Origin of the sequence: Streptomyces sp. NPDC093546 (genome assembly GCF_044765045.1) — a bacterium.
In the GTDB taxonomy this organism is placed as follows: Bacteria; Actinomycetota; Actinomycetes; order Streptomycetales; family Streptomycetaceae; genus Streptomyces.
The window spans coordinates 1-56,293 of sequence record NZ_JBIWJG010000001.1; the positions used below are offsets into that span (position 1 = coordinate 1).

The 56,293-nt window shown below is 73.3% G+C and carries 52 protein-coding genes (1 of these 52 cut by a window edge); 29 read left to right on the forward strand and 23 right to left on the reverse strand.

The features are described 5' to 3' along the window. Positions 1-314: 314 nt before the first annotated feature. Both ACIRNI_RS00005 and ACIRNI_RS00010 read right to left on the reverse strand, forming a co-directional pair. The gene (locus ACIRNI_RS00005; protein WP_403546866.1) at positions 315-1,142 is read right to left on the reverse strand and encodes a tetratricopeptide repeat protein; all 828 of its coding nucleotides are present in this window, start codon (positions 1,140-1,142) and stop codon (positions 315-317) included. A gap of 5 nt (positions 1,143-1,147) precedes the next feature. Next, positions 1,148-2,167 (reverse strand): GNAT family N-acetyltransferase, encoded by a 1,020-nt coding sequence (locus ACIRNI_RS00010; RefSeq protein ID WP_403546868.1) that lies wholly within the window; start codon positions 2,165-2,167, stop codon positions 1,148-1,150. A 115-nt stretch (positions 2,168-2,282) separates the two neighbouring features. On the opposite strand from ACIRNI_RS00010, the gene fdxA reads away from it, so the two are divergent. Both fdxA and dapC read left to right on the forward strand, forming a co-directional pair. Then, a complete protein-coding gene (fdxA, locus tag ACIRNI_RS00015) occupies positions 2,283-2,606 on the forward strand; it encodes a ferredoxin (protein WP_355364105.1) in 324 nt (107 codons plus the stop codon). A gap of 122 nt (positions 2,607-2,728) precedes the next feature. Further along, complete coding sequence (dapC, locus tag ACIRNI_RS00020; RefSeq protein WP_403546869.1) at positions 2,729-3,841, forward strand: succinyldiaminopimelate transaminase; 1,113 nt, start codon at positions 2,729-2,731, stop codon at positions 3,839-3,841. Positions 3,842-3,955: 114 nt separating this feature from the next. Here the strand turns inward: dapC and ACIRNI_RS00025 are convergent, their stop codons facing one another. After that, positions 3,956-4,387 (reverse strand): ATP-binding protein, encoded by a 432-nt coding sequence (locus ACIRNI_RS00025; RefSeq protein ID WP_403546871.1) that lies wholly within the window; start codon positions 4,385-4,387, stop codon positions 3,956-3,958. Between the two features lie 301 nt (positions 4,388-4,688). After that, positions 4,689-5,630: a hypothetical protein gene (locus tag ACIRNI_RS00030; protein WP_403546872.1), complete on the reverse strand. Its 942-nt coding sequence runs from the start codon at positions 5,628-5,630 to the stop codon at positions 4,689-4,691. A 39-nt stretch (positions 5,631-5,669) separates the two neighbouring features. Between ACIRNI_RS00030 and dapE the strand changes: the two genes are divergently transcribed. Both dapE and ACIRNI_RS00040 read left to right on the forward strand, forming a co-directional pair. After that, on the forward strand, positions 5,670-6,773 hold the full coding sequence (dapE, locus tag ACIRNI_RS00035; RefSeq protein ID WP_403546874.1) for a succinyl-diaminopimelate desuccinylase: 1,104 nt from the start codon (positions 5,670-5,672) through the stop codon (positions 6,771-6,773). 77 nt (positions 6,774-6,850) lie between these two features. Then, a complete protein-coding gene (locus tag ACIRNI_RS00040) occupies positions 6,851-7,621 on the forward strand; it encodes a TIGR00730 family Rossman fold protein (protein WP_403546876.1) in 771 nt (256 codons plus the stop codon). Between the two features lie 68 nt (positions 7,622-7,689). On the opposite strand, the gene folP is transcribed toward ACIRNI_RS00040, so the two are convergent. Next, a complete protein-coding gene (gene folP, locus ACIRNI_RS00045; RefSeq protein ID WP_403546878.1) occupies positions 7,690-8,550 on the reverse strand; it encodes a dihydropteroate synthase in 861 nt (286 codons plus the stop codon). 104 nt (positions 8,551-8,654) lie between these two features. On the opposite strand from folP, the gene ACIRNI_RS00050 reads away from it, so the two are divergent. Next, a complete protein-coding gene (locus ACIRNI_RS00050; protein ID WP_403546880.1) occupies positions 8,655-9,026 on the forward strand; it encodes a hypothetical protein in 372 nt (123 codons plus the stop codon). Next, entirely contained in the window at positions 9,023-9,619 is a 597-nt protein-coding gene (locus ACIRNI_RS00055) for a DNA-3-methyladenine glycosylase I (protein WP_403546881.1), read from the forward strand. The genes ACIRNI_RS00050 and ACIRNI_RS00055 overlap by 4 nt, the downstream gene beginning before the upstream one ends. Here ACIRNI_RS00055 and ACIRNI_RS00060 read toward each other — a convergent pair. Next, a complete protein-coding gene (locus ACIRNI_RS00060; protein WP_355364129.1) occupies positions 9,616-10,404 on the reverse strand; it encodes an enoyl-CoA hydratase-related protein in 789 nt (262 codons plus the stop codon). The two genes, ACIRNI_RS00055 and ACIRNI_RS00060, sit on opposite strands and share 4 nt — an antisense overlap. A gap of 308 nt (positions 10,405-10,712) precedes the next feature. On the opposite strand from ACIRNI_RS00060, the gene ACIRNI_RS00065 reads away from it, so the two are divergent. Then, positions 10,713-10,880 carry a DUF3117 domain-containing protein gene (locus ACIRNI_RS00065; RefSeq protein WP_003985072.1) on the forward strand — a complete coding sequence of 56 codons (168 nt, stop codon included), beginning with the start codon at positions 10,713-10,715 and terminating at the stop codon, positions 10,878-10,880. 270 nt (positions 10,881-11,150) lie between these two features. On the opposite strand, the gene ACIRNI_RS00070 is transcribed toward ACIRNI_RS00065, so the two are convergent. Next, positions 11,151-11,816 carry an O-methyltransferase gene (locus ACIRNI_RS00070; protein WP_355364133.1) on the reverse strand — a complete coding sequence of 222 codons (666 nt, stop codon included), beginning with the start codon at positions 11,814-11,816 and terminating at the stop codon, positions 11,151-11,153. 136 nt (positions 11,817-11,952) lie between these two features. Here ACIRNI_RS00070 and sigE point away from each other — a divergent pair, with 136 nt between their 5' ends. The 5 genes from sigE to ACIRNI_RS00095 all read left to right on the forward strand — a co-directional run bounded on the left by sigE (position 11,953) and on the right by ACIRNI_RS00095 (position 16,539). Further along, on the forward strand, positions 11,953-12,723 hold the full coding sequence (gene sigE, locus ACIRNI_RS00075; protein WP_403546884.1) for an RNA polymerase sigma factor SigE: 771 nt from the start codon (positions 11,953-11,955) through the stop codon (positions 12,721-12,723). Then, a complete protein-coding gene (locus ACIRNI_RS00080; protein WP_403546886.1) occupies positions 12,720-13,559 on the forward strand; it encodes an anti-sigma factor family protein in 840 nt (279 codons plus the stop codon). The genes sigE and ACIRNI_RS00080 overlap by 4 nt, the downstream gene beginning before the upstream one ends. Before the next feature lie 106 nt (positions 13,560-13,665). Beyond that, complete coding sequence (locus ACIRNI_RS00085; RefSeq protein ID WP_403546888.1) at positions 13,666-15,243, forward strand: S1C family serine protease; 1,578 nt, start codon at positions 13,666-13,668, stop codon at positions 15,241-15,243. 120 nt (positions 15,244-15,363) lie between these two features. After that, entirely contained in the window at positions 15,364-15,798 is a 435-nt protein-coding gene (locus ACIRNI_RS00090) for a sec-independent translocase (protein WP_403546890.1), read from the forward strand. A 66-nt stretch (positions 15,799-15,864) separates the two neighbouring features. Then, complete coding sequence (locus tag ACIRNI_RS00095) at positions 15,865-16,539, forward strand: hypothetical protein (protein ID WP_403546892.1); 675 nt, start codon at positions 15,865-15,867, stop codon at positions 16,537-16,539. 61 nt (positions 16,540-16,600) lie between these two features. Here the strand turns inward: ACIRNI_RS00095 and ACIRNI_RS00100 are convergent, their stop codons facing one another. From ACIRNI_RS00100 to ACIRNI_RS00110, 3 genes are read right to left on the reverse strand one after another with little or no spacing between them, the layout of a single operon-like run. Continuing rightward, positions 16,601-17,734: an Mrp/NBP35 family ATP-binding protein gene (locus ACIRNI_RS00100; protein ID WP_403546894.1), complete on the reverse strand. Its 1,134-nt coding sequence runs from the start codon at positions 17,732-17,734 to the stop codon at positions 16,601-16,603. A 42-nt stretch (positions 17,735-17,776) separates the two neighbouring features. Then, complete coding sequence (locus ACIRNI_RS00105) at positions 17,777-18,322, reverse strand: DUF1003 domain-containing protein (protein ID WP_403547749.1); 546 nt, start codon at positions 18,320-18,322, stop codon at positions 17,777-17,779. A 43-nt stretch (positions 18,323-18,365) separates the two neighbouring features. Then, positions 18,366-19,640: a magnesium transporter MgtE N-terminal domain-containing protein gene (locus tag ACIRNI_RS00110; RefSeq protein ID WP_403546896.1), complete on the reverse strand. Its 1,275-nt coding sequence runs from the start codon at positions 19,638-19,640 to the stop codon at positions 18,366-18,368. Between the two features lie 202 nt (positions 19,641-19,842). On the opposite strand from ACIRNI_RS00110, the gene ACIRNI_RS00115 reads away from it, so the two are divergent. Next, positions 19,843-20,628, forward strand: a complete 786-nt coding sequence (locus ACIRNI_RS00115; RefSeq protein ID WP_403546898.1) for a hypothetical protein — start codon at positions 19,843-19,845, stop codon at positions 20,626-20,628. Here the strand turns inward: ACIRNI_RS00115 and ACIRNI_RS00120 are convergent. Continuing rightward, a complete protein-coding gene (locus tag ACIRNI_RS00120; protein ID WP_403546900.1) occupies positions 20,625-21,149 on the reverse strand; it encodes a hypothetical protein in 525 nt (174 codons plus the stop codon). The two genes, ACIRNI_RS00115 and ACIRNI_RS00120, sit on opposite strands and share 4 nt — an antisense overlap. Positions 21,150-21,181: 32 nt before the next feature. Further along, positions 21,182-22,309: a magnesium and cobalt transport protein CorA gene (locus ACIRNI_RS00125; RefSeq protein WP_403546902.1), complete on the reverse strand. Its 1,128-nt coding sequence runs from the start codon at positions 22,307-22,309 to the stop codon at positions 21,182-21,184. Between the two features lie 441 nt (positions 22,310-22,750). On the opposite strand from ACIRNI_RS00125, the gene ACIRNI_RS00130 reads away from it, so the two are divergent. Further along, positions 22,751-23,335: a suppressor of fused domain protein gene (locus ACIRNI_RS00130; RefSeq protein WP_403546904.1), complete on the forward strand. Its 585-nt coding sequence runs from the start codon at positions 22,751-22,753 to the stop codon at positions 23,333-23,335. A gap of 6 nt (positions 23,336-23,341) precedes the next feature. Here ACIRNI_RS00130 and ACIRNI_RS00135 read toward each other — a convergent pair whose 3' ends face one another. Continuing rightward, positions 23,342-24,574 (reverse strand): MFS transporter, encoded by a 1,233-nt coding sequence (locus ACIRNI_RS00135; protein ID WP_403546906.1) that lies wholly within the window; start codon positions 24,572-24,574, stop codon positions 23,342-23,344. Positions 24,575-24,734: 160 nt separating this feature from the next. On the opposite strand from ACIRNI_RS00135, the gene ACIRNI_RS00140 reads away from it, so the two are divergent. The 3 genes from ACIRNI_RS00140 (at position 24,735) to ACIRNI_RS00150 (ending at position 27,027) form a co-directional block, all read left to right on the forward strand. Beyond that, positions 24,735-25,370, forward strand: coding sequence for a DUF6758 family protein (locus ACIRNI_RS00140; RefSeq protein WP_403546908.1), 636 nt, complete (start codon positions 24,735-24,737; stop codon positions 25,368-25,370). A 75-nt stretch (positions 25,371-25,445) separates the two neighbouring features. Then, positions 25,446-26,312 carry a PHP domain-containing protein gene (locus ACIRNI_RS00145; protein ID WP_403546910.1) on the forward strand — a complete coding sequence of 289 codons (867 nt, stop codon included), beginning with the start codon at positions 25,446-25,448 and terminating at the stop codon, positions 26,310-26,312. A 109-nt stretch (positions 26,313-26,421) separates the two neighbouring features. Next, positions 26,422-27,027 carry a MarC family protein gene (locus ACIRNI_RS00150; RefSeq protein ID WP_355364178.1) on the forward strand — a complete coding sequence of 202 codons (606 nt, stop codon included), beginning with the start codon at positions 26,422-26,424 and terminating at the stop codon, positions 27,025-27,027. Positions 27,028-27,109: 82 nt separating this feature from the next. Here ACIRNI_RS00150 and ACIRNI_RS00155 read toward each other — a convergent pair whose 3' ends face one another. Next, complete coding sequence (locus tag ACIRNI_RS00155; RefSeq protein ID WP_355364181.1) at positions 27,110-27,262, reverse strand: hypothetical protein; 153 nt, start codon at positions 27,260-27,262, stop codon at positions 27,110-27,112. 132 nt (positions 27,263-27,394) lie between these two features. Here ACIRNI_RS00155 and ACIRNI_RS00160 point away from each other — a divergent pair, with 132 nt between their 5' ends. Continuing rightward, on the forward strand, positions 27,395-28,327 hold the full coding sequence (locus tag ACIRNI_RS00160; protein WP_403546912.1) for an NYN domain-containing protein: 933 nt from the start codon (positions 27,395-27,397) through the stop codon (positions 28,325-28,327). Here the strand turns inward: ACIRNI_RS00160 and ACIRNI_RS00165 are convergent. Both ACIRNI_RS00165 and ACIRNI_RS00170 read right to left on the reverse strand, forming a co-directional pair. Beyond that, on the reverse strand, positions 28,312-29,211 hold the full coding sequence (locus ACIRNI_RS00165; protein WP_403546914.1) for an alpha/beta fold hydrolase: 900 nt from the start codon (positions 29,209-29,211) through the stop codon (positions 28,312-28,314). The genes ACIRNI_RS00160 and ACIRNI_RS00165 overlap by 16 nt on opposite strands. Positions 29,212-29,324: 113 nt before the next feature. Continuing rightward, complete coding sequence (locus ACIRNI_RS00170) at positions 29,325-31,427, reverse strand: DEAD/DEAH box helicase (protein WP_403546916.1); 2,103 nt, start codon at positions 31,425-31,427, stop codon at positions 29,325-29,327. A 504-nt stretch (positions 31,428-31,931) separates the two neighbouring features. On the opposite strand from ACIRNI_RS00170, the gene ACIRNI_RS00175 reads away from it, so the two are divergent. Beyond that, a complete protein-coding gene (locus ACIRNI_RS00175; protein ID WP_403546918.1) occupies positions 31,932-32,687 on the forward strand; it encodes a ferritin-like fold-containing protein in 756 nt (251 codons plus the stop codon). A gap of 22 nt (positions 32,688-32,709) precedes the next feature. On the opposite strand, the gene ACIRNI_RS00180 is transcribed toward ACIRNI_RS00175, so the two are convergent. From ACIRNI_RS00180 to ACIRNI_RS00195, 4 genes are all read right to left on the reverse strand, one after another. Next, entirely contained in the window at positions 32,710-32,976 is a 267-nt protein-coding gene (locus tag ACIRNI_RS00180; RefSeq protein WP_403546919.1) for a hypothetical protein, read from the reverse strand. A gap of 167 nt (positions 32,977-33,143) precedes the next feature. Then, positions 33,144-33,371 (reverse strand): DUF3107 domain-containing protein, encoded by a 228-nt coding sequence (locus ACIRNI_RS00185; RefSeq protein ID WP_403546921.1) that lies wholly within the window; start codon positions 33,369-33,371, stop codon positions 33,144-33,146. 122 nt (positions 33,372-33,493) lie between these two features. Continuing rightward, positions 33,494-34,135, reverse strand: a complete 642-nt coding sequence (locus ACIRNI_RS00190) for a TetR/AcrR family transcriptional regulator (protein ID WP_355364199.1) — start codon at positions 34,133-34,135, stop codon at positions 33,494-33,496. Positions 34,136-34,341: 206 nt separating this feature from the next. Then, a complete protein-coding gene (locus tag ACIRNI_RS00195) occupies positions 34,342-34,581 on the reverse strand; it encodes a hypothetical protein (RefSeq protein WP_403546923.1) in 240 nt (79 codons plus the stop codon). Positions 34,582-34,723: 142 nt separating this feature from the next. Here ACIRNI_RS00195 and ACIRNI_RS00200 point away from each other — a divergent pair, with 142 nt between their 5' ends. The 7 genes from ACIRNI_RS00200 (at position 34,724) to moeZ (ending at position 43,257) form a co-directional block, all read left to right on the forward strand. Further along, complete coding sequence (locus ACIRNI_RS00200) at positions 34,724-35,713, forward strand: alpha/beta fold hydrolase (RefSeq protein WP_403546925.1); 990 nt, start codon at positions 34,724-34,726, stop codon at positions 35,711-35,713. 8 nt (positions 35,714-35,721) lie between these two features. Then, positions 35,722-37,053 (forward strand): DUF3152 domain-containing protein, encoded by a 1,332-nt coding sequence (locus ACIRNI_RS00205; protein WP_403546927.1) that lies wholly within the window; start codon positions 35,722-35,724, stop codon positions 37,051-37,053. A 204-nt stretch (positions 37,054-37,257) separates the two neighbouring features. After that, positions 37,258-38,928: a DUF3492 domain-containing protein gene (locus ACIRNI_RS00210; RefSeq protein ID WP_403547751.1), complete on the forward strand. Its 1,671-nt coding sequence runs from the start codon at positions 37,258-37,260 to the stop codon at positions 38,926-38,928. Beyond that, complete coding sequence (locus ACIRNI_RS00215; RefSeq protein ID WP_403546929.1) at positions 38,921-40,054, forward strand: hypothetical protein; 1,134 nt, start codon at positions 38,921-38,923, stop codon at positions 40,052-40,054. Before ACIRNI_RS00210 ends, ACIRNI_RS00215 begins: the two co-directional genes overlap by 8 nt. 154 nt (positions 40,055-40,208) lie before the next feature. Further along, the gene (locus ACIRNI_RS00220) at positions 40,209-41,201 is read left to right on the forward strand and encodes an NAD-dependent epimerase/dehydratase family protein (protein ID WP_355362660.1); all 993 of its coding nucleotides are present in this window, start codon (positions 40,209-40,211) and stop codon (positions 41,199-41,201) included. 38 nt (positions 41,202-41,239) lie between these two features. Next, positions 41,240-42,016: a spherulation-specific family 4 protein gene (locus ACIRNI_RS00225; protein WP_403547753.1), complete on the forward strand. Its 777-nt coding sequence runs from the start codon at positions 41,240-41,242 to the stop codon at positions 42,014-42,016. A gap of 62 nt (positions 42,017-42,078) precedes the next feature. Then, the gene (gene moeZ / locus ACIRNI_RS00230; protein ID WP_403546931.1) at positions 42,079-43,257 is read left to right on the forward strand and encodes an adenylyltransferase/sulfurtransferase MoeZ; all 1,179 of its coding nucleotides are present in this window, start codon (positions 42,079-42,081) and stop codon (positions 43,255-43,257) included. 120 nt (positions 43,258-43,377) lie between these two features. Here the strand turns inward: moeZ and ACIRNI_RS00235 are convergent, their stop codons facing one another. The 3 genes from ACIRNI_RS00235 to ACIRNI_RS00245 all read right to left on the reverse strand — a co-directional run bounded on the left by ACIRNI_RS00235 (position 43,378) and on the right by ACIRNI_RS00245 (position 49,350). Beyond that, complete coding sequence (locus ACIRNI_RS00235) at positions 43,378-44,943, reverse strand: alpha/beta hydrolase (RefSeq protein WP_403546933.1); 1,566 nt, start codon at positions 44,941-44,943, stop codon at positions 43,378-43,380. Positions 44,944-45,045: 102 nt separating this feature from the next. Then, a complete protein-coding gene (locus ACIRNI_RS00240; RefSeq protein WP_403546935.1) occupies positions 45,046-46,632 on the reverse strand; it encodes an alpha/beta hydrolase in 1,587 nt (528 codons plus the stop codon). Between the two features lie 81 nt (positions 46,633-46,713). Beyond that, positions 46,714-49,350 carry a lysylphosphatidylglycerol synthase domain-containing protein gene (locus tag ACIRNI_RS00245; RefSeq protein WP_403547755.1) on the reverse strand — a complete coding sequence of 879 codons (2,637 nt, stop codon included), beginning with the start codon at positions 49,348-49,350 and terminating at the stop codon, positions 46,714-46,716. Positions 49,351-49,520: 170 nt separating this feature from the next. Here ACIRNI_RS00245 and ACIRNI_RS00250 point away from each other — a divergent pair, with 170 nt between their 5' ends. From ACIRNI_RS00250 to ACIRNI_RS00260, 3 genes are all read left to right on the forward strand, one after another. Next, positions 49,521-49,964 carry an MGMT family protein gene (locus tag ACIRNI_RS00250; RefSeq protein ID WP_403546937.1) on the forward strand — a complete coding sequence of 148 codons (444 nt, stop codon included), beginning with the start codon at positions 49,521-49,523 and terminating at the stop codon, positions 49,962-49,964. 69 nt (positions 49,965-50,033) lie between these two features. Next, entirely contained in the window at positions 50,034-53,375 is a 3,342-nt protein-coding gene (locus ACIRNI_RS00255; protein ID WP_403546939.1) for an ATP-dependent helicase, read from the forward strand. 56 nt (positions 53,376-53,431) lie between these two features. Beyond that, positions 53,432-56,293, forward strand: the 5' portion of a protein-coding gene (locus ACIRNI_RS00260) for an ATP-dependent helicase (RefSeq protein WP_403546941.1). It continues 600 nt past the right edge of the window; the window shows 2,862 of its 3,462 coding nt (coding positions 1-2,862); the start codon lies at positions 53,432-53,434; its stop codon lies beyond the right edge, outside the window.

Sequence of the window (56,293 nt, forward strand, 5' to 3'; positions counted from 1 at the left end):
CAACACCTCCTGGCCACCTGGACCGGCACCTGCCCCACCTGCCGGCAGGACATCCCCTGGCAGACCTACGACACCACCTAACAAAGCACTACTAGGGGGCGTCTTGCCGATCTTGCCGGGCTCGCGTCACCTGGCACGCGCTCCCCCAGAGCTTCGCCTGGGGGTGCCCCCAGCCGCGTTGTCGTCGGTCGCCGATGGCCCCCGTAGCCCTTCGGGCACGGGAGGTGCCCCCACCGCATGGACTCCCTCCTCCGCCTTGCGATCGCACGCACCAGACGCCGCTCGCTGATCCGGCCTGATCGACAAGACACCCCCTAGTTCAGCATCGCCCGCGCCGCCCGCGCCAGGTCCCGGATCTTCCCCGCCGCGACCGGCTCGACCCCCGCCACCACCTCCGCGTACGCGTCCATCTCCGCCGCCCCCGCGACGAAGTCGCCCCGCTGGATGAGCAGCTGGGCGCGCTCGTACCGCAGCCGCGCCGGATGGGCGGGCAGCAGCAGCGACAGCTCGACCGCCCACAGCGCCACGTGCGAGCACTCGGGCCGGGCCGCGGCCCAGGCGCGGATGTTGTTGAGGATCCGCAGCACGACGTCCAGCGGGTCGGCGGGGCGCAGCATCGACGGGCGCAGGGACTCGCCGGTCGCCCCCGCCACCAGCATCTCCACGTCCGTACCGGTCAGCAGCCGGCCCCGGTCGAACGGGTCCACCAGGACCTGCTCGTCCGGCCCGCCGAAGCCCACGACGAAGTGGCCCGGCAGCGCGACGCCGTGCACCGGCGCGCCCGCCCGCCGCGCCACCTCGATCCAGACGACGGACAGCAGGATCGGCAGGCCCCGGCGCCGCCGCAGCACCTCGGGCAGCAGCGACGACTCCAGGCGCTCGTAGTCGCCGGGCGTGCCGTGGAAGCCGCACCGCTCGCCGAGCAGCTCGGCGAGCGCGGCGGCCCAGGCGCGCGGCTCGCGCAGGCCGTACGGCACCAGCCCGGCCAGCCGGTCCAGTTCGATCTCGGCGGCGTCGATCCCGGCCTCACCCAGCTCCGGGTCGGCCTCCGCGCCCACCAGCAGGCACAGCGTCGCGAGGTCCGGCCGTTCCTCGCGGGCCTCCTCGGCGAACCGGCGCCGCCACTCGCTCGTGTGCTGCATACGGGTCACGTACCCGATTCGGGGGACCGGAAGTGGTGATAGCGGTGGTGGAGGGCGAAGCCCATCCCGTCGTAGAGCGTGCGGGCACCGCCGTTGTCCTCCTCCACCTGGAGCCAGGCCGCCGACGCGCCCTCCTCCAGCGCGCGCCGCGCCAGCGCCGCCATGACCGCCGTGGCCAGCCCCCGGCGCCGGTACGCGGGGTCCACCTCGACCGCCGCGAAGCCGGCCCACCGCCCGTCGACGACGCACCGCCCGATCGCGGCCGGCACCTCGCCGCCCTCCGGGTCCGGTACGGAGGCGAACCACACCGACGGCCCGCCGGCCAGCACCTTCAGGACGTGGGGCCCGGGCAGCCCGGAGCGGTTGTACCGCCGCAGCCACGCCTCGTCGAGCGACCGGGACAGGACGATGCCCCCCGCACTCTCCGCCTCGACCGCGTCCGCGACCGGCGCGAGCCCCCCGATCCGCACCTCCGCCGTCACCTCGCGCCGCCAGCCCCGCTCCTCCAGCGCCGCGCACAGCCGCTCCTGGGTGCCCTCGGCCCCGGTCGCCGCCTGGACGTACGGGGGCAGGCCCCGCTCCTCGTACCAGGAGCGCACCCGCACGAGCGCCTCGCCCAGGGGTATGCCGGGATCCCCGAGCGGCAGCGCCGAGTTGGCCCGCCGCGTGAATCCCCCGGAGGCCCTGAGCATCCACTCGCCGAGGGGCTCGCTCTCCACCGGCGGCCAGGCGCGCGCCAGCACCGGCGCCAGCTCCGCGAAGTCGGCCGCGGGGCCCCGCCGGCGGGCCGGCGCGGCCGGTACCACCTTGGCCGCGACCAGTGAGGATTCCGCAATTCGGACAGTCTCACCGGTCCGGCGTGTGATCAGCAGCACACCCTTGTCCCATGATGTGAGAACGCCGACCGTGTCGGTGAACGTCTCCCGGCCCGAGCCGGGGTCGCCCAACCGGCGCACGGAGACGCGTTTCCCCACGTCAGCCGGGGTGATGCGGACCTCCAGCCGTCCGCCAGCAGTGAATTCCACAGCTCCGCGCGCCCCTCATGTTCGGATCGTTACCAAGAACGGAGATACTAGGTGCGGGCATCGACGACGCCGCGCTCCCGCGCAAGCCAGAGCCCTACCAAGGAGGAACGACAGCGTGACTTACGTCATCGCACAGCCTTGTGTCGACGTGAAGGACAAGGCGTGCATCGAGGAGTGCCCCGTCGACTGCATCTACGAGGGCCAGCGGTCCTTGTACATCCACCCGGACGAATGCGTCGACTGTGGTGCTTGTGAGCCGGTCTGCCCGGTCGAGGCGATCTTCTACGAGGACGACACTCCGGAGGAGTGGAAGGACTACTACAAGGCGAACGTCGAGTTCTTCGACGACCTGGGCTCGCCGGGTGGTGCCTCCAAGCTCGGCCTGATCGAGCGCGACCACCCCTTCATCGCCGCGCTTCCGCCGAACCCGAACGGCTGACAGCGCGCCCTCGGTCCCGTACGGCTTCGTCCGCTGTACGGGACCGACGTGTTTGCCCGTAGTCGTACGCCAAGAGCAGTCGTACGCATCGAAGGCGTACGGAGAGAAAGAGAGCCCGCACCGTGTCCCCCGCTTCCTCGCGTGTCTCTTCGCGCCTGCCCGTTTTCCCGTGGGACAAGCTCGAGCCGTACAAGAAGACGGCCGCCGCCCACCCGGACGGCATCGTGGACCTGTCCGTCGGCACGCCGGTCGACCCCGTCCCCGAGCTGATCCGGCGTGCCCTGGCCGGCGCCGCCGACTCGCCGGGCTATCCGATGGTGTGGGGGACGCCCGAGCTGCGCGACGCGATCACCGGCTGGTGCGAGCGGCGCCTGGGCGGGCGCGGCCTCGGGCACACGAACGTGCTGCCCGTGGTCGGCTCCAAGGAGCTGGTGGCCTGGCTGCCCACGCAGCTCGGGCTGGGCGCGGGCGACGCGGTCGCCTACCCGCGGCTCGCGTACCCGACGTACGAGGTCGGCGCGCGGCTGTGCGGCGCGACCCCGGTCGTGTACGACGACCCGACGGAGCTCGACCCGGCCGCGCTCAACCTGAAGCTGCTCTGGCTGAACTCGCCGTCCAACCCGACGGGCCGGGTGCTCGCCAAGGACGAGCTGATCCGGATCGTCGCCTGGGCGCGCGAGCACGGCGTGCTGCTCTTCAGCGACGAGTGCTACCTGGAGCTCGGCTGGGAGGCCGACCCGGTCTCCGTCCTGCACCCGGACGTCTGCGGCGGTTCGTACGAGGGCATCGTCGCCGTCCACTCCCTCTCCAAGCGCTCCAACCTGGCCGGCTACCGCGCCGCGTTCCTCGCGGGTGACGAGGCCGTGCTCGGCGAGCTGCTCCAGATCCGCAAGCACGGCGGCATGATCACGCCCGCGCCGGTGCAGGCGGCGACGGTCGTGGCGCTCGGCGACGACGCCCACGTGGCGGAGCAGCGGGCCCGGTACGCGGCGCGGCGCGCGGCGCTGCGCGGGGCCCTGGAGTCGCACGGCTTCCGCATCGAGCACAGCGAGGCGAGCCTGTACCTGTGGGCGACGCGCGACGAGCCGTGCTGGGAGACCGTGGCGTACCTGGCGGAGTCGGGGATCCTGGTGGCGCCCGGCGACTTCTACGGCGAGGCCGGGGAGCGGTTCGTGCGGGTGGCGTTCACGGCCACGGACGAGCGGATCGAGGCCGCGGTGAAGCGGCTGGGCTAGCGGCCTGCCGCGTGACATGCCGAAGGGCCCGAGGAGCGGATGCGCCGCTCCTCGGGCCCTTTCGCCGTGTCTGTACCGTGCCTGTGCCTGTGCCTGGGGCGGTAGGCGGCCGGGTCAGCCGAGCGCCGGGAGCCCGCCGGTCGGGAGCTGGCCGGCCGCCGGCAGGCCGCCGCCGAGCGCGTCGGTGGGCGCGGCGGAGGCGGCGCCGCCGACGAGGTCACCGGCGTTGCCCGCCGCGTCGCCGACGGTCTGCTGGGCGGCGGGGGTGGTGGACTCGCCCGTCTTGGCGACGGTGTCGCCCACGGCCGGCACGGACTTCTTCACCGTCGAGCTGCCGGCCTCGCCGGCCAGGTCGGTGGCGGCCCGGGAGGCGCCGCCCACGGTGTCGGCGGCCGACGCGGTGTCCAGGCTGGAGACGCCGCCGAGGTCGGTGGCCTGGGGCAGATCCACGGCGTTTGCGGAGCCGGCCGCACCGACCACGGGAGCTGCGCCCGCTGCGATCAGCAGCGCGGCACGGGCGATCCGACGGGTCAGGGGGAGGGACATGATGCTCCTTCGACGGGAGAGGACGTTGTCTGTCCGACGATCGGACGCTGTGACAACCGGTCGGAGGGCGGGGGAGGTTGCGGTGCGCCAAGGTAAAGAGTTGGTAATGCATCGCATTATCTGCTTCCCGCAAAAACGGGCAAAGTGAGGTGTAGGGGCGAGGAGGCGTCGCCGTGTGAAGAACCGTCACTTCCCAGGCGCGGCAAGGGAAAAGGCGGGGATCGATGTCGCGCGGCGCAGGGTGGGTGGAAAAAGAGGTGACGGCGAGCCGCCGGGTAATTCGGGAGAGTGAATTCCAGCGCTACTGTGCGACCCGAATACGGACGTCGCCGGTGTGTGCAGGGCCCGTTTCGCGGGAATCGTCCGCCGCCCGCCACCCCTCGGCCGACCGCTCCACGCTCCAGACGCGGCCCGCGTACGACACCTCCGCGATCCCCAGCGCGTCCGCCTGGGCCACGGCCCACTGCGCCAGCTCCCAGCCGCGCCGCGAGCCGCCGGTGCCGTCGTCCCCGCCCTCGCCCTCGCCCGCGGGCGCGCCCTCCGGCCCGGCGGACTCCAGCGACCCCGCCACCGGCAGGGCGATCTCCGCGGAGGCCGCGCCCCCGGCCTTCGGCAGCACCTCCGCGCCGAACGACCGCACCAGCTCCGCGCGCACCTTCGCCGGGTCGCCCGCCTCCGGTACGCCGCTGCCCGGCGTGCAGGTCAGCGAGGCCGCCGAGCGCCCGGTCAGCGCCGCGGCCAGCAGCGCGGCGTTCGGCTCGTGCTTCGCGTACGCCTGCGGGAAGCCGCTGCGCTGCACGCGCTGCGCGGCGACCGTCAGCGGCAGGCGCGAGTACCCCGGGACCTCGGCGAGGCGCTCGTAGAACCGGCTCGCCGAGAACACCGGGTCCATGATCTGCTCCTGGGTGCCCCAGCCCTGCGAGGGCCGCTGCTGGAACAGGCCGATCGAGTCCCGGTCGCCGTGCCGGATGTTGCGCAGGGCCGACTCCTGCAGGGCGGTCGCCAGCGCGATGGTGACCGCGCGCTCCGGCATCCCGCGCGTGGTGCCGACGGCGGAGATCGTCGCGGCGTTCGACGCCTGCTCGGGGGTGAGCCGGTACGTGTGCGTGCCGGTGCCCACCCTGCAGTGCGGACCGCCCTTGCCGGTCGTCATGTACTGCACGACCACGTACCCGACGACTGCCAGCAGTACGGCGAACGCGGCGACGAACCTGGGGTTGCGGGGGCGGGTGGACTCGGACACGCAGCCCACCGTACTGGAGGCCGGGATAGGCTCGTCACCATGTCCGAAACCATGCCCGCGACCGCCCCCGCAGCCACGCTGGACCTGAACCTGGACGGTCCGGCGCTGACCGCCGCGCTGGTCGACTTCCCCTCCGTCAGCGGCACCGAGAAGCCCCTCGCCGACGCGATCGAGCAGGCGCTGCGGACCCTTCCGCACCTCACGGTCGACCGGTACGGCAACAACGTCGTCGCCCGCACCCGCCTGGGCCGCGCCGAGCGCGTCGTCCTGGCCGGGCACATCGACACCGTGCCGATCGCCGACAACGTCCCCTCGCGCCTGGACGAGAACGGCATCCTGTGGGGCTGCGGCACCTCGGACATGAAGTCGGGCGTCGCCGTCCAGCTGCGCATCGCCGCGACCGTGCCGGAGCCCAACCGCGACCTGACGTTCGTCTTCTACGACAACGAAGAGGTCGCCGCCCACCTGAACGGCCTCGGGCATGTGGCCGCCGCCCACCCCGACTGGCTGGAAGGCGACTTCGCGATCCTGCTGGAGCCCTCCCACGGCGAGGTCGAGGGCGGCTGCCAGGGCACCCTGCGGGTCCACCTGCGGATGAAGGGCGAACGGGCCCACTCCGCGCGCAGCTGGATGGGCTCCAACGCCATCCACGCCGCCGCGCCCGTGCTGGCCCGGCTGGCCGCGTACGAGCCGAGGCGCCCGGTGATCGACGGGCTGGAGTACCGGGAGGGGCTCAACGCCGTCGGCATCGAGGGCGGCGTCGCGACGAACGTGATCCCCGACGCGTGCACCGTCGTCGTCAACTTCCGCTACGCGCCCGACCGGTCCATGGAGGAGGCCGAGGCGCACGTGCGCGAGGTCTTCGCGGACTGCGGCGTCGACGAGTTCGTGGTCGACGACCACACCGGCGGCGCGCTGCCCGGCCTGTCGCACCCCGCCGCTGCGGCGTTCATGGAGGCGGTGGGCGGCACGGCGCAGCCCAAGTTCGGCTGGACGGACGTGGCCCGTTTCAGCGCTCTGGGCGTGCCCGCGGTCAACTACGGCCCCGGCAACCCGCTCTTCGCGCACAAGCGGGACGAGCACGTGGCCGTCGACAAGATCACCCACTGCGAGCGGCGCCTGTACGACTGGCTCACTGCCTGACCACCGTAATTTCGCCATTCGTCATGTGCGTCGCCCTACCCTGAGCGGGAAACGATGTTCAGCGGAGGGAGCAGGTCATGGGCAACCCCGAGGCCGAGGCCGAAGGACTGCGAGCGCTCGCGGAACAGCGACTGGGGCCGGTGCTGCGCCGCCGTGAGCAGGTGCAGCCCGGTACGACCGATCAGCGGCTGCTGGACACCGCGGGCGACTCCGAGTGGGTGCACACCGACCCCTGGCGGGTCATGCGCATCCAGTCCGAGTTCGTGGAGGGCTTCGGCGCCCTCGCCGAACTCCCCGGCGCGATCAGCGTCTTCGGCTCCGCCCGCACCCCGGTGGACTCGCCGGAGTACGAGGCGGGCGTCCGCATCGGCAAGGCGCTGGTGGAGGCCGGCTTCGCGGTGATCACGGGCGGCGGTCCGGGCGCCATGGAGGCCGCGAACAAGGGCGCGCGCGAGGCGAAGGGCATCTCCGTCGGGCTCGGCATCGAGCTGCCCTTCGAGCAGGGGCTGAACCCGCACGTCGACATCGGCGTCAACTTCCGCTACTTCTTCGTGCGGAAGACGATGTTCGTGAAGTACGCACAGGGCTTCGTCGTCCTGCCGGGCGGTCTGGGAACGCTGGACGAGCTCTTCGAGGCCCTGACCCTGGTGCAGACCAGAAAGGTGACCCGCTTCCCGATCGTGCTCTTCGGTACGGAGTACTGGTCGGGCCTGGTCGACTGGCTGCGGAACACGGTCATCGCGCAGGGCAAGGCGTCGGAGCGGGACCTGATGCTCTTCCACGTGACGGACGACGTGGACGAGGCGGTGGCGCTGGTGACGAAGGAGACGGGGACGTCTCCGCGCTGACGGGACCGGGACCGGGGCCGGGACCGGGGCCGGGGCCGGGGGCTCGGCCCCCGGTCCCGCACCGGTGTCTACGCCAGGCCCCGGCGGGCGACGGCCGGCGGGCGGTGGCCCGCGATGGAGGCCACCATGTCCAGCACCTGCCGGGTCTCGGCGACCTCGTGGACGCGGTAGACCTGCGCGCCCAGCCACGCAGAGACCGCCGTCGTGGCCAGCGTGCCGAGGACGCGCTCCTTGACCGGCCGGTCGAGCGTCTCGCCGACGAAGTCCTTGTTGGAGAGGGAGACCAGCACCGGCCAGCCCGTCTCCACCATCTCCGGCAGGCGGCGCGTCGCCTCCAGGCTGTGCCGGGTGTTCTTGCCGAAGTCGTGACCCGGGTCGATGAGGATCCCGTCGCGCCGCACACCGAGCGCGGCCGCCCGCTCCGCGAGGCCCACGGTGACGCGCAGGATGTCCGCCATCACGTCGTCGTACGTGGTGCGGTGCGGCCGCGTGCGCGGCTCCGCGCCGCCCGCGTGCGTGCACACCAGGCCCGCGCCGTACCGCGCGGCGACCTCCGCGAGCTTCGGGTCCACACCGCCCCACGCGTCGTTCAGCAGGTCCGCCCCCGCCTCGCAGACCGCCTCGCCGACCTCGTGCCGCCAGGTGTCGACGCTGATCACGACGTCCGGGTGGCGGCGCCGCACCTCGGCGACGAAGCCGACCGTGCGGCGCGCCTCCTCCGCGGCGGAGACCTCCTCGCCGGGGCCGGCCTTCACCCCGCCGATGTCGATGATGGCGGCGCCCTCCGCCACTGCCTGCTCGACGCGGGCGAGCGCGGGCTCGTCGTGGAACGTGGCGCCCTGGTCGTAGAACGAATCCGGCGTCCGGTTCACGATCGCCATGATCACCGGCTCGTGCGCCCCGAATTCACGCCGTCCCAAGCGCAGCATCCCGTTCGTCCTCCTCGCGTTACGTCGTCTGCGACCTTAGCTGTCAGTGGCACATGGCACGATCGGGAGCAGACGGTTCGGCACTTACCGGGAGGGGCACGCCTGTGTTCTGGTTCTTGATGATCGCGATGGTCGTGGTGATCGCCGCGGTCACCCTCGCGGTGGTCGGCGGCGGTGAGAGCGAGGTCCTTCCCGAGGCGGCGCCCGAGCAGCTGGTGGACCCGCTGCCGCTGACCCGGCCCGTGGGCCGCGCCGACGTCGACGCGCTGCGCCTGCCCGTCGCGCCGCGCGGGTACCGCATGGCGGACGTCGACGACGTGCTGAGCCGGCTCGGCGCGGAGCTCGCCGAGCGCGACGCGCGGATCGCCGAGCTGGAGGCGGCGCTGGCCGGGGCGCAGGCCACCGCGGTCGGCGGGGCGGACCTCTTCGACAAGAAGCCGGCCCGCCCGGAGCACGACGAGGAGCCGGGCCGGTGACCGGCGGAGTCGTACCCGGCCCGGACGGGAAGCCGCGCTGCCCCTGGGGCGTCTCCGCGCCCGAGTACGTGCCGTACCACGACGAGGAGTGGGGGCGGCCGGTCCACGGCGACGACGCCCTCTTCGAGCGGCTCTGCCTGGAGGCCTTCCAGTCGGGCCTGTCCTGGATCACGATCCTGCGCCGCCGCGAGGGCTTCCGCCGCGCCTTCGCCGACTTCAAGATCGCGGCGGTGGCCGAGTTCACCGACATCGACCGGGAGCGGCTCCTCGGCGACGAGGGCATCGTCCGCAACCGCGCCAAGATCGACGCCTGCCTCGCCAACGCGCGCGTGCTCGCGGGCTGGTCACCGGGCGAGCTCGACACCCTCGTCTGGAGCCACGCCCCGGACCGCACCGGGCGGCCGGCACCCCGCACGCTCGCGGAGGTGCCGGCGGTGACGGAGGAGTCGACCGCGCTGTCGAAGGACCTGAAGAAGCGCGGGCTGCGCTTCATCGGCCCCACGACGGCGTACGCCCTGATGCAGGCGTGCGGACTGGTCGACGACCACCTGGCGGACTGCGTGGCCCGGCGCGCGGAGCAGGGGCGCGGCTAGCGGCCGAGGTACTTCGGCTGCTCCTTGGCCAGGAAGGCCTGGACCGCGATGGTGTGGTCCTCCGACGCGCCCGCCTTCGTCTGGAGTTCGTCCTCCTTCTCCAGGGCCTCCTCCAGCGTGCGGGACGCGCCGTACGCCAGGGACTCCTTCAGCGCCGCGTACGCGAGCGTCGGGCCCTTGGCGAGGGTGCGGGCGACCGAGGCGGCCTCGGCGGGCAGGTCCGCGGCGGGGACCAGCCGGTTCGCGATGCCCAGCTCGTACGCCTCCTGCGCCTTGATCGAGCGCGGGAAGAGCAGCAGGTCGGCGGCGCGGCCGGGGCCCACCACGCGGGGCAGCGTCCAGGAGACTCCCGAGTCGGCGGTCAGCGCCACGCCGGCGAAGGAGGTGTTGAAGGAGGCGGTGTCGGCCACGACGCGGTAGTCGGCGGCGAGCGCGAAGCCGAAGCCGGCCCCGGCGGCGACCCCGTTCACCCCCGCCACCACGGGCTTCTGCATGCCGGCGATGGCCCGGACGATCGGGTTGTAGTGCTCGCGCACCGTGCTCATGGTCCGGCCGGAGCCGTCGCCCAGGAGGGAGATGTGCTCCTTGAGGTCCTGGCCGACGCAGAAGGCGCGGCCCGTCGCGGTCAGCAGCACCGCCCGTACGGCCGGGTCGTCGCCGGCGGCGTGCAGGGCGTCCCGGAGGGCCACCTTGGCGTCGATGTTCAGCGCGTTCATGGCGTCCGGCCGGTTGAGCGTGATCGTCGCGAGCCCCTCGCTCACCTCGTACAGCACGGTGTCGGCCATGGCGGATCCCCTCAGTCGTGACGACGGTGTCCGCTCAGCATGGCGGAGATCTTCGCCCCCCTCCATGTGACCTGCGTCAAAGAAATGCCGGTGACGCCGCCGTACGCGGCGGCGAAGTATCGCAGGCGGATCGCCGAATTATGCGGTTTTGCGAGAGCGCGTTGCGGAAGCGATGCGGTCCGATGTTGGTCATCGGGTCCCGCCATGCGGGATAATGACCTGGAAGCAATGTGTTCGATGCCGGTGATGCGTGCCCATGCCAGAGGGCCGTCGGCGACGATGAGCTGGTTTCAGGAAGGGGAACGAGCATGGCGGCCATGAAGCCGCGAACGGGTGACGGCCCGCTCGAGGTGACCAAGGAGGGGCGGGGCATCGTCATGCGCGTTCCGCTCGAAGGCGGCGGTCGGCTTGTCGTCGAGCTGACTCCGGACGAGGCGAAGGCACTCGGCGAGGCGCTGGAGAAGGTCACGGTCTGACACTGCCCACGGTTTTTCCGACAGCCCCGGCGTGAGGGTACGCGCCGGGGCTGTCGCGTTCCCGCGGCGGAGGGACGGAACCTAGGGGGTGTCTTGCCGATCTTGCCGGGCTCGCGTCGCCTGGCACGCGCTCCCCCAGAGCTTCGCCTGGGGGTGCCCCCAGCCGCGTTGTCGTCGGTCGCCAATGCTCCGCAGTGGCTCCCTCCTCCGCCTTGCGATCACACGCACCAGACGCCGCTCGCTGATCCGGCCTGATCGACAAGACACCCCCTAGCCGCGCCGTACCGCGCAGAGCAGGCCGTCGCCCACCGGGAGCAGCGACGGCAGGAGCTCCTGGCTCTCGCGTACCGTGCGCAGCAGCTCCCGCAGGCGCTGCACCTCGGCCGGCTGGGCCGCCGAGTCGACCGTGCGGCCGTCCGCGAAGACGCCCTCGAAGCAGACGAGCCCGCCGGGCCGCAGAAGGCGCAACGATTCAGCGAGGTAGTCGAGGCACTCCGTGCGGTCGCCGTCGCAGAAGACCAGGTCATAGCCGCCGTCGGCGAGCCGGGGCAGGACGTCCAGGGCGCGGCCGGGGATGAAGCGGGCCCGGTTGCCGGCGAAGCCCGCCGCCCGGAAGGCCTGCTTGGCGAACTGCTGCCGCTCCGGCTCCGGGTCCACCGTGGTCAGGACGCCGTCCGGGCGCATGCCGTGCAGCAGGTAGATCCCCGACACCCCGGTGCCGGTCCCGATCTCGGCCACGGCCTTGGCGTCCGCCGTGGCCGCCAGCAGACGCAGCGCGGCGCCGGTGCCTGGCGACACCGAGGGCAGCCCTGCCTCCCGGGCCCGGTCACGGGCCCAGCGCAGTGCTTCGTCCTCGGCGACAAAGGCGTCGGCGAACGCCCAGCTCGTCTGCCGGTTGGCGGTAATGACCCTCTCCTGTCCCCGTAGTTGGCGCAACGGTGACTGTATCCGCTCGGGGCCGGGAACCCGCAGATGGGACCGGGCGTTAAGGAGGGGCAGAGGGATCAAGACACGGGAGACGGTCCCAAATTCACGTAAAGATTCTTATCCGGAGCTAACGGGCGAGGTGGCTATGGTAGGGGCTCCACTGGACACCACCAGAGCCGACAGGGGAGGTGCGGCTGCGCCTGTGGATCGGGGAGGAGTGCCGCTGCTGCGGCGCTTTCTCAGGTCGGCGGGTGAGCCGAAATCCGTGACCTACACCGCTGACCGTTCTCACGCCGTCGACGACTCCGCACCCACCACCGCGACCTTCGCCTCGGATGCGGAATCGCAGGCGTGGGCTCCGCCCTCGTGGGAGGAGATCGTCAGCACCCACAGCGCCCGCGTCTACCGCCTCGCGTACCGCCTGACCGGCAATCAGCACGACGCCGAGGACCTCACCCAGGAGGTCTTCGTCCGCGTCTTCCGCTCCCTGTCGACGTACACGCCGGGCACGTTCGAGGGCTGGCTGCACCGCATCACCACCAACCTCTTCCTGGACATGGTCCGCCGTAAGCAGCGCATCCGGTTCGACGCGCTCGGCGACGACGCGGCGGAGCGGCTGCCCAGCCGCGAGCCGTCCCCGCAGCAGGTCTTCCACGACACCCACTTCGACGCCGACGTGCAGCAGGCGCTCGACACCCTCGCGCCGGAGTTCCGCGCCGCGGTCGTGCTCTGCGACATCGAGGGGCTGTCGTACGAGGAGATCGCCGCGACCCTCGGGGTGAAGCTCGGCACCGTCCGCAGCCGTATCCACCGCGGCCGCTCCCACCTGCGCAAGGCCCTGAAGCACCGGTCGCCCGAGGCCCGCGCCGAGGGGCGCGCGTTCGCGGCCGTGGGCGGGGAGGGCGGACCCGCGTGAGTGGCACACGTCCGACCCCCGCGGAACAGCATCTGGGGGACCGGCTCGCCGCGCTGGTGGACGGCGAGCTCGGCCATGACGCCCGCGAGCGGGTCCTCGCGCACCTGGCGACCTGCGCCCGGTGCAAGGCCGAGGCCGACGCCCAGCGCCGGGTGAAGAGCGTCTTCGCCCAGGCCGCCCCGCCGCCGCCCTCCGAAGGGCTGCTCGCACGCCTCCAGGGGTTGCCCGGGGGTCCTGTCGGGCGGGATGACGACGACGAGCGACGCTCCGGGGGTGGACCGGGCGGACGGAGACCCTTCGCCGACGGAGTCTTCGAGGTGACCCGCGACGGGTTCGCGCTGCCCGGCGGCCCCGGCTCCGGCTTCCCCGTCCACGAGGTGGGACGCCCGGCCGGGGACCGCTCGCCGTGGCGCGGGCGCCGGTTCGCGTTCGCCGCCGCGAGCGCAGTGTCGTTCGCGGCGATCGCCCTGGGCGGCGCGCTGCCCACGGCCGCCACGCTCGACACCCGGGGCGAGGGCGGCAACAACGTCACCCCGCTGCGCACACCCGGCCAGACGGCCAACGCCACCACCAACGCCGCGAGCGACCGCCGCCGCGGCGGCCTCCCCGCCAACGGCGGCGGCACCGCCACCCCGTCCCCGTTCGTGCGGACGCAGGCGCGGCAGACGGGCGCCCCGCCCTTCCTCCCGGCGACGCTCCCCGCGACCTCGCTGACGGGCGCGGTGCCACCGGCGCCGCTGGCCCCGCTGCTGCACCTCGCCACGGCGCCGGGCCTGGGCACGGTCGCCACGACGGCGCCGTCGCAGGGCGTCGTGCCACTGATCGTCCGACGCTGACCGGGAGCCCTGCGCGAGGGCCACCGGACCTGGTTGAATCATGCCGCAGGGCGCCTCGAGCTCGTCAAGGCGCGGGACGGGACAGCAGCACGGCAGCGGGGAGCACATGAACGACGGGAAGCCCACCGGTACGAAGCCGAAATGGTGGAGCCGTCCGGCCCGCCCCGCCCCGGCGTCCCCGCCGGCGCCCGACCCCCAGCCGGCCCCGGTCGCGGAGCCGGCGCCGGCCGCCGAGGCCACGCAGGCGGCGGAGCCCGCACCGGCCGCCGCGCCGCCGCAGCCGCAGCCCTTGCACGAGCCGGACGAGTACCGCACGCCGCCGTACGGGGAGCCCGGGCCCTGGGCGCCCGCGCCGCCCGTGCAGCGCCCGGTGGCGACCCCGCCGCACGGCACGCAGGTACCTCCGGCACCGCAGGCACCCGCCGTGCCGCCCGTACCCGCCGTACCGTCCGTGGCCTCCGTACCGCCCGCGTACGGAGCCCCGACCCAGCAGTGGCTGCAGTACGACCCCTGGAGCAGCCCGGGCGGCCGCCCGCAGCCGCTCACGCACGCCGGTCAGCCGCCCGCGCGCAAGGCCTCCCGGCGCGGGCTCGCGCTCACCGGCGCGCTGCTGCTCGCGCTGGTCAGCGGCGTCCTCGGCGGCGGCGTCGGCGCGTACATCGAGCGCCACGGCGGCCTCACCACCGTCGAGCTGCCGCAGGCCGGCCCCGAGGGCGCCGACCGCGCCCCGGACAGCGTCGCCGGGATCGCCGCCAGCGCCCTGCCCAGCGTCGTCACCCTCCACGTGAGCGGCGGCGGCGAGCAGGGCACCGGCACCGGCTTCGTCCTCGACGAGCGCGGCCACATCCTCACCAACCACCACGTCGTCGACCCCGCCGGTGCCTCCGGCGACATCACCGTGACCTTCAGCAGCGGCGAGACGGCCTCCGCGAAGCTCATCGGCAAGGACAGCGGCTACGACCTCGCGGTCGTCCAGGTCACCGGGGTCTCCAACCTCAAGCCGCTGCCGCTGGGCAACTCCGACAACGTCCGCGTCGGCGACCCGGTCGTCGCCATCGGCGCGCCCTTCGACCTCCAGAACACCGTCACCTCCGGCATCATCAGCGCCAAGGAGCGGCCCATCACGGCGGGCGGCGAGAAGGGCGACGGCAGCGACGTCAGCTACGTCGACGCGCTCCAGACCGACGCGCCGATAAACCCCGGCAACTCCGGCGGCCCGCTCGTCGACGCCAAGGCCCGCGTCATCGGCATCAACAGCGCCATCCGCGCCGCCGACAACGGCGCGGGACTCGACGGCGGCCAGGCGGGCTCGATAGGGCTCGGTTTCGCCATCCCCATCAACCAGGGCAAGCGCGTCGCCGAGGAGCTGATCAACACCGGCAAGGCCACCCACCCGGTCATCGGCGTCAGCCTCGACATGAAGTTCGGCGGCGACGGCGCCCGCGTCGGTGAGAAGGCCCAGGACGGCAGCCCGTCCGTCGTCCCCGGCGGCCCCGCCGCGCAGGCCGGCATCCGCCCCGGGGACGTCATCACCAAGGTGGACGGCCAGCGGGTGCACAGCGGCGAGGAGCTCATCGTCAAGATCCGCGCCCACCGCCCCGGCGACCGGCTCCGGCTGACGCTGGAGCGCGGCGGCAAGGAGCAGACGAAGACGCTGACCCTGGGCTCGTCCTCCGGTGGCTGAACGGCCACCCGGCGGTAACCACCAGGTACCGCCGCGGCAGCCCGGCCAGGTACCGTGGAGCGGGCCCCGGGCCCTCGGCGCCGGCCCCTGCGGAACCGGACCCTGTGAAGGAGCGGCAAGGTGTTCAACGACATAGGCGGATTCGAGCTCGTCGCGCTCGTGGTCCTTGCCGTGCTCATCTTCGGGCCGGAGAAGCTGCCGAAGGTCATCCAGGACGCCGCCGGTTTCATCCGGAAGATCCGCTCGTTCTCGGAGAACGCCAAGCAGGACATCCGCAGTGAGCTCGGCCCCGAGTTCAAGGACTTCGACTTCGAGGACCTCAACCCCAAGACGTTCATCCGCAAGCAGCTCACGGAGAACGAGGACCTCCAGGAGATCCGCAGCAGCTTCGATCTCAAGAAGGAGATCACCGAGGTGGCGGACGCGGTCAACGACCGCGGCGACTCCTCCGTCCCGGCGGCCGTCAACGGCGGCCCCGGCGGCCCGGACCTGCTGAAGAAGCGCGACGCGCCTGAGCCGGGCGAGCGTCCTCCGTTCGACGCCGACGCCACCTGAGCCCCTCAGCGGCCCTCGGTGGCTAAGCTCTCCCTCTGTCCACGTATCGAGGAGGCGGCCGGACAGATGGAGACGACAAGTCGGGTGGGCGCGCAGAGCGCCGCACCCAGCGCCAGATCCGCGTCCGACGGGGTGCCCCAGGCCCGCCGGACGGTGGACGGCTATCTGCGGGCGCCCTTCCCCTGGTACGGCCTCGACGAGGCGTTCACCGGCCCCCGCTGGCTGATGCAGGTCGGGGTCTCGGCGGACGGTACCGTCCAGCACGGCTCGACCGGCCACGGCGACGAGCCCTCGATAAGGCCCGAGGCGATCGGCGCCCCCGCCGACCGGGAGCGCTTCGCGGTCGTCGTCACGGTCGCCGCGAACCCCGTACGGCGCAGCGGTGACGGTACGGGTGTCCTCGACGCCACGAGCGTCTCCTCCGCCGCCTGGCTGGCCGGTTCGGGGCTCCTCGCGTACACCTGGCCGCCCCAGCTGGACCACACGCTCCGCGACGACTGGCTCGACCAGCAGACGGAGACCGCGTTCGAGCTCGCCGACGACCTGACGGGCTCGACCTGGACGTCGCTGTCGCTGCCGGTCGACGGCGTGCCGGTGCCGTTCCACTACCGCGAGTCCGAGTTCGGCTGGGTGCTGGCCGGTACGACGCGGACCGGGGTCCACCTGGGCGCGTACGGCCGCGGGATGAGCGCGTACGGCCTGGGCTTCGCGGTGATCCGCGACATCACGGCGTACGCGTAGCGCAGCAGCCGCGCACGTGAAAAGGGGCGGCCCGCGGGCCGCCCCTCTTCACGTACGTGATCTAGAACTTGTTGCGCGGGGTGATCCCCAGCGACATGCCCGACAGGCCGCGCTGGCGGCCGCCCAGCTTGCCCGCGATGGTGCGCAGCGCCGCGCCGGCCGGCGAGTCGGGGTCGGACAGCACGACCGGCTTGCCCTCGTCGCCGCCCTCGCGCAGCCGTACGTCGATCGGGATGGAGCCCAGCACCGGAACGGTGGCACCGGTGGTCTTCGTCAGGCCGTCGGCGACCTTCTGGCCGCCGCCGGTGCCGAAGACGTCGACCATCTCGTCGCAGTGCGGGCACGGCAGGCCCGACATGTTCTCGACGACGCCCACGATCTTCTGGTGGGTCTGTACGGCGATGGAGCCGGCCCGCTCGGCCACCTCGGCCGCCGCCTGCTGCGGGGTGGTGACGACGAGGATCTCGGCGTTCGGCACGAGCTGCGCGACGGAGATCGCGATGTCGCCGGTGCCCGGCGGCAGGTCCAGCAGCAGCACGTCCAGGTCGCCCCAGTACACGTCGGCGAGGAACTGCTGGAGCGCGCGGTGGAGCATCGGGCCGCGCCACACCACCGGGGCGTTGCCCGGGGTGAACATGCCGATGGAGATGACCTTCACCCCGTTGGCGGAAGGCGGCATGATCATGTTCTCGACCTGGGTCGGACGGCCGTCCGCGCCCAGCATGCGCGGCACGCTGTGGCCGTAGATGTCGGCGTCCACGACACCGACCTTGAGGCCGTCGGCGGCCATCGCCGCGGCCAGGTTCACGGTCACGGAGGACTTGCCGACGCCGCCCTTGCCGGAGGCCACGGCGTACACCCGGGTCAGCGAGCCGGGCTTGGCGAACGGCACCTCGCGCTCGGCGGTGGTGCCGCGCAGCGCGGCGGCCAGTTCCTTGCGCTGGGCGTCGCTCATCACGTCGAGCGTGACGTCGACGCCGGTGACGCCCTCGACACGGGAGACGGCCTCGCTCACGCGCGAGATGATCGTCTCGCGCATCGGGCAGCCGGAGACCGTGAGGTAGACGGTGACGGCGACCGCCCCGTCCGCACCGATCTCCACTGACTTGACCATGCCGAGCTCGGTGATCGGTCGGTTGATCTCGGGGTCGTTCACCGTCGCCAGTGCTTCGCGCACCGCGTCTTCCGTAACCATACGGAGATGGTACGGCGCCGCCCCCGGCCCCTGGTAAGCCCGTCAGCGGTCGGCTTCGTCACTTCTGGGCGCCGCCGCCTCCCGCCGGTCGTCGAGTTCGCGCACCAGGTCCTCCAGCTGGGAGCGGATCCAGTCGCGGGTGGCGACCTCGCCCAGGCCCATCCGCAGGGCGGCGATCTCCCTGGTCAGGTACTCGGTGTCGGCGATGGAGCGCTCGTTCTGCTTGCGGTCCTGCTCGTGGGTGACCCGGTCCCGGTCGGCCTGCCGGTTCTGCGCCAGCAGGATCAGCGGGGCCGCGTAGGACGCCTGGAGCGACAGGGCGAGGGTCAGGAAGATGAAGGGGTACTCGTCCCAGCGCAGGTGTCCGGGCGCCGAGATGTTCCACAGCACCCACACGATGATGACGGCGGTCATCCAGACCAGGAACCGGCCGGTGCCGATGAAGCGGGCGATCCGCTCCGAGAGCCGCCCGAAGGCCTCGGGGTCGTACGCCGGAAGCAGCTTCGGCCGCCGGATGCGCGGCTGGTCCAGCCGGATGCGCGGCGCGGGCGGCTCGCCCACCCGGTCCATGCGCTCGAGGCGGTCCATCCGTTCCGTGCGCTCCCCCCGCTCGCGGCGTTCGTGCTTGCGCTCAGGCGTCATGCGGCACCCCGCTCTCGGGTCCGAACTCCGCCTCGCGCCAGTCCTCGGGCAGCAGGTGGTCCAGTACGTCGTCGACGGTGACGGCCCCGAGCAGCGACCCGCCGTCGTCCACGACCGGGGCGGCGACCAGGTTGTACGTCGCGAGGTGGCTGGTCACGACGGGCAGCGGGGTGTCGGGGGAGAGCGGCTCCAGGTCCGTGTCGACGATCGCCGACACCAGCGTGAACGGCGGGTCGCGCAGCAGCCGCTGGAAGTGCACCGTCCCCAGGTACTTGCCCGTAGGCGTCTCGTCGGGCGGCCGGCACACGTACACCTGCGCCGCCAGCGCGGGGGACAGGTCCCGCTGGCGTACGCGCGCGAGGGCGTCGGCGACCGTCGCGTCCGGGCGCAGCACGATCGGCTCGGTGGTCATCAGCCCGCCCGCCGTCCGGTCCTCGTACGCCATCAGGCGGCGTACGTCGGCGGCGTCGTCCGGCCGCATCAGGGTCAGCAGCCGCTCCTTGTCGGCCTCAGGCAGCTCGGACAGCAGGTCGGCCGCGTCGTCCGGGTCCATGGCCTCCAGGACGTCCGCCGCCCGCTCCTCCTTCAGCTTGCCGAGGATCTCGATCTGGTCGTCCTCGGGCAGCTCCTCCAGTACGTCGGCGAGCCGGTCGTCGTGGAGGGCGGCGGCGACCTCGGCGCGGCGCTTGGGCGACAGGTGGTGCAGGACGTTGGCGAGGTCGGCCGCGCGCATCCGCTCGAAGGTGGCGAGCAGGCTCTCCGCGCCCTGGCCCTCCTCCTCCAGCGAGAAGCCCGTCACCGCCGACCAGTCGACGGTCAGGGTCTCGCCCTTGCGGCGCAGCGCCCCGCCGCCGCCCCGCCGGACGAAGACCTTGTCGATCTCCCAGTCGCGGCGGGCCGGGAGCTGCTGGATGGACACGTCGAGGACGGTCACCTCGGAGCCGTCCTCGACGAGCCGGACGCGGCGGTCGAGCAGCTCGCCGAGGACCAGGCGCTCGGTGGGGCGCTGCTCGAAGCGGCGGACGTTGAGCACCCCGGTGGTGATGACGTGGCCGGACTCGACGCCGGTGACACGGGTCATGGGCAGGAAGATCCGGCGCCGCCCGATCACCTCGACGACCAGGCCGAGGAGCCGGGGCGGGCGGCGGCCGACGCGCAACATCGCGACCAGGTCGCGGACGCGCCCCACCTGGTCCCCGTTGGGGTCGAAGACGGGGACGTCGGCGAGGTGGGAGACGAAGACCCGGGCGGTGCCTGACGCCATGCCGCACACCTCCTCGCCCGCCACCGTCCACCGGTGGCCGGAAATCGACACCGATGAGTGCTTTATGACGATTCAGGCTAGCCCGTCCCGATGCGGGTCGCCCAGGCAGGGCGTCCGGACGGCTCCCTTCCGGACGCCGCGGAGGGCCCCGGTACGCTGCGGTCTCACAACCTCCCACAGACAGACGAGAGGCAGTGCGCAGGTGACCGCTCTCCCCCCGGCCTCGCGTGCCCGCCGGGCAGTCCGGGCATCCCTCCCCGTCGCACTCTGCGCCGGACTGACCGCGATGCTCACCGCGTGCGGTGGCGAGGAGGACCCGGACGCGGGAACCAACGGGCTGGGCAAGCTGTCCGCCTCGGAGATCGAGACCAAGGCCCAGGGCGCGGCGGACACCGCCGAGGCGGTCCGGCTGTCGGGGACGCTGGTCAGCAAGGGCGGCACGTACAAGCTCGACATGCGGCTGAAGGCCACCGGCGCGCTCGGCTCCGTCTCCTCCCGTACGAGCACCTTCGAGCTGCTGCGGGTCGGCGACGCGCTCTTCCTGAAGGCGGACGCGGCCTTCTGGACGCACGCGGAGAGCGAGTCGGACGAGAAGGGCCCCGACGAGTCCGACACGCAGGCGGCGGACAAGCTCGACGACAAGTACGTCAAGGTCCCGCAGGACGACCCCTCGTACAAGCAGCTGCGCGGCTTCACCGAGATGAACGTCCTGCTGGACGGCCTGCTGGAGCTGCACGGCGAGGTGGTCAAGGGCGACCGCGCCAAGATCGGCGGCATCCGCACGATCAAGGTCTCGGGCGGGCAGCGGGGCGAGGGCGGCACGCTCGACGTGTCCCTGGAGGGCACCCCGTACCCCCTCCAGTTCGCCCGTGGCGGCGGCGGGGGAGTGGTGGTCCTCTCCGACTGGAACAAGGACTTCCCCCTGACGGAGCCCGCGAAGGACGAGACCCTCGACTACGGCCGCCAGCTGCCGCGCACCAGCGACTAGCCCCGCTTCGACTTCCGCCGCTTCAGCAGCAGCCGCGGCAGCGCCGCCGGGATCGGGTGGCGGGTGGTGGCCGGAGTGGGCAGCGGGACGGCCGACAGGGAGCCGTCGGGGTGGCTCGTCGTCGCCTCGCGCGGCGTCAGCCGCACCAGGCGGCACTCGCGGGCCCAGCGCTCGGTCATCGTCTCGGCGTCGGGGGCGTTCAGCCGCTTGCCCTTGAGCTCGTCGACCGCCGCCTGCCACTGCTCCGAGCCGGGCGCGGGCTCCGTGACCGCGGCGGTCCAGGCGACGATCCGGCCGCCCTTGTCCTTGCTGCGTACGGTGACCTCGGCCGTGCCGCCGGCGGCGAGCCCCGGGGGCAGCGGCTGCTCGCCGGGGCCGTCGCCGATGACGTACGCGGCGCCGTCGTGCCACACGTGCCACAGCGCGCGCGCCGGACCGCCCTCGCCGCGTACCCAGATCAGGCCGGACTTCTTGGTGGCCTCCTCGACGAGGGCGGGGCCGAGCAGCGTGTCGTCTGTCATGCCCCGCAGCTTAGAAGAAGCCGCGGAGGCCGCTACAGCCAGCCGTTGCGCTTGAGGGTGCGGTGGATGGCGAAACAGATCACCGAGATCCCGGCCAGCACCAGCGGGTAGCCGTACTTCCAGCGCAGCTCCGGCATGTAGTCGAAGTTCATGCCGTACACGCCGCACACCGCCGTCGGGACGGCGATGATCGCCGCCCATGACGTGATCTTGCGCATGTCCTCGTTCTGCGCGACGGTGGCCTGCGCCAGGTTCGCCTGGAGGATGGAGTTCAGCAGCTCGTCGTAGGAGACGACCTGCTCCTGGACCCGCGCGAGGTGGTCGGCGACGTCCCGGAAGTACTTCTGGATGTCCGGGTCCACCAGCCGCATCGGCCGCTCGCTCAGCAGCTGCATCGGGCGCAGCAGCGGCGACACCGCCCGCTTGAACTCCAGCACCTCGCGCTTGAGCTGGTAGATCCGCCCGGTGTCGGTGCCGCGCGTCGAGCCCTTCGTCGGGGGCGAGAAGACGTCGATCTCGATCTGGTCGATGTCGATCTGGACGGCGTCGGCGACCGCGATGTACCCGTCCACCACATGGTCGGCGATGGCGTGCAGCACCGCCGAGGGGCCCTTCCCCAGGAGCTCGGGCTCGCCCTCCATCCGGTGGCGCAGGTTGCGCAGGGAGCCCTGCCCGCCGTGGCGGACGGTGATCACGAAGTCCCGGCCGGTGAAGCACATCACCTCGCCGGTCTCGACGACCTCGCTGGTGGCGGTGAGCTCGGCGTGCTCCACATAGTGGATGGTCTTGAAGACGGTGAACAGCGTGTCGTCGTACCGCTCCAGCTTGGGCCGCTGGTGGGCGTGGACCGCGTCCTCCACGGCCAGCGGGTGCAGTCCGAACTCGGCGGCGATGCCCGCGAATTCGGCCTCCGTCGGCTCGTGCAGCCCGATCCAGGCGAACCCGCCGCCCTCGCGCACCTGGCGCATCGCCTCGCGCGGCGTGAGGCACGCCTCGTCCTTCAGGCGGCGGCCGTCGCGGTAGACGGCGCAGTCGACGACGGCGCTCGACGCCGACGGGTCGCGGGTGGCGTCGTACGAGTTGTACGCGTTGTACGGGGCTCCGGTGCGCTTGCGCAGGGACGGGCGTACCGCTGCGCGCAGGTCACGGATCATCGACATGGCTGGCTCCTTCACGGAGAGGCCGTCGGCGAGGCGCGGGGCAAGGCCGGCGCAGCCCGGAATGGGGACGTGGCGTCATGACGTCCGCAAAGCGGGCGGCACCGCGGTGTGCTCGCGGTGACGGCGTTCGCTACAGACAGGCAAAAAAGGGTGTGCTCTTCCGTCGTGCGCGTCGCCGTGTGGGGAATGGCTGGTGTGCCTCAGCTCACGGAGCCGGAGCCTCGACAGCCGGGCGTCGGGCGGAAGAACCGCTGGTACTGCACGATCGACTTCGATCCACCGCAGCCCCACCTCCTCCGGCCGGTCCCCCGTGGGGGATGACGTGTTGTCGAGGCTGGAAAGCAGGCTTGACCTGCTGCCCCGACCAGCGGCCAAGACTATCAGCCGACTGACGGTCAATCCCTTACTTTGCCCATTCCATACGCGCTTTATGCTCGCCGGATGGAAGAAGTTCTTGCACTGGTCGAGGCCCGGCTGCGGACCGCCCTCGGTGAACCGGACGCGCGCGCCGCCGTGACCTTCCTCGGCACGGACCGCATCGAAGTGCTGCGCTTCACCGAGGGCGATGTGGTGCGGTACGCCACCCTCGGCATGTCGGCCCAGCCCATGACCGACCCCACGGCCGCGCTCGCCGACCCGGTCAAGGGCCCCCGCGCGGAGCTTCTCCTCACGGTACGGGCAGGCCTCGCCGACACCGACAAGGTGCTGCGCCCGCTCGCCGTGCTGGCCGCGTCGCCACAGGTCGAAGGCGTGGTCGTGGCCGCGGGCGCGTCCCTGGACCTCGGTGAACCGCTGTGGCCCGGCGCGCCGTTCAGCTCTGTGCTGGTCGCGGAGTCCGGGGGCCTGGTGGAGGACCTGGAGCTGGACGAGCCGAGGGATCCGGTGCGGTTCCTGCCGCTGCTGCCGATGACGCCCAACGAGGCGGCCTGGAAGCGGGTGCACGGCGCGCAGGCGCTCCAGGAGCGGTGGCTGAACGCCGGTACGGACCTGCGCGATCCGCTGCGCAGGTCCGTAACCCTGGACTGACGTACGTCAGTTGGCGAAGGCGGGCCGGGGCGGCGCCGCGTGCTCCTCGGCCTCGCGGGTCAGCGCCCGCCGCCGTACGAGCACGATGCCGGCGCCGATCAGCGCCGCCACGCCCGCCACCAGGAACGGCAGGTGGACGTCGCTCCACTCCTCCAGCTTCGGCGCGAAGTACGGCGCGGCGGCCGCCGCGAACCAGCGCACGAAGTTGTAGCCGGCGCTCGCCACCGGGCGCGGAGCGTCCGACACGCCGAGGGCCAGCTCGGTGAAGACGGTGTTGTTCACGCCGATGAAGGCGCCGGACAGGATCGTGCACACCACGGCGGTGGTGTGGTCGCCGTACCCGAGGACGACGACGTCGGCGGCGAGCAGGACGAGCGAGCCGCCGAGCACCTTCAGCGAGCCGAACCGCTCCTGGAGTCGCGGCGCGACCAGCACGGAGAAGACCGCGAGCAGCACGCCCCAGGCGAAGAACACCGCGCCGGACCGGTACGGCGTCATGTCCAGCACGAACGGCGTGAAGGCCAGCACCGTGAAGAAGGCGTAGTTGTAGAAGAACGACGACGCGGCGGCGGAGGCGAGCCCGCCGTGCCCGAGCGCCCGCAGCGGGTCGAGCAGCGACGTCTTGCGGGCGGGCTTCGGCTGCTCCCGCAGGAACGCGGCGATGCACAGGAAGCCGATCGCCATCAGCGCTGCGGTGCCGAAGAACGGGTAGCGCCAGCTCGCGTCGCCGAGGACCGCGCCGAGCAGTGGCCCGCACGCCATGCCGAGGCCGAGCGCCGACTCGTACAGCAGGATCGCCGCCGCGCTGCCACCGGCCGCCGCGCCGACGATCACGGCGAGCGACGTCGAGACGAAGAGGGCGTTGCCGAGCCCCCACCCCGCCCGGAAGCCGACGAGCTCGCCGACCGAACCGGACGTGCCCGACAGGGCGGCGAAGACGATCACGACCGCGAGGCCGGCCAGGAGCGTGCGGCGGCCGCCGATGCGGCTGGAGACGAAGCCGGTGATCAGCATCGCGACGGCGGTGATCAGGAAGTACGAGGTGAAGAGCAGCGAGACCTGGCTGGGCGTGGCCCGCAGGCCCTGGGCGATGGACGGCAGGATCGGGTCCACCAGTCCGATGCCCATGAAGGCGACGACGGACGCGCCGGCGGTGGCCCACACCGCCCTCGGCTGACGCAGGATGCCGCGCCCGCCCTGTGCGCCCGTGTCGAGGGGGTCGGGTGCCTGAGCCGTCATGCGGGGGTGTCCTCTCCTTCGTCAAGTGGTTGCTATATACAAACAATAAATTAGGCGCCCTAATGGATGCAAGTTACACGTACCTTTTCGGGCGAGAACGGCACACCGGAAGGGTGATCGTCCTTGACGCGGCGACGACCGGGTAGGACCGTGGAACGCTATGAGGGGCGAACCCAGTTGCCCGAAGTGCGGAGGCCGGGTCAGGGCGCCCGGTCTCTTCTCCGACTCCTGGCAGTGCGCCGTGCACGGCCCCGTGCACCCGCTGCAGCCCGTGCTGCCACCCAGCGTCGAGGCGCTCAGCGTAGTCACGCACCGCGCACGGGTCCCCGTGTGGATGCCGTGGCCCCTGCCGCTCGGCTGGCTCTTCACCGGTGTCGCGTACGCCGGTGACGACCGCAGCGGCGGCCGCGCCACCGCCGTCGCCTGCTCGGGACCCGGCCCGCTCGGCGGCGTCGGCGAGCTGCTGCTGATCGCCGAGGAGCTCGGCGTCGGCCTCGGCGCGAGATACGCCGGCATCGACGGCCCCGACCCGGGCCCGCACATCTGCGGCGACAAGCCGCCGCAGGCCAAGGTCCTCGCCGCCGGCCGCCCCACACCGCTGTGGCACGTCACCGACGCGCCCGAGGACCGCGCGGTCTACGCGGGCGAGGCGCGCGGGCTGTGGCTGTGGGCGATCGTCTGGCCGGAGCAGTCCGGCATGCTGCTGTACGACGAACTCGTCCTGACCGACGTCCGGGAGTCGGGCGCCGAGGTCGAGCTCCTGCCGTGCGGCGCGCTGACGCCACGCCTGCTCTGACGTGCGAAGCGCCGCTTCCGGGGCGGTTATCCTGGAGCGTCCCCTGTCCGCCACCGAGCCCCGGAGTCACGCGTCGTGCGCATCGACCTGCACACCCACTCCACGGCCTCGGACGGTACGGACACCCCCGCCGAGCTGGTGCGGGCCGCCGCCGCGGCCGGGCTCGACGTTGTCGCGCTGACCGACCACGACACCACGCGCGGATACGCGGAGGCGATCGCGGCCCTCCCCGAGGGACTCACCCTCGTCACCGGCGCCGAGCTCTCCTGCCGCATCGACGGCGTCGGCGTCCACATGCTGGCGTACCTCTTCGACCCGGACGAGCCCGAGCTGGCTCGCGAGCGCGAGCTCGTGCGCGACGACCGCGTGCCCCGCGCGCAGGCGATGGTGGGCAAGCTCCAGGAGCTCGGCGTGCCGGTCACCTGGGAGCGCGTCGCGGCCATCGCCGGCGACGGCTCCGTGGGCCGCCCGCACATAGCCGAGGCGCTCGTCGAGATCGGCGTCGTTGCCTCCGTCTCCGACGCCTTCACGCCCGAGTGGCTCGCCGACGGCGGCCGGGCGTACGTCGAGAAGCACGAGCTCGACCCGTTCACCGCCATCCGCCTCGTCAAGGCGGCCGGCGGCGTCACCGTCTTCGCGCACCCGCTCGCCGTCAAGCGCGGCCGCACCGTGCCCGAGGCGGTCGTCGCCGACCTCGCGGCGTACGGCCTCGACGGCATCGAGGTTGACCACATGGACCACGACGAGCCGACGCGCGCGCGGCTGCGCGGCCTCGCCGGGGACCTCGGGCTGCTGCCCACCGGCTCCAGCGACTATCACGGCAGCCGCAAGACCTGCCGGCTCGGCGAGTACACCACCGACCCGGAGATCTACGGCGAGATCACGCGGCGCGCCACCGGCGCGTTCCCGGTGCCGGGCACTGGGGGTCCCTCCCAGGCGTAGCTCTGGGGGAGGACGCCCGTAACCACCCCGCGTGACGGGCTGCCCCACGGCTGCCCGTGCACCGCGACGCCCCCCTTCTGTTCGTACCTCTTCCCGCAAGGCCCTCACTGTGTTCGACGCTGCCGTCTTCGGCTCCCTCTTCCTCACCCTTTTTGTCATCATGGATCCCCCCGGGATCACTCCGATCTTCCTCGCCCTCACCTCCGGCCGCCCCGCCAAGACGCAGCGCCGCATGGCCTGGCAGGCGGTGGCCGTCGCCTTCGGTGTGATCACCGTCTTCGGCATCCTGGGCCAGCAGATCCTGGACTATCTGCACGTCTCCGTCCCCGCGCTGATGATCGCGGGCGGGCTGCTCCTGCTGCTCATCGCGCTCGACCTGCTCACCGGCAAGACGGACGAGCCGAAGCAGACGAAGGACGTCAACGTCGCCCTCGTACCGCTGGGCATGCCCCTGCTCGCCGGGCCCGGCGCGATCGTGTCCGTCATCCTGGCGGTGCAGCACGCGGACGGGGTCGGGGAGCAGATCTCGGTGTGGGGCGCGATCGCGGCCATGCACGTCGTGCTGTGGCTGACCATGCGCTACTCGCTGGTGATCATCCGCGTGATCAAGGACGGCGGCGTGGTGCTGGTGACGCGGCTCGCCGGCATGATGCTCTCCGCCATCGCGGTGCAGCAGATCATCAACGGCGTGATGCAGACGATCCAGGCCGCGTGACGCGGCGGTTCGCGTACGACCACGCCCCCGCACGGAGTCGTTCCGTGCGGGGGCGTGGTCGTAGGCGGGTGATGCCCAGTGCTTACGACGCCGTGGCCTCGGTCGGGCGGATGTAGATGCGCTGGCCGATAGCGGCGGCCTGCTGCACCATCCTGTTGACGGAGGCGGCGTCCACGACGGTGCTGTCCACGGCGGTGCCGTCGACGTCGTCGAGTCGCATGATCTCAAAGCGCACGGGCTTCTCCCTTCGTCGTGTTCCATACGGGTGCAACGAGACGTGAACCTTAAACATTCCCTACGCTAAGGAAATTTTTTACGTGTCTAACTACTGGCGGGTCGTCACCGGCCGTCGGACAATGAAGCCGGTATGAACGAAGCCGCGGCGAACGAAGCCGCCCCCACCGCCCCCGAGACGCTGAGCGAGCTCTCCACCCGCCTGGAGCGCACCAATGAGCTGCTGCAGCGCATGCTCGTCGAGGTGGCGAAGACACCCTCGACGCATGCCATCTTCGTCGACGCCGGTTACGTCTATGCTTCGGCCGGATTGCTGGTGGCGGGCACCGAGGACCGGCGCGCCTTCGACCTCGACGCCGAGGGCATGATCGAGGCCTTCATCGACAAGGCCCGCACGATCTTCGCCGACAGCAGGCTGCTGCGCGTGTACTGGTACGACGGCGCCAGGCGCCGCATCCACACGCCCGAGCAGCAGGCCATCGCCGACCTTCCCGACGTCAAGGTCCGGCTCGGCAACCTCAACGCCAACAACCAGCAGAAGGGCGTCGACTCCCTCATCCGCTCCGACCTGGAGTCCCTCGCACGCCACCGCGCCATCAGCGACGCGGCGCTCGTCGGCGGCGACGAGGACCTCGTCTCGGCGGTCGAGGCCGCCCAGGGCTACGGAGCCCGGGTGCACCTGTGGGGCATCGAGGCGGCGGACGGGCGCAACCAGGCCGAGCCGCTGCTCTGGGAGGTCGACAGCCGGCGCGTCTTCGACCTCGACTTCTGCCGCCCGTACGTCACGCGCCGCCCGGTCACGACGTACGAGAACGAGGGCGAGCCGCCGCCGTCGCGCGACGAGGTGCGCTTCCTCGGCGCCCGGATCGCGGAGACCTGGCTCGCGGAGCGGGGGCCGGTCACCATGGCCGAGCTGCTGCCCGGCCACCCGTACCTGCCGGGGCCGGTGGACCAGGACCTGCTGATGGAGGCGGAACGGCTGCTGAGCCGCTCCCTGCGCGGGCACGCCGTGCTGCGGCGGGCGCTGCGCGACGGCTTCTGGCAGCAGCTTCAGTCGCGGTTCTGAGGCCCCCGAGGCCCCCGGGCATCCCAGAACCGGGCGACGGCCGCCGCCGTCTCCACCGGCCGGTCGGTGTTCGGCGAGTGCTCGGCGCCCTCGATCACCGTGCGCTGCGCGCCGAGGCGCTCCGCCATGGCGTCGAGCAGCGGCACGGGCCAGGTGTCGTCGCGCTGACCGGACACCACGTGGAGGGGGAGCGGCGGGCGTATGGCGGCGAGTTCGGCGACCCGGTCCGGTTCCACGGTCAGTCGGCGGCCCGTCACCAGCAGCTGGACCGGGTGGTGTCGCAGCCACCGCTGCCGCAGGTCCTCGCGATTGCTGCGCGGGTCGTCGGCCTCCTCCGGCGGATCGAACGCGCGCATCGCCTCCCACACCTGCGCCATGGTCATCACGCGCAGCGCGTCGCTGAGCAGCTTGATCTTCTGCTGCTGGGCGGGCGCGACCTCGGCGGGGCCGGACGACATGAGGGTGAGCGTGGCGAAGGGCCGGGCGTCGAGGAGGACGGCGGCGCGGGCGATCAGACCGCCGAGCGAGTGCCCGAGGAGGTGGACCGGCCCGCCGTCCCCGTCGCGGACGAGGGCCTCCGCCTGTGTGAGCGCGTCGCGCGCCAACTCGGGCTGCTCGTAGGCGTCTTCGGCGTCCGGGCCCTCGGTCTCGTACTGCCCGCGGCCGTCCACGGCGACGGTCCGGTAGCCCGCGTCGGCGAGCGGCTGGAGCATCGCGATGAAGTCCTCCTTGCTGCCGGTGTATCCGGGCAGCAGCAGGGCGGTGCCCTTCACCGCGACGCCCTCGGCGGGGCGTGCGTCGAGGACGGCGAAGTCGCCGCGCGCGGTCCGCAGACGGTCGGCGCGGGCGCAGGGCGGTGGCGTGAAGGTGGGCGGCCGGCTCATGCCCCGAGGCTACCGGTGGGGCGGGAGCACCCCCGCGCAAGGCAATGGCCCCCGCACCCTCCGGGAGGAGGAGGCGGGGGCCATCAGAGCGATCGGCTCAGCGGCTCATCGGCTCAGCCTTCGGCCTGGGCGGCGACGGCCTTCTTGCGCGTGCGGCGGGGCTTGGCCTCGGTCGTCGCTTCGGCCGCCGGTGCTTCGGCGGCTGCGGCGGCGGGCTCGGCCTTCTTGCGGGTCCGGCGGGGCTTGGCCTCGGCGGCGGGTGCCTCGGTGGCGGGTGCCTCCGTGGCCTCCGCGACGGGCTCGGCCTTCTTGCGCGTGCGGCGGGGCTTGGCCTCGGTCGTCGCTTCGGCCGCCGGTGCTTCGGCGGCTGCGGCGGCGGGCTCGGCCTTCTTGCGGGTCCGGCGGGGCTTGGCCTCGGCGGCGGGTGCCTCGGTGGCGGGTGCCTCCGTGGCCTCCGCGACGGGCTCGGCCTTCTTGCGCGTGCGGCGCGGCTTGGTCTCGGTCGTCACCTCGGCCGCCGGAGCCTCGGCCACCTCGGCGGTCGCCGTCGCGGCCTCGGCCACCGGCTCCGCCTTCTTGCGCGTGCGGCGGCGCGGCTTCGCCGGCTCCTCCGCGACGGGCTCGGCCACCGGAGCGACCTCGGCCACCGGAGCAGCCTGAGCCACCGGAGCGACCTCGGTCTCCGCGGCCACCGGCGTCACCGCGGCCGTCTCCGTCGCCGCGCCCACGCGGGTGCGCCGACGGCGGCGAAGGGTGCGGGGTGCGTCCGAGGCAGGGGCCTCCTCCACCGCGGTCGCCGCGGCGGCCACCGTGGCGTCGGCGGCCACCGGGGCGCCACTGCGCGTGCGGCGGCGCTGGCGCGGGGTGCGCGTCCGCGCGGGAGCCTCGTCCTCCGAGCGCTCCGTACGCTCGGAGCGGCTCGTACGCTCCGGGCGGTCCGAACGCGACGAGCCCGACGTACGCGACGAGCCCGACGCGCGGGACGAACGGCCGCGGCCGCCCGGCTCGCCCAGGTCCTCCAGCTCCTCCGCGTCCAGACCGGCACGGGTCCGCTCGGCGCGCGGCAGGATGCCCTTGGTGCCCTCGGGGATGTCCATGTCCGCGTACAGGTGCGGGGAGGTGGAGTACGTCTCGACCGGGTCGTGGAAGTCCAGGCCCAGCGCCTTGTTGATCAGCTGCCAGCGCGGGATGTCGTCCCAGTCGACCAGCGTGACGGCGATGCCCTTCCGGCCCGCGCGGCCCGTGCGGCCCACGCGGTGGAGGAAGGTCTTCTCGTCCTCGGGCGACTGGTAGTTGATCACGTGCGTGACGCCCTCGACGTCGATGCCGCGCGCGGCGACATCGGTGCAGACCAGGACGTCGACCTTGCCGTTGCGGAACGCGCGCAGCGCCTGCTCGCGCGCGCCCTGGCCGAGGTCGCCGTGGACCGCGCCGGACGCGAAGCCGCGCCGCTCCAGCTGCTCGGCGATGTCGGCGGCCGTCCGCTTCGTACGGCAGAAGATCATCGCGAGTCCGCGGCCGTTGGCCTGGAGGATGCGCGAGACCATCTCGGGCTTGTCCATGGAGTGCGCGCGGTACACGTACTGCGCGATGTTCGCCACGGTCGCGCCCTCGTCGTCCGGCGCGGTGGCGCTGATGTGCGTGGGCTGCGACATGTAGCGGCGGGCCAGGCCGATGACCGCGCCCGGCATGGTCGCCGAGAACAGCATGGTCTGGCGCTTCGCCGGAAGCATGTTGATGATCTTCTCGACGTCGGGCAGGAAGCCCAGGTCGAGCATCTCGTCGGCCTCGTCGAGGACGAGGGCCTTGACCTTGGACAGGTCCAGCTTGCGCTGGCCGGCCAGGTCGAGCAGGCGGCCGGGGGTGCCGACGACGACGTCGACGCCCTTCTTCAGCGCCTCGACCTGGGGCTCGTACGCGCGGCCGCCGTAGATCGCGAGGACCCGGACGTTGCGCACCTTGCCGGCGGTGAGGAGGTCGTTGGTGACCTGGGTGCACAGCTCGCGGGTCGGGACGACCACGAGCGCCTGCGGGGCGTCGGTCAGCTGCTCGGGCTTGGCCCGGCCCGCCTCGACGTCCGCGGGGACGGTGACCCGCTCCAGCAGCGGCAGGCCGAAGCCGAGCGTCTTGCCGGTGCCGGTCTTGGCCTGGCCGATGACGTCGGTGCCGGAGAGCGCGACCGGGAGGGTCATCTCCTGGATGGGGAACGGCGTCATGATGCCGACGGCTTCGAGCGCCTCGGCGGTCTCGGGAAGGATCCCGAGCTCTCGGAAAGTCGTAGTCAGGGTGCTGCCTCTTCTGTGAGACGCGGTACGAGGCGAACGCTGGGGGTCTTACCGTGCCAGTTACGGCCGGCCGCAGGCCGTCAAGGCCGCAGTCGGGTGGCGCGGGACCACTGCCGTCGCTCGAGCGTCATACCGCTGAGGGGCCCCTCATGTGGCGCACCAGGCGCCCCGAGGGCTGTCGGGTCGGAGCCGATCGGGCCACCGACCGGGCATCCTCATTCATGAGATGGCCCGCCAAGTATGTGTACGAAGACGACTGAATACTCAGCAGGCGCAATATCACTGTACCCCGGATTCGCGCATCTGTGTTGGGCCAATTCATAACGAGGGGCAGGTCACACTCGACGGCGCTCGCGCCGCGCCGCCGCGGCGTGCCACCGGGCGTGCGCCGGGCTCGCCCGTGCGGGCGCGGGCCGGCGGGCTATTGTGCGGGTCATGGAGACGCCTGACAACGCCACCGCTTCCGCCGCCGCCGGAGAACCGGCCGAAGAACCGACCGGGATCGCCGCCCTCGACTGGGCCGGCGCCTCCGCCGAGCCCCAGTACCGCGCGGCGGTCGTGGACCTGCTCGGCGCGCTCGCCTACGGGGAGCTGGCGGCCTTCGAGCGGCTCGCCGAGGACGCGAAGCTGGCGCCGACGCTCGCCGACAAGGCGGAGCTGGCGAAGATGGCGTCCGCGGAGTTCCACCACTTCGAGCGGCTGCGGGACCGGCTGACCGCGATCGACGTGGACCCGACGGCCGCGATGGAGCCGTTCGCGAAGGCGCTGGACGACTTCCACCGCCAGACGGCGCCGTCCGACTGGCTGGAGGGCCTGGTCAAGGCGTACGTGGGCGACTCGATCGCCAGCGACTTCTACCGCGAGGTCGCCGCCCGCCTGGACGCCGACACACGGGCGCTGGTGCTGGCGGTGCTGGACGACACCGGGCACGGGAACTTCGCCGTCGAGAAGGTGCGCGCCGCGATCGAGGCCGACCCGCGCGTGGGCGGCCGGCTCGCGCTCTGGGCGCGCCGCCTGATGGGCGAGGCCCTGTCTCAGGCCCAGCGGGTGGTCGCGGAGCGCGACGCGCTGTCGACGATGCTGGTGGGCGGGGTCGCGGACGGCTTCGACCTGGCGGCGGTCGGCGAGATGTTCTCCCGGATCACCAAGGCGCACACGAAGCGGATGGCGGCGCTGGGCCTGGCGGCCTGACACCGGGCCGAAGGCCCCGTGGTCACGTCGCCGCCGAGCGGCGCAGCCGGCGGGTCGGCCGCAGCAGCAGCGACAGGACGACCGCGTCCACGGCGAGGGCGCCCAGCAGGGTGCCCAGCACGAACCCCGGCCCGAGGGCCGCGTGGGTGATGAGCGCGCCGAACAACCCGCCCAGGGCGCCGGTGATCAGCACCGCACGGCGCGGCGGGAGCCGGTCGGCAAGCCGCTGCAGGGCAGCCCAGGAGAGTGCGAGTCCGAGCACGACGGAGCCGAGAGCTTCCCAGAGCACAACTGATCACCTCGCGGTGGGGCGGGGCGGGCAAAACGGTCGTAGGCCGTACTACCCGATCAGTGGCCGAAACAACCCTGGTGAGCCCACCGGACGCTGAGGACATGAGAAAGGGCCCGGCCGGATGCCATGCATCCGGCCGGGCCCTTCTCCTGCGCCCGTACGCCTCAGAGCGCGCCGAAACCCACCCGGCGCGTCGACGGCTCGCCGATCTCCACGTAGGCGATCCGGTCCGCCGGCACCAGGACCTTGCGGCCCTTGTCGTCCGTCAGGCTGAGCAGCTGCGTCTTGCCCGCCAGCGCGTCGGCCACCGCGGCCTCGACGTCCGCGGCCGACAGCCCGCTCTCCAGAACGATCTCCCGGGGCGCGTGCTGCACGCCGATCTTGACCTCCACGGCTATGTCCCTCCGAACGGTCAGCGTTGCGCGGTCAGCCGCGCCGTACGCAGCACACATTAGCCCGGAGAGGCGACCCGGTAGCCGTCAGCCGTACACGCCAACAGCGAACACGGCCGGTGTCAGTGCGACTCCGAGCCGTGCAGCGGGAAGCCGGCGATGCCCCGCCAGGCCAGCGAGGTCAGCAGCTGCACCGCCCGCTCGCGCGGGATCGACGACTCGCTCGACAGCCAGTACCGCGCGACCACCTGCGACACGCCGCCGAGCCCGACGGCCAGCAGCATCGACTCGTCCTTCGACAGCCCGGTGTCCTCGGCGATGACGTCCGAGATCGCCTCGGCGCACTGGAGACTGACCCGCTCGACGCGCTCGCGCACGGCCGGTTCGTTCGTCAGGTCCGACTCGAAGACCAGGCGGAACGCGCCGCCCTCGTCCTCCACGTACGCGAAGTACGCGTCCATCGTCGCCGCGACCCGCAGCTTGTTCTCGGTCGTCGAGGCGAGTGCCGTACGGACCGCCTGCAGCAGCGACTCGCAGTGCTGGTCCAGCAGGGCCAGGTACAGGTCCAGCTTCCCGGGGAAGTGCTGGTACAGCACGGGCTTGCTGACCCCGGCGCGCTCCGCGATGTCGTCCATCGCGGCCGCGTGGTACCCCTGGGCGACGAAGACCTCCTGGGCCGCCCCCAGAAGCTGATTGCGTCGGGCACGGCGCGGCAGGCGTGTACCCCTCGGGCGCGCCGCCTCTGTCTGCTCGATGGCTGTCACGCCGCCTCCCAAAATCGATCCATGTGGCGCTGTGCGCCGCGCCCGCCATCGTACTTTTGGGTAACCCGGCTGTGCGCGGTGCGAGCGCAGAATTTCACGTACCGGACGCCCGTGGTAGCTCCCTGGTGCCAGCAGATTCAACTTTTAACGACGTCAAAGCGGCCAAATCGCAGCTGGTCGGCCACTGGTCGGCCGCGCCGTGGCTGTCAGCGGTAGTCGTCCTCGTCGAGGTCCACCACCCGCGTCTGCTCGGCGGCGTCGGCCGGGTTCACGAGGGCCGGGTCGATGCGGGTGAGCGGATCGTCCTCGCGCGGCCGCAGCTCCCTGTGCTGTTCGGCGGCGTCCGCCTCCGGGGTCTCCTCGGTGAACGCGCCGGCGGCGGTCTCCTCCGTGCTCTCGCCGGCGGTCTCGTCGAAGGTCTCGAAGTCGGTCGGGTCGACGGTCATGGGCTCCCTTTCACATGGACGGGCAGGGGCCTGGGCGAAATGCCCCGTCTCTACGAGCCTAGGAGGTACCCGTGGACAGCGCTATACGATCTGTGATGGCCGACACATCAATCGCCGCGTGATCGTCTCGTAACATTGCCGCATGTCTTCGACCGAGCTGCCGGAGTCCCGTGCCGCCGCGGCGGCGGCCCCGCGGGTGAGCACCGTGCGGGTCGCGGAGGGCGAGCGGCTGCGCACGGTGGCGCTGCCGGGGCTGACCCTGACCGTACGCGCGCGGCCCGCGGCCCGCGCCGGACTGCCGCCCGCGCTGTACGTGCACGGGCTCGGCGGCTCCTCGCAGAACTGGTCCGCGCTGATGGCGCGCCTCGCCGACCGCGTGGACGGCGAGGCGGTCGACCTGCCCGGCTTCGGCGACTCGCCGCCGCCCGACGACGGCAACTACTCGGTGACCGCCCACGCCCGCGCCGTCATCCGGCTGCTCGACGCCGCCGGCCGCGGACCGGTGCACCTCATCGCCAACTCCCTCGGCGGCGCCGTCACCACCCGTGTCGCGGCCGTCCGCCCCGACCTCGTCCGCACCCTGACGCTCGTCTCGCCCGCGCTGCCGGAGCTCCGCCCGCAGCGCGGCGCCTGGCCGACGGCGCTGCTCGCGCTGCCGGGCGTCTCCACGCTGTTCTCCCGGCTGACCAGGGACTGGACGGCCGAGCAGCGGGTCCGGGGGGTGATGTCCCTCTGTTACGGGGACCCCGGCCGCGTCACCGACGAGGGCTTCCGCAACGCCGTGGAGGAGATGGAGCGGCGCCTGGCCCTCCCCTACTTCTGGGACGCCATGGCACGCTCGGCGCGCGGCATCGTCGACGCGTACACCGTGGGCGGCCAGCACAACCTGTGGCGGCAGGCGGAGCGGGTGCTCGCGCCGACGCTGCTGGTGTACGGCGGGCGCGACCAGCTCGTGTCGTTCCGCATGGCCCGCAGGGCCGCGGCGGCCTTCCGCGACGCGCGGCTGCTGACGCTTCCGGACGCCGGGCACGTCGCGATGATGGAGTATCCGGAGACGGTCGCGAAGGCCGTACGGGAACTGATCGACGAGAGCGACGTCGGCGCCGGCGGCGCCGACGACGGCGGGAGCTGATCCAGGGCGTGGGACGACATAGTCGCAAGGGCTCCTCCGCCGCCGCGCCGGCGGCGAGCGAGCGCGCACCCGCCCCGGCGGAAAGGCCCGTACCCGGTCACGGTCCGGTCCCCGGTCACGGTCCGGGTCCCGGGCCCGGCACCGGACGGCGCCGCAAGGGAGCCGCGTCCGCTTCCCCGCCTCCGGCCCGGCCGCAGGAGACGCCGAGGGCGTACGCCGACGAGTGGCGACAGGATCCGCACGTGCGCGGCGGCCACCCCGAGCACCCGCCCCAGGAGCAGCCCGCCCGGTACGGCGACCGGCAGGGCGTACCCCGTACGTCGCCGGGGCCGAGGAGCGGCGTGGGTGCCGGGGCGCGGATACCGGGACCGCGGCGCGAGTTCCTGGAGGCGTTCGAGGGGGACCCGCGGCGGACGGATCAGCCGACGGATCAGGGGGAGGAGGGGTCCGAGGGGGCCTCGGTCACCGTCCTCAAGGAGAAGGAGAGCAGGTCCGGCAAGGGCCGCACCGTCACCGGCATCGCCGCCGCCGCCGTCACCACGGTCCTCGCGGTCGTCGTGGCCGGCCAGGTCACCGGCACGGGCCCGGACCTCTCCGCCAACCGGTCGGCGGGCGAGTCCGCCCAGCGCGGCGACGACGGCGGCTCCGGCTCCCGCTCCGACCGCTCCGACCGCTCCGACGGGCGGGCCGTGCCGCCCGAGGCCGCCGGCCAGGTGGACCGGCCGGCCCCGCCCGCGACGTACGAGCAGCTCATGACGCGGCAGTTCCCGATGGACCCCAAGCTGACGGGGTCCGGCGCGTTCGAGGTCGTCCCCGGGTTCGACAAGGCGCCGGGGAAGGGTGAGAAGGTGCGCTACCGCGTCGACGTGGAGAAGGGGCTGGGGCTCGACGCGCGGCTGTTCGCCGAGGCGGTCCACAAGACCCTGAATGACGACCGCAGCTGGGCGCACGGCGGCGCCATGACGTTCGAGCGCGTGTCGAGCGGCGAGGCGCGGTTCGTCATCACCCTCGCCAGCCCCGGCACGACCGGCGACTGGTGCGCCAAGTCCGGCCTGGACACGACGATCGACAACGTCTCGTGCGACTCCGCCGCCACCGAGCGCGTGATGATCAACGCCTACCGCTGGGCGCAGGGCTCGGAGACGTACGGCGCCGACGCCATGTACGCGTACCGGCAGATGCTGATCAACCACGAGGTCGGACACCGCCTCGGGCACAACCACGTCACGTGCCGCACGCCGGGCGCGCTCGCGCCGGTCATGCAGCAGCAGACGAAGTCGCTGAAGGTCGACGGCATCGCGTGTCGGCCCAACCCCTGGGTGTACCCCGGCGACTCCTGACGAGCTCCCTCACCGTGTGTGAGGGAGCTGACCCGTAGCGCGACCAAACGCGTCGCGTACGGGAAAGTTACGTGCATTCACCCCTTCTGGTGGCGCGATGGACAACCGTCCATCGCGCCACCGGCATGTCCGCTTACGTTCGTCCGAGCCGCGCGCCGCCGGAACGAACGGCGGCCGTACTCAAGGGAGATCGGGGGTGTGCTCGTGCGGATCGGACTGCTGGCCGAGGGCGGGTACCCGTATGCGTCGGGCGAGGCCGGGTTCTGGTGCGACCGGCTCGTGCGCGGGCTCGCGCAGCACGTCGTCGACGTCTACGCGCTCAGCCGCAGCGCCCGTCAGGAGGACGGCGGCTGGGTCTCCCTCCCGCCCCAGGTGGCACGGGTGCGGACGGCGGCCCTCTGGGAGCCCCCGCGGGACGCCCGCCGCCACGGACGGCACGCGCGCCGCCGGTTCGCCACGCACGTCGGGCAGCTGGCGCAGGCCGTGTGCGGCACCCGGGAGGACGCGGACGGCTCCTTCGCCGAGGGGGTGTACGGGCTCGCGGAGCTGGCGCGCGAGAGCGGCGGCCTCGCCCCGGCGCTGCGCTCCGAGGCCGCCCTCCGCGCCCTGGAGTCGGCGTGCCGCGCGCCCGGCGCACGCCGGGGCCTGCACGGCGTCACCGTGACCGAGCTCCTCGCCCTCGCCGACCGGCTGGAGCGCGCCCTGCGCCCCCTCTCCCTCGACTGGTACGGCGAGGAGGACGGCCTCGGCGCGGTCGACCTGTGCCACGCCACGTCGGCGGGGCGGGCCGCGCTCGCCGGGCTGGTGGCCAAACGCTTCTTCGGTGTTCCGCTGCTGGTCACGGAGTACGGCGTACGGCTGCGCGCGCACTACCTCGCCGGCGCCGAGGCGGGCCTGAGCGCTCCCGTCCGCACGCTCCTCGCCTCCTTCCACCGCCTCCTCGCCGCCGAGGTGTACCGGCAGGCCGCCGTCATCACCCCCGGCAACACGCACGCCCGCCGCTGGCAGGAGCGGTGCGGCGCCGACCGCGCCAAGCTGCGCACGGTGTACCCCGGTATCGACGCCGAGCCGTTCGCGGCGGTGGGCGAGGCCGGGGACACGGTCGACCCGGGTGTCGCGCGCACCCTGGTGTGGGTGGGGCGCGTCGAACCCGCCAAGGACCTGATCACGCTGCTGCACGCCTTCGCCCGGGTGCGTGAGCGGGAGCCCGACGTACGGCTCCGCATCATCACCGAACCCGGGCGCGGGCGGAACTCCGCGGCATACCTCGCCCACTGCAAGGCCTTGGCGGCGCGGCTCGTACCCGCCGGTGCCGCTGGTGCCGCTGGTGCCGCCGGTTCCTCCGACGACGCTCCGGTGGTGTTCGCGCCGCGGTCCGGCGGCCCGGCGGAGGCGTACGCGGCGGGCGGTGTGAGCGTCCTGTCGAGCGCGGTCGAGGGCTTCCCGGCCGGGCTGGTCGAGGCCATGCTCTGTGGCCGGGCGACCGTCTCCACCGACGTGGGCGCGGTCGTCGAGGTCATCGGCGGTACGGGACTGGTCGTCCCCCCGCGCAACGCGCCGGCGCTCGCCGATGCCTGCCTTGCGCTGCTGCGCGACCCCGAGCGCCGTGCGCGCCTCGGCGCCGCCGCACGCGCCCGCGCACTGGAACTGTTCACCGCCGAGCAGAACGTGGCGGCATTTCGCGGCATCTACCTGGAGCTGCTGTCGCACACCCCGGCGCGCCGCACCGCCGAGGCGGTGAACGCCGCCGGAGACCCCGTGCCCTTCGCCCACCCGGCCGAGGACTTCCTCCAGGGCGCCTGGACCGGGCGCCCCGGCACCCCGGCGTGGGCCGAGCGCCCCGTCGGCGCGCCCGTGGGAGGCGGCCGTGGCTGACCCCGTCAGGGCGCTGCTGCTCCGCCACCGGGAGCTGTGCGAGCGCGCCGTCGACCCGCTGGACATCGCCGCGGGCCTGGAGGCGTACGGCGTCACCGACCGCACCGCCGCCCGCTTCCGGCACCGTGACGTCTTCTCCCTGGCCGAGGAGCTGTACGCCCGCGTGCCGCGCGCCGCCGAAGGCGAGACGAGGCCGCCGACCCCGCTGCCGACCCCGCCGCAGACCTCGCCGTCCGGGGCGGGGTGGCGCGTGTGGGTGCCGCTCACGCTGCTTCCCGGCGCCGTCGTCGCGGCCGCTCTGGCGGGCGCCGCCGTGACGGACGGAGCGCTGCGCACCGCCGTCGGCGTGGCCGGGGCGGCCGGGGCCGCCGCCGCGCTCGCCGGGTGCCTGCGGCGAGGGCCACTGCGGGCCCGCGCCCGGCGCACGGCCCCCGCCGTGCGCGCCTGGCCCGTCCTGCTGCTGCTCGCGTACGCCGCGTACGGCGACGGCCTGCTCGCCGCGATCCTGCGGGGCGGGCCGGACGAGCCGTGGCCCCTCGCTCCGGCGCCGCTCCTCGGGCTGGCGCTCGCGGTGGCGCCCGCCGCCTGGTGCGCGCGGCTCTTCGCCGTACGGGCGCGCCGCCGGCTCGCGGCCGCGCGGAGCCTGCGCGACGTCGCCGCCGCCGTGCGCCCGCTCCTCGCCCTCGCCGTCGTGTCGTACGCCGTGGCGCTGACGGCACTGCTGGCGGCCGCGGGCGCGGCCGTGGCGGCGGTGCGGCCGGCGGGTTCCGACGCCTACGGCGGTGGCTCGGGCGCTTTCGCCGCCTTCGGGGACGTGAGCGGGTTCCTGGCCGCCGTCGCACTCGGGGTGCTGCTCTTCGCCGCCCGGCTGCTCACCGTCCACGGCTTCCCCGAGCCGGCCGCCGCCGGGCTGCTCGGCGCCTGCGCCGCCGAGGCGCTCGCACCGGCCTCCCTGCTCGCCGGGCGCCTGCCCGGCTGCGAGGTCCTCGCCCGGCCCGTCGAGGCCGCGGTCGTGGCCTGGGGGCCCGGAGCCGTACCGGCCCTCGTCTGCGGCGTGGCGGCGCTGGCCCTGCTGGCGCGCGCCGCGGCCGTCCTCGCCCGGGCCTCCGCCCACGCGGCGCCCTGATCCCCACGGCGCCCGCCGTCGCCGTGCCCGCTCGCGGAGCCGACACCGTACGGGCGCGGCGTACAGCCCTCACCCGGTAACACCACCCCAAGGAGAGAACAGACATGACACCCCGAACCCCAGCAACGGCCGGTCGGCACGAAGGGGCCGCGCGATGAGGGTGCTCCTGCTCGGTGCCAACGGCTTCATCGGGCGCTTCGTCGCCGACCGGCTGCTCGCCGACCCCGCCGTGCATCTCACCGCCCTCGGGCGCGGCGACGACGCCGACGTACGCTTCGACCTCGCCGGCGGCAGCCCCGGCGCGCTCACCCGGTTCCTGGACGCCGTCCACCCCGGGGTGGTCATCAACTGCGCCGGCACCACCCGGGGCGGGGCGCGCGACCTGATCCGGCACAACACCGTCGCGGTCGCCACCGTCTGCGAGGCGCTGCGCCGCAGCGGCTGCGGGGCCCGCCTGGTGCAGGTCGGCTGCGCGTCCGAGTACGGGCCCTCGCAGCCCGGCTCCTCCACCGCGGAGGACGCGGTGCCGCGCCCCGGCGGACCGTACGGCGTGTCCAAGCTGGCCGCCACCGAGCTGGTCCTCGGCTCCGGGCTCGACGCCGTCGTCCTGCGGGTCTTCTCGCCCGTCGGGCCCGGCACCCCGGCCGCGTCGCCGCTCGGGCGGCTCGCGGAGGCGATGCGCCGCGCCATGCAGGCCGGTGACGGCGAGCTGAAGCTGGGCGGACTCGGCGCGCAGCGCGACTTCGTCGACGTCCGCGACGTCGCGCGGGCCGTGCACGCGGCGTCCCTCTCCGCCGCGCAGGGCATCGTCAACATCGGCACGGGCCGCGCCGTACGGCTCCGGGACGCGGCCGCCGTCCTCGCGCGCGTCGCCGGTTACGCCGGCTCCCTGCACGAGCTCGACGCTCCGCCCTCCCGGCCCGTCATGGGCGCCCCGGGCCTCGGGAGCTCCGTCATCGGCGCCCAGCGCGGCGAAAGCCTGCCGGACCACCTGGCGGCCGCCCCGCCGTACCCGTACCCCGACGGCTGCGGCAGCTGGCAGCAGGCGGACGTCCGCACCGCGCGGGACCGGCTCGGCTGGCGGCCCCGCATCAACCTGGAGGAGTCCCTCGCCGACATCTGGATGGAGGCGGCATGCCGCATCTGACCAGGGCGGGAGCCCGACAGGCGGACCTCGCGCGAGGCATGGCGTACGGCATGGCGTACGGCGCGGCCCTCTCCGCGACCGGGCCGGACCGGCTCGGCCTCGGTGTGCCCGGCTACGCCCATCCGCTGCTCGCCCCCGCCGAATGGGCCGCGCTGACCCGCCCGGGCGCGCCGTTGCACTGGGCCGTCCTCAACGTCGCGGGCGGCCCCGGGACGCGCCCCGACCCGCACTGCCTGGAGGCGGCGGGCCGACTGCGCAACGCGGGCGTGAAGGTCCTCGGACACCTGGACCTGGGCCACGGAGCCCGGCCCTTCGAGGAGCTCGTCTCCGACGCCCAGCGGTACGTCGACTGGTACCGCGTGGACGGCTTCCTGCTGGACCGCTGCCCCGCGGACCGGGCGCACCTCGCCGACGTACGGCGTACGGCGGCCACGCTGGAGGTGCTCCTGGACCACGCCGACGGCGGCCACCTGGTGCTGGGCCACGGCTGCCACCCACACCCCGGGTACACCCGGATCGCCGGTCAGATGGTGACCTTCTCCGGGTCCTGGGCCGATTACCGCTGGTCGCAGGCGGCGCAGTGGACGGCGGACCATCCGCCCGAGCGGTTCGTGCACCTCGTCCACGGCGTGCCGCGCACGCATCTCGACGAGGCGCTGCGCATCGCCCGCTGGCAGGGCGCCGGGACGATCTTCTTCACCGACCAGGCCGAAGACCGGTCCGCGGGCCGTGCGGGACAAACCAGTCCATTCGCGGCGCTGCCCGGCTACTGGGACGAAATCGTCTCGCGTATCGGACCGGGTGTCTCGGAATGAGGAGGGCCGTGGCAGTGTTACGGGGAGAACAACCGTACTGACTACCGACCAACGGAGTCCCCGTGTCGCTGCCACCCCTGGTCGAGCCCGCTGCCGAGCTCACCGTAGACGAGGTCCGCAGGTACTCCCGCCACCTGATCATCCCGGATGTCGGGATGGACGGGCAGAAGCGGCTGAAGAACGCCAAGGTGCTGTGTGTGGGCGCCGGCGGCCTCGGCTCGCCCGCCCTGATGTACCTGGCCGCGGCCGGCGTGGGCACGCTCGGCATCGTGGAGTTCGACGAGGTCGACGAGTCGAACCTGCAGCGCCAGATCATCCACAGCCAGTCCGACATCGGCCGCTCCAAGGCCGCGTCCGCGCGGGACAGCGTCCTCGGCATCAACCCGTACGTGAACGTGATCCTTCACGAGGAGCGGCTCGAGGCCGACAACGTGATGGACATCTTCAGCCAGTACGACCTGATCGTCGACGGCACGGACAACTTCGCCACGCGCTACCTGGTCAACGACGCCTGCGTGCTGCTCAACAAGCCGTACGTGTGGGGCTCGATCTACCGCTTCGACGGCCAGGCGTCGGTCTTCTGGTCCGAGTACGGGCCCTGCTACCGCTGCCTGTACCCGGAGCCCCCGCCGCCGGGCATGGTCCCGTCCTGCGCCGAGGGTGGCGTGCTGGGCGTGCTGTGCGCGTCCATCGGTTCCATCCAGGTCACCGAGGCGATCAAGGTCCTGGCCGGCGTGGGCGACCCGCTGGTCGGCCGCCTGATGATCTACGACGCCCTGGAGATGCAGTACCGCCAGGTCAAGGTCCGCAAGGACCCGAACTGCGCGGTCTGCGGCGAGAACCCGACCGTCACCGAGCTCATCGACTACGAGGCCTTCTGCGGCGTCGTGTCCGAGGAGGCCCAGGAGGCGGCGCTCGGCTCGACGATCACTCCCAAGCAGCTCAAGGCGTGGATCGACGAGGGCGAGAACATCGACATCATCGACGTCCGCGAGCAGAACGAGTACGAGATCGTCTCGATCCCCGGCGCCCGGCTGATCCCGAAGAACGAGTTCCTGATGGGCAGCGCCCTCCAGGACCTGCCGCAGGACAAGAAGATCGTCTTGCACTGCAAGACGGGTGTCCGCAGTGCGGAAGTCCTCGCGGTGCTGAAGTCGGCGGGCTTCGCGGACGCGGTGCACGTCGGTGGCGGCGTCATCGGCTGGGTCAACCAGATCGAGCCGGAGAAGCCGGTCTACTAGGCCCTCTGACGAGGCCTCTGACCGGGCCTCTGGCGGAACTCCTTCCTCACGTCAGCGCGCGGGGCCGGACCCAGGACGGGTCCGGCCCCGCGCGTTTCGCGCGAGGGCGCTGCGGCGCGGCTACGCCGAGCAGGTCGTGCCGTTCGCCGGCACCTTGCCGTCCAGCAGGTAGTCGTCCACCGTCCCGGTCACGCAGGACGACGAACCGTACGCCCCGTGCCCCTCACCCTTGTTGGTGACGAGGACGCCGACGCCCGGGCCGAGCTCGGCCGCCATCTTCTGCGCCCCCTCGTACGGGGTGGCCGGGTCGCCCGTGGTGCCCACCACGAGGATCGGCGCGGCGCCCGGCGCGCTCGCCGCGGGGTGCGCGGCCTCGCCCTTCACCGGCCAGTCCGCACACCAGCCGGCCAGGTCCCACGCCAGGAAGTCGCCGAAGACTGGGGATATCCTCCGGAACTCCGGCAGCAGCGCCTTCACTTCACCGGTCGTCGGCCGCCGGCTGCTGTCGGCACAGGAGATCACCCGCTGGGAGTGGGCCTGGGTGCTGTAGCGCCCGCTGCCGTCGCGGTTGTTGTACCAGTCGGCGAGCTCCAGCAACTTGTCACCGGTGCCGTCCCGTTCGGCCTCCTCCAGCGCGCCCGTCAGCTTCGGCCACAGGCTCTCCGCGTACAGCGCCTGCGCGATGCCGGTCAGCGCCAGGCTGTCGGTGACGTCCCGGCCGCTGCTCGTCGGCAGCGGCTTCCGGTCGATCCGCTTCAGCAGCCCGGCCACCCGCGCGGTGCCCGCCTTCGCGTCCTCGCCGGTGGAGGCGAGGTAGTTGTCCAGCGCGCGCTGGAACCCGGTGGTCTGGTGGCGGGCGTGCGCCACGGAGTCGGCCGTCGGGTCGACGACGGCGTCCAGGACGGTCCTGCCGACGTTCTTCGGGAACAGGTGCGCGTAGGTGCCGCCGAGCTGCGTGCCGTACGAGATGCCGAAGTAGTTCAGCTTCCGGTCGCCCAGCACGTGCCGGATGAGGTCCAGGTCCCGGGCGGTGTTGGAGGTGGTCAGATGGGGGATCAGCGTGCCGTTGCGGGCGGCGCAGTCCTTGCCGAAGTCCGCGCCGTCCCGGAGGAACGCGGCCGTCTCCGCCTCCGTGTCCGGTGTGAGGTCGACGCTCGCCTCGGCGGCGGCCAGCTCCTCGTCGTCCCGGCACCGCACGCCCGAGCTGCCCGCGACCCCGCGCGGGTCGAAACCGACCAGGTCGTACCGCGTGCCGAGCTTCCCGTACGCATCGGCGAACTGGGGCAGCAGCTCCACGCCGGAGGCGCCCGGCCCGCCGAAGTTGAACAGCAGCGAGCCGATGCGCCGGTCCTTGTCCTTCGCCTCCTGGCGGATCAGCGCCACGCCGATCGTCTCGCCGCCCGGATCCTTGTAGTCCAGCGGCACCTTGACGCTCGCACACGTCCACTCCCCGCCGGGCCGCTCGCCGCCCTCGGGCTTCGGGCACGCGCGCCACTCCGGCCGCTGCCCGGTGAGCGCGGCGGGCAGCGCGGCCGCCTGGCCGGTCGGAGCCTGCTGCTGCGGCGCGCCCCGCTCGGCGCCGCCCCCGGAGGAGCCGGGGCCCGCCCCGGTGGTGCAACCGGCCATCACCCCGGCGAGCAGCACCGCGGCCGCGGCCAGGGCCCCTGCTCGTACCCGCTCGGACATGTGTCCCCCCAACATCTGCACTGGACCGCCCATCGTAGGCCCGGCCACTGACAGTGACGACGCCGATCCGCACCGGCCGGCGTACGGCCGCCCGGAGGCGTCCTACGGGCAGACCGTCCCCGAGCGCGGGACCTTGCCGTCCAGCAGGTAGCCGTTCACCGTCCTGCGTACGCAGGCGTCACCGCCGGTATAGGCGCCGTGCCCCTCGCCCCGGTACGTCACCTCGATCCCGACGCCCTTGCCCAGGGCCTCCGCCATCCTCTTGGCACCCCCGTACGGGGTCGCCGGGTCGCCGGTGTTGCCGATGACGAGGATGGGCGCCGCGCCCTTGGCGCTGACGTCGGGGTGGTCCCGGGTACCGGGCACGGGCCAGTGGGAGCAGCCGCTCAGGCCCCAGCCGAGGAAGGGGCCGAAGAGCGGGGACGCCTCCCGGAACTCGGGCAGCTTCGCCTTGGCGTCCTCCAGCGAGAACCGCGCCTTGTCGTCGACGCAGCCGATCGCCGTGTTCGCCGCCTGGAGGTTGTTGTAGTTGCCGTTCTGGTCGCGTCCGGTCATGGAGTCCGACAGGGCGAGGAGCAGGGCGCCCTGGCCGCCGTCCGCCTCGTCGATGCCCTGTTCCAGGTACGGCCAGTACTGCTTGGAGTACAGCGCCTGCACGATGCCGTTGATCGCCTGGGTCTGGCCGAGCTTGCGGTCGCCCATCCCCGCGACGGGCTTCTTGTCGAGCCGGGCGAGCAGGTCTCCGACGAACTTCTCGATCTCTTCCACGCTGCCGCCGGGCAGCTTGCACGCCTCGCCGCGCTTCACGCAGTCGGCCGCGAAGTTCCGGAACGCCAGCTGGAACCCCCTCGTCTGGGCGAGCGCGCCCTGTTCGGCGGTGCCGGTGGGGTCGACGACGGCGTCGAAGACGGCGCGCCCGACCCGTTCGGGGAACTGGTGGGCGTAGACGCCGCCCAGTTCGGTTCCGTACGAGATGCCGAAGTAGTGCAGCTTGTCATCGCCGAGGACCGCCCTGATCAGGTCCAGGTCCCGGGCGGCGTCCACGGTGCCGACGTGGGGCAGCAGATGGCCGGAGTTCTCCTCGCAGGCGGCCGCGAAGTCCTTCAGGCCCTTCTGGTACGCCTCCTCCTCCCGGGCGTCGTCCGGTGACGCGTCCAGGGAGAGGAACGCGTCGAGCTCCCGGTCGTCCTGGCACTCCACGCCCTCGCTGCGGCCGACCCCGCGCGGGTCGAAGCTGACCAGGTCGTAGCGGGTGCGCAGCTCTTCGAACTCCTTCGCGAAGGAGGGTAGGGCGGTGATGCCGGAGCCACCGGGGCCACCGAAGTTGAAGATGAGCGAGCCGATCCGCCGGGCCGGATCGGTGGCCCTGGCCCGGATCAGGGCGAGCTCGATCGTGTCGCCCTCCACGTCCCCGTAGTCGAGCGGCGCCTCCATGAAGGCGCACTCCCACCGCCCGCCGCCCGGCAGCGGGGAGGGAGCCGTTCCGCTGCCCTCCTCGGCGGACGGGGCACGGCACGCGGACCACTCCAGTTCCTGGACCGCCAGGTCCGTGGGCTGGTCCGGGGTCCCGCCGTCCTTGCCGCCGTCGGAGCACCCGGCGGCGAGCAGGACGGCGGCGGCGGTCGCGGCGCTCGCCACGGCGAGCACGGCGGTACGCCGGTGGGCGCGGGCGCGGGTGGGCGTCGGCATGCCCCCATGCTGCGCCGGTGCTCCGCCCGCCGCCCGCGACGGCGGTCCATGCGGGTGGCCGGGCCCGCCACCGGGGCTCTCCTAGAGCGAACCCTTCCGCGTCAGGAAGTTGAACGAGAACCACCCCGGCAGCACCGGCAGCCACAGCGTCAGCAGCCGGTACAGCAGCACCGCCGGCGTCGCGACCTCCAGCGGCAGCCCCACCGCCACCAGGCCGAAGGTGAGCGCGCCCTCCACCGCACCGACACCGCCGGGTGTCGGCGCCGCCGAGCCCAGCGCGTTGCCGGCCAGGAACACCACGGCGAGGCTGGCGTAGCTCAGCTGCTGGTCGCCCTGGTCGAACGCGCGGATCGAGGCGTCCAGGCACAGCACGAACATGGCCGTCAGCAGCAGCATGCCGCCGATCCCGGTGAGCAGCTTGCCCGGCCGCTGGAGCACGTCCAGCATGCGCGGCACCACACCCGCGAACAGCGAGCGCAGCCGTGTCGAGACGAACTTGCGCAGGGCCGGGATCGCCGTGACCACCAGCACCAGCACGGCGACCGTCAGCAGGCCCGCGATGACCGTCCTGGACGGCGTGAAGTCCTGCGTCTTCTCCGTACCCGTCAGATAGCCGAAGGCCAGCAGCAGCAGGATGTGCGCGCCGAGGCCGAAGAGCTGCGAGGCGCCGACGCTCGCCACCGCCAGGCCGGGCCGTACGCCGGACCGCTGGAGGAAGCGGGTGTTCAGCGCCACGCCGCCGACCGCCGCCGGAGCGACGATCTTCACGAACGAGCCCGCGACCTGCGCCACCACCGTCCTCACGAACGGCACCCGCTCCGGTACGAAGCCGAGCAGGCTCATCGCCGCCGCCACATAGCTCAGCGCGGAGAAGAGCACGGCCATCGCGACCCACGCCCAGTGCGCGTGCGCGATGGTCGACAGCGGCGTACGGGCGATCTGCGACAGCAGGAAGTACGCCGCGATGGCCCCGGCGATCAGGCTGATCAGGGTGCGGGGCCTGATCCGCTCCAGCCGCACCGGCTCCACCGGCGCCTGCGGCCTGATCAGCAGCACCTGCCGCCGGATCTGCGCGAGCAGGTCCTCCTCGCGGGCCTCGTCCAGCGCCTCGTCCAGCGCCCGCTTCTCGGCCTGCTTCTCGGCCCGGACGGCCTTGCGCTCGGCCTTCTCGTCCTTGACGGCGCCCTCCGGCTGCCCGTGCTCCGCCGCGGCCTCCAGCCGCGCCTGCCGGGCCTCGTCGGACGCCTTGAGGACCGCCTCCCGCTCGCGCTCCGCGCGCTCCCGGGCGAGCTTGCGCAACGCGGCGCGGGTGGAGCGGCTGAGGGCGATCGGCTGGAGCAGCGGCAGGCAGTCGGCGACCTTGTCGGGGCCGAGCACCTCGACGGCGGCGGCCACCGCGCGCTCCGCGCCGACCCGCAGGCCCAGCGTGGTCAGCAGCTGCGCGATGTCCATCCGCAGCACCAGATCACCGGCGGCGATCTCCCCGCCCCGCAGATCCGTGAGGATCACCTTGCCGGAACGATCCACCAGAATCGCGTCGCCCGTGAGCCTGCGGTGGGCGATGCGCCGCGACTGCAGCGCCCTGACCTGCTCCCAGGCGCCGCGTACCAGCTCGTCGGTGATCTCCTCGTCCGCCAGCGCGTCCAGGGAACGCCCGCCCAGGTGCTCGTACACCAGCATCACGGCGTCCGGACCGAGCTCGGAGGTGGCGATCAGCTTCGGCGCGCTGGCCCCGGCGGCGATCGCCGCGTACGCCAGCAGCGCCTCCTGCTCCAGCGCCTGCCGCAGCGACTGGATGGAACGGCGGGTGGTGATGCCGCGCAGTGTCATCCTGCGCCACAGGCGGTAGAAGAAGCCCTGCGCCTGCTGCTCGCGGTCGACGACCGTGACGTCGAGCGGAGGGCCGTCCTCCAGGGTGACCAGATAGCGCCTGCCCCGGTCGCCCTGCTCGGTCGACTCGGAGACGTCCTCCGCGCGCATCGCGCTGACCGGACGGAACCCGACGTGGCGCAGACCGGCGAGAAGCGTCTGCCCGGTGGGCCGCACATTGGGGGAGCCGACGGCGTAGAGCGTGCCATAGGCGACGGTCCAGCCGATCAGGATGGTCAGGATGATCGAGAGGGGAGTGGTGTACCCCGCCACCAGCATGGTGAACGCGTCGAGCAGCAGCACCACCCACAGCGCCACCCTCCAGCGCGGTCTGCGGGCCATCCCCACGGCCGACATGTAGGCGATGACCGGTGCCAGATAGCCGTGCACGGGGTCGGTGAGCCCGCCCCCGGCCTGCGGCTGCGTCAGCGCGTCCTGAATGGTGCCGGGCGCGCCCCGGGCCACCCAGAGGTCGGTGGCGAGCGTCACCCCGTGCGCCAGTACGGCGGCGAGGACGCCGTCCGCGATGCGCAGGCCGTCCCGTTTGATCAGCCGCTCGATGGCGAAGGCGACGGGCACCAGGAGCACGGCGATGCTGGACGCGAGACCGGCAAGCTTGACGAAGAGGTCGGACGCCTGGCCCGTGCGCTCGTTGATGTCCTGCTCGAGGCCGGACGTGGTGGCCTGGGCGAACGCGGCGATGGCGAGGACGACGGCGATCGCGAAGAGACCGATGAGCAGCCGCAGCAGATCGGACGGGCGGTGTACGCGGGCGGCGAGAAGCGGCTCGTCACCGGAGACGCGGTCGATGGGCCCCTCCGCGTTCACGCATACCGTCTCCTTCTGCATCTCCCCGAGAGGCCGTACATCCTGCCCCTTCATGGTGCCTCTGTCTTGTTGATCTCGTATCACCGGTCACCGCCCTCACCGCCCGGAAGATGGTGGCATGACCTGGTGCCGGCGGAGGGCATCAGGGTGCGCGGACCGTGTTGTCGGTGGCGTGGGGCAGGATGGTCCGGATGAGTACGCAGAAGCCTGAGGGGCTTCCGGACCCTTCCGACCCTTCCGAACCGGCCGCGCTTCCCGCGTACGCGGAGCGGGTCCTGGAAGTCGCCGAGCTGATCCCACCCGGCCGGGTGATGACGTACGGGGACGTCGCCGAGTGGCTGGAAGAGGGGGGCCCGCGCCAGGTGGGCCGCGTCATGGCGCTGTACGGCGGCGCCGCGCCCTGGTGGCGCGTGGTGCGGGCCGACGGGCGGCTGCTGCCCGGCCACGAGCTGCGGGCCCTCGCGCACTACCGGGAGGAGGGCACCCCGCTGCGCGCCGCCCCGAGCACCGAGGAGGGGCACCTGCCGCGCCTCGACATGCGACGGGCGCGCTGGGACGGCGGCGAGGCGCCTCTCGGTGACGCAGGCGACACAGGTGACGCAGGTGACGCAGGTGATGCGGCGAGCGGCGCATGACGGTGCCGCCGTCCGCGTAACGTTGTTGCCCTTCACCACCAGCACACCCACCAGGACCGGCGATCCAACGTGAGCTCCTCCTCCACCACCACCGGGCGTACGCCGTACCGGGAGCGCACTCCCGGCGCGTACCGGCTGGTGCGTACCCCGCCGGCTCCCGTGAGCCCCCCTCTCCTGGACGCATCGCAGCGTGCGGTGGTTGACCACACCCAGGGCCCGCTGCTGGTGCTGGCCGGACCGGGCACCGGCAAGACCACCACCCTGGTGGAGGCGGTCGCCGCCCGCATCGCCCAGGGCGCCGATCCGGAACGGCTCCTGGTGCTCACCTTCAGCCGCAAGGCGGCGGTGGAGCTGCGGGACCGGATGGCAGCGCGCATCCCCGGCGCACGCGCCCCCCAGGCCACCACCTTCCACTCCTACTGCTACGCCCTGATCCGCGCCCACCAGGACGCGGCCCTGTTCTCCGAGCCCCTGCGGCTGCTGTCCGGCCCCGAGCAGGACCTCGCCGTGCGCGAGCTGCTCGCCGGCCAGCTGGACCTGGAGCGCGAGGGGCTGGCCCGGGTCCACTGGCCCGACGAACTGCGCGCCTGCCTGACCACGCGCGGCTTCGCCGACGAGGTCCGCGCCGTACTGGCCCGCTCGCGCGAGCTGGGGCTCGGCCCGCGCGCGCTGGGTGATTTCGCGGCGCGCCAGGGACGGCCCGACTGGTCGGCGGCGGCGCAGTTCCTCGCCGAGTACCTCGACGTGCTCGACATGCAGGGCGTGCTCGACTACGCCGAGCTGGTGCACCGGGCCGTGCTGCTGGCGGACGCGGATTCCGTGGCGCTGCCCGCGTACGACGCGGTGTTCGTCGACGAGTACCAGGACACCGACCCGGCCCAGGTCCGGCTCCTGAGGGCGCTCGCCGGCGGCGGGCGGACCCTGTACGCGTTCGGCGACCCGGACCAGTCGATCTACGCCTTCCGGGGCGCCGACGTCAACGGCATCCTCGACTTCCCGCACACCTTCCGCCGCGCGGACGGCACCCCCGCGCCGGTCGCCGTCCTCACCACCTCGCGCCGCTCGGGCGCGGCCCTGCTGGCCGCCACGCGCCTGCTGACCGCGCGGATGCCCCTGCCGCGCCTCCCGGCCGACAAGGTCCGCGTCCACCGGGAGCCGGCCGCGGTGCGCGCGGGCGGCCGCGTGGAGGCGTACACCTTCCCGACCCCCTCCACGGAGCTCGACAACATCGCGGACATCCTGCGCCGCGCCCACCTGGAGGACGGGGTTCCCTGGCAGGAGATGGCGGTCCTGGTCCGCGCGGGCGCCCGTACGATCCCCGCCCTGCGCCGCGCCCTCACCTCCGCGGGCGTGCCCCTGGAGGTCGACGCCCCAGACATCCCCCTGCGCCACGAGCCCTCGGTGGCCCCGCTGCTGACGGCGCTGCGCGCCACGGCGACGGCCGCGCTCGGCCAGACGGCGGCGCCCGGGGAGGCTGATCCCGGGACCCCCGAGACCCCAGACGTCCCCGAAGCCCCCGTCGAGGAGGCGGCCGCCGGGTGGCTCGACCCCGAGACGGCCATCACCCTCCTCACCTCGCCCCTCGGCGGCATGGACGCCGCCGACCTCAGGCGCCTGGGACGGGCGCTGCGCGACGAGGAGCGGGCCGGCGGGAACAAGCTCCCGCCGCCCTCCGACATACTCATCGCCCGCGCCCTCGCCGAGCCCGAACGGCTCGTCGCCCACGACCCCGCCTACGCGCGCGGCGCCCAGCGGCTCGGCGGCCTCCTGCGCCGTACCCGCGAGCTCCTCGCGGACGGCGGCACCGCCGAGGAGGCCCTGTGGCTCCTGTGGGACGGCACCCCCTGGCCGGCCAGGCTCCAGCGGGCGGCGCTGCGCGGCGGCGCGGCGGGCCGCAACGCCGACCGGGACCTGGACGCCGTGTGCGCCCTCTTCGAGACCGCCGCCCGCGCCGAGCAGCGCACCGGCGGCCGCGGCGCCCTGAACTTCCTGGAGGAGCTCGACGCCCAGGACATCGCCGCCGACACCCTCATGAAGCGGCCCGTCCGCCCCGACGCCGTACGGCTGATGACGGCGCACCGCTCCAAGGGCCTCGAATGGAGCCTGGTCGTCGTCGCCGGCGTACAGGAGGGCCTCTGGCCGGACCTGCGCCGCCGCGGCTCCCTCCTCGAAGCCGACCGCATCGGGCGCGACGGCCTCGCCGAACCGCTCACCCCCGGCGCGCTGCTCGCCGAGGAGCGCCGGCTCTTCTACGTCGCCGCCACCCGCGCGCGCGACCGCCTCGTCGTCACCGCCGTCAAGGCGCCCGCCGACGACGGCGACCAGCCCTCCCGTTTCCTCACCGAGCTCGGCGTCGAGCCGAAGGACGTCACCGGCCGCCCCCGCCGCCCCCTCGCCGTGGCCGCGCTCGTCGCCGAGCTGCGCGCCACCACCGTGGACCCCGAGGCGTCCGAGGAGCTGCGCGACGCCGCCGCCCGGCGCCTCGCCCGGCTCGCCGCGCTCACCGACGAGGACGGCCAGCCGCTCGTCCCGGCCGCCCACCCCTACCGCTGGTGGGGCCTGTACGACCCGACGCACTCCGCCGTGCCCCTCCGGGACCGCGACCGGCCCGTCGCCCTCTCCGGCAGCGCCCTGGACCAGCTCGCCAACAGCTGCGCCCTCCAGTGGTTCCTGGGCCGCGAGGTCAAGGCGGACGCCCCGGCCACCGCCGCCCAGGGCTTCGGCAACGTCGTCCACGTCCTCGCCGACGAGGTCGCCTCCGGCCGCACCCCCGCCGACCTCGCCGTCCTCATGGAGCGCCTCGACTCCGTCTGGGACGCGCTCGCCTTCGACGCCCCCTGGAAGTCCGCCCAGGAGAAGGAGCACGCGCGCGTGGCGCTGGAGCGGTTCCTGCGCTGGCACGTCATGGACCGCGGCGGCCGCACCCCCGCCGCCACCGAGCACGACTTCGACGTCACCCTGGAGGCGGGTGCGTACGAGGTGCGCATCCGGGGCTCCATGGACCGTGTCGAGGCCGACGAGCACGGCCGTGCCTACGTCGTCGACTTCAAGACCGGCAAGCAGGCGCCGACCAAGGACGAGGTCGCCCACCACCCCCAGCTCGCCGTCTACCAGCTCGCCGTCCGCGAGGGCGCCGTCGACGAGATCTTCGACGGCCGCCGCCCCGAGCCCGGCGGCGCCGAACTCGTCCACCTGCGCCAGGCCGCCCCCAAGAAGGAGGGCGGGGAGGCGCTGCCCAAGGTGCAGGCCCAGGAGCCGCTCAGCGGGGAGTGGGTCGGCGACCTCCTCGCCACCGCCGCCGGACGCGTCCTGGACGAACGTTTCACCCCGGCCACCGGCAAGCACTGCGACCACTGCGCGTTCCGGGCGTCGTGCAGCGCCCGCCCCGAGGGCCGCCACATCGTCGAGTGATCGCCGGGTGATCATCGGGTCGGGACTGTCAGTGCGGCCGGTTAGCCTCGATGACCGTGACCACTCGCCTCACCGACCCCGAGCAGCTCAAGGAGCTTCTCGGCATCCCGTTCACCCCGGAGCAGACGGCCTGCATCACCGCGCCGCCCGCCCCGCAGGTCATCGTGGCCGGAGCCGGCTCCGGCAAGACGACGGTGATGGCCGCCCGGGTGGTCTGGCTGGTCGGCACCGGGCAGGTCGCACCCGAGCAGGTCCTCGGTCTGACCTTCACCAACAAGGCGGCCGGCGAGCTCGCCGAGCGCGTCCGCAAGGCGCTCGTGCGGGCCGGCATCACCGACCCCGACGTGATCGACCCGGACAATCCGCCGGGCGAGCCCCGCATCTCCACGTACCACGCCTTCGCCGGACAACTGCTCACCGACCACGGCCTGCGCCTCGGCCTGGAGCCCACCGCCCGCCTCCTCGCCGACGCCACGCGCTACCAGCTCGCCGCCCGCGTGCTGCGCGAGGCGCCCGGCCCGTACCCGGCGCTGACCAAGTCGTTCCCCACCCTCGTCAGCGACCTGCTCGCCCTTGATTCCGAGCTCGCCGAACACCTCGTCCGCCCCGCCGACCTCCTCGCGTACGACGCCGACCTCCTCGCCGCCCTCGAGAACGCCCGCCTCACCAACGCCGACCTGCGCAAGGTCCCGGAGAGCGCCGCCGCGCGCCGCGAGCTCGCCGACCTCGTCGTCCGCTACCGCGCGGCCAAGCGCGAGCGCGACCTGCTGGACTTCGGCGACCAGATCGCCCTCTCCGCCGAGCTCGCGCTGAACCGCCCGGAGGTGGGGCGGATCCTGCGGGACGAGTTCCGCGTCGTCCTCCTCGACGAGTACCAGGACACGTCCGTCGCGCAGCGGCTGCTGCTGTCCGGGCTGTTCGGCGGCGGCACGGGGCACCCCGTCACCGCCGTGGGCGACCCCTGCCAGGCCATCTACGGCTGGCGCGGCGCCTCCGTGGCCAACCTGGACGACTTCCCCGAGCACTTCCCGTACGCGGACGGGACCCCCGCCACCCGCTTCGCGCTCAGCGAGAACCGCCGCAGCGGCGGGCGCCTCCTCGACCTGGCCAATGGTCTCGCCGCCCCTCTGCGCGCCATGCACGCGGGCGTGGAGGCCCTGCGCCCCGCGCCGGGCGCCGAGCGCGACGGCACCGTGCGGATCGCGCTGCTGCCCACCCAGGCCGAGGAGATCGCCTGGCTCGCCGACTCCATCGCCCACCTCGTACGGACCGGCAAGGAGCCGGGCGAGATCGCGATCCTGTGCCGTACGGCGACCGACTTCCCCGAGATCCAGGCCGCGCTCGTCGCCCGCGACGTCCCCGTCGAGGTGGTCGGCCTCTCCGGGCTGCTGCACCTCCCGGAGGTCGCCGACCTGGTCGCCGTCTGCGAGGTCCTCCAGGACCCCGGCGCCAACGCCTCCCTCGTACGCCTCCTCACCGGCCCGCGCTGGCGGATCGGCCCCCGCGACCTGGCGCTGCTGGGCCGCCGCGCGCGGCTGCTGGTCCACCGGGACCGCGACGGCGCCACGGACCCCGACGAGCGGCTGGCGGCGGCGGTCGAGGGCGTGGACCCGGCCGAGGTCGTCTCCCTCGCCGACGCCCTCGACACCTTCCTGGACGGGGGCGGCGAGGACGACGGCCTGCCCTTCTCCGCCGACGCCCGGGTCCGGTTCGCCCGCCTCGCCGCCGAGCTCCGCGACCTGCGCCGCTCCCTCGCCGACCCGCTGATGGACGTCCTGCACCGGATCCTCGCCACCACCGGCCTGGAGGTCGAGCTCTCCGCCTCCCCGCACGCCCTGGCCGCCCGCCGCCGCGAGACCCTCTCCAACTTCCTCGACACAGCGGCCCGCTTCGCCTCCCTGGACGGCGAGGCGACGCTGCTGGCTTTCCTGGGCTTCCTGCGCACCGCGGCCCAGTACGAGAAGGGCCTCGACAACGCCCTGCCCGGCGGCGAGAACACCGTCAAGGTCCTGACCGCCCACAAGTCCAAGGGCCTGGAGTGGGACGTCGTCGCCGTCCCCGGCCTGGTCACCGGCCAGTTCCCCAGCACCAGGTCCCGCGAGTCGTGGACCGCCCAGCCGCAGGTCCTGCCGCACGCGCTGCGCGGCGACGCCCCCACCCTCCCGGCGGTCGAGGACTGGGACGCGAAGGCGCTCAAGTCCTTCAAGGACGCCATGAAGGACCACCAGCACACCGAGGAGCTCCGCCTCGGTTACGTGACCTTCACCCGCCCCCGCTCCCTCCTGCTGGCCTCGGCCCACTGGTGGGGTCCCACCCAGAAGCGGCCGCGCGGCCCGTCGCCGTTCCTGCACGCCCTGTACGACCACTGCGCGGCGGGCTTCGGCGAGATCGAGGCCTGGGCCGACGAGCCCGCCGAGGACGCCGAGAACCCCGCCCTGGACGAGTCCTCGGCGGACCAGCCCTGGCCCCTCCCGCTGGACCCCGCCTCCCTCGCCCGCCGCCGCACGGCCGCGGAGCGGGTGCTGCGGTACCTGGAGACCGAAGGGGAGCCGGCGCCTCCGGCGGTTGCCGATACCGACGCGGACGAGCCGTGGCCCGACGAGCCCGACGATCCGGACGAACCCCTGCCCGAGGACCTCGCGGACTGGGACGACTGGGACGACCTCGCGCCCGAGGAGCCCGACGCGGGGGCGTACGCCGAAGCCGACACCGGCACCGGTGCCGTGCCCGCCCCCCGGCGCGGCGAAGCCGCCGACGGCCCTGCGGGCAGGGGCGCACGGGCGGGGGAGCGGCTCACCCCCGAAGACGCCCGAACCATCGCCTCCTGGGACCGCGACCTCGACGCCCTCACCGCCGAGCTCCTCCGCGCCCGCGCCACCACCCGCGAGGTGCACCTCCCCACGTCCCTGTCCGCCTCG

Excerpts from the sequence above, each read along its gene's own strand:
- ACIRNI_RS00005 (WP_403546866.1), bottom strand. The coding sequence starts at position 1,142 with ATGCAGCACACGAGCGAGTGGCGGCGCCGGTTCGCCGAGGAGGCCCGC.
- ACIRNI_RS00025 (WP_403546871.1), bottom strand. The coding sequence starts at position 4,387 with ATGTCCCTCCCCCTGACCCGTCGGATCGCCCGTGCCGCGCTGCTGATC.
- dapE (WP_403546874.1), top strand. The coding sequence starts at position 5,670 with ATGTCCGAAACCATGCCCGCGACCGCCCCCGCAGCCACGCTGGACCTG.
- ACIRNI_RS00040 (WP_403546876.1), top strand. The coding sequence starts at position 6,851 with ATGGGCAACCCCGAGGCCGAGGCCGAAGGACTGCGAGCGCTCGCGGAA.
- folP (WP_403546878.1), bottom strand. The coding sequence starts at position 8,550 with ATGCTGCGCTTGGGACGGCGTGAATTCGGGGCGCACGAGCCGGTGATC.
- ACIRNI_RS00060 (WP_355364129.1), bottom strand. The coding sequence starts at position 10,404 with ATGGCCGACACCGTGCTGTACGAGGTGAGCGAGGGGCTCGCGACGATC.
- ACIRNI_RS00065 (WP_003985072.1), top strand. The coding sequence starts at position 10,713 with ATGGCGGCCATGAAGCCGCGAACGGGTGACGGCCCGCTCGAGGTGACC.
- sigE (WP_403546884.1), top strand. The coding sequence starts at position 11,953 with ATGGTAGGGGCTCCACTGGACACCACCAGAGCCGACAGGGGAGGTGCG.
- ACIRNI_RS00085 (WP_403546888.1), top strand. The coding sequence starts at position 13,666 with ATGAACGACGGGAAGCCCACCGGTACGAAGCCGAAATGGTGGAGCCGT.
- ACIRNI_RS00095 (WP_403546892.1), top strand. The coding sequence starts at position 15,865 with ATGGAGACGACAAGTCGGGTGGGCGCGCAGAGCGCCGCACCCAGCGCC.
- ACIRNI_RS00100 (WP_403546894.1), bottom strand. The coding sequence starts at position 17,734 with ATGGTTACGGAAGACGCGGTGCGCGAAGCACTGGCGACGGTGAACGAC.
- ACIRNI_RS00105 (WP_403547749.1), bottom strand. The coding sequence starts at position 18,322 with ATGGACCGCCTCGAGCGCATGGACCGGGTGGGCGAGCCGCCCGCGCCG.
- ACIRNI_RS00110 (WP_403546896.1), bottom strand. The coding sequence starts at position 19,640 with ATGGCGTCAGGCACCGCCCGGGTCTTCGTCTCCCACCTCGCCGACGTC.
- ACIRNI_RS00120 (WP_403546900.1), bottom strand. The coding sequence starts at position 21,149 with ATGACAGACGACACGCTGCTCGGCCCCGCCCTCGTCGAGGAGGCCACC.
- ACIRNI_RS00125 (WP_403546902.1), bottom strand. The coding sequence starts at position 22,309 with ATGTCGATGATCCGTGACCTGCGCGCAGCGGTACGCCCGTCCCTGCGC.
- ACIRNI_RS00130 (WP_403546904.1), top strand. The coding sequence starts at position 22,751 with ATGGAAGAAGTTCTTGCACTGGTCGAGGCCCGGCTGCGGACCGCCCTC.
- ACIRNI_RS00135 (WP_403546906.1), bottom strand. The coding sequence starts at position 24,574 with ATGACGGCTCAGGCACCCGACCCCCTCGACACGGGCGCACAGGGCGGG.
- ACIRNI_RS00140 (WP_403546908.1), top strand. The coding sequence starts at position 24,735 with ATGAGGGGCGAACCCAGTTGCCCGAAGTGCGGAGGCCGGGTCAGGGCG.
- ACIRNI_RS00160 (WP_403546912.1), top strand. The coding sequence starts at position 27,395 with ATGAACGAAGCCGCGGCGAACGAAGCCGCCCCCACCGCCCCCGAGACG.
- ACIRNI_RS00165 (WP_403546914.1), bottom strand. The coding sequence starts at position 29,211 with ATGAGCCGGCCGCCCACCTTCACGCCACCGCCCTGCGCCCGCGCCGAC.
- ACIRNI_RS00170 (WP_403546916.1), bottom strand. The coding sequence starts at position 31,427 with ATGACGCCGTTCCCCATCCAGGAGATGACCCTCCCGGTCGCGCTCTCC.
- ACIRNI_RS00175 (WP_403546918.1), top strand. The coding sequence starts at position 31,932 with ATGGAGACGCCTGACAACGCCACCGCTTCCGCCGCCGCCGGAGAACCG.
- ACIRNI_RS00195 (WP_403546923.1), bottom strand. The coding sequence starts at position 34,581 with ATGACCGTCGACCCGACCGACTTCGAGACCTTCGACGAGACCGCCGGC.
- ACIRNI_RS00200 (WP_403546925.1), top strand. The coding sequence starts at position 34,724 with ATGTCTTCGACCGAGCTGCCGGAGTCCCGTGCCGCCGCGGCGGCGGCC.
- ACIRNI_RS00220 (WP_355362660.1), top strand. The coding sequence starts at position 40,209 with ATGAGGGTGCTCCTGCTCGGTGCCAACGGCTTCATCGGGCGCTTCGTC.
- ACIRNI_RS00225 (WP_403547753.1), top strand. The coding sequence starts at position 41,240 with ATGGCGTACGGCATGGCGTACGGCGCGGCCCTCTCCGCGACCGGGCCG.
- ACIRNI_RS00235 (WP_403546933.1), bottom strand. The coding sequence starts at position 44,943 with ATGTCCGAGCGGGTACGAGCAGGGGCCCTGGCCGCGGCCGCGGTGCTG.
- ACIRNI_RS00240 (WP_403546935.1), bottom strand. The coding sequence starts at position 46,632 with ATGCCGACGCCCACCCGCGCCCGCGCCCACCGGCGTACCGCCGTGCTC.
- ACIRNI_RS00245 (WP_403547755.1), bottom strand. The coding sequence starts at position 49,350 with ATGCAGAAGGAGACGGTATGCGTGAACGCGGAGGGGCCCATCGACCGC.
- ACIRNI_RS00250 (WP_403546937.1), top strand. The coding sequence starts at position 49,521 with ATGAGTACGCAGAAGCCTGAGGGGCTTCCGGACCCTTCCGACCCTTCC.